We start from the raw sequence: 55316 nt of genomic DNA, 5'->3' as shown, positions 1-55316 counted from the left end.
CGGTCGCGGGGCGAGGCCATGGAGGACGCCGAAGCCGGACGCTCCATCACCATGCCCGCCGAGAAGGCGCTGCCGCCGCTCCAGCAGGTCCTGCGCCGACTGGCCATGGCGCTGTTGGTGCTGGCCGTGACGACGCTTCTCGTCTGGGTCGACCGTGACGGCTACAACGACAACGCGGACGGCCGCGTCGACTTCCTGGACGCCGCGTACTACGCGACCGTCACCCTCTCGACCACCGGGTACGGCGACATCACTCCGGTGAGCGACGCCGCCCGGCTCACCAACATCCTCGTCATCACGCCGCTGCGCGTGCTGTTCCTGATCATCCTGGTCGGCACCACGCTCGAGGTCCTCACGGAACGCACCCGCCAGCAGGTGCGCGTCCACCGGTGGCGTTCGCGCATGCGGGATCACGTCGTGGTCGTCGGATACGGCACCAAGGGGAGGCACGCCGTCGAGTCGCTGCTGAACCAGGGCACACCGAAGGACCACATCGTCATCGTCGATCCGCAGCGCAAGGCCGTCGAGGCCGCCGGCAACGACGGGCTCGTGGCCGTACTCGGTGACGCGACACGCACCGACACCCTTCGCAAGGCCGAGTTGCAGACCGCCGCACGCGTCATCGTCGCCCCGCAGCGCGACGACACCGCGGCACTGGTCACGCTCACCGCGCGCCAGCTCAACAAGCGGGCGACTCTCGTCGTCGCGGTCCGGGAGGACGAGAACGTCCCCCTGATCAGACAGAGCGGCGCGGACACCGTGGTCACGAGTTCCAGCTCGGCCGGCCGTCTTCTCGGCGTGTCCGTGGCCAGTCCGCACGCGGCCGACACCCTGGAGGACCTGATGACCCACGGCAGCGGACTCGATCTCGTCGAACGCGCGGTGGCCGAGGACGAGGTGGGCCGCTCTCCGCGCGAGTGCTCCGATCTCGTCGTCGCCGTCGTACGGCGCAAGAGGGTGTTGGACTACACCGACCCGGAGGCCTCGGCTCTTCAGCTCGGAGACCGGGTGATCAGCATCAGGCAGAGCCTTCCGAGCAGTTGACCGGCCCGGACACGCTGACGACGCACCAGATCCCCGTCTCCGCCGCGGTATGCGGTGCGGTATGCGGTGCGCCCTGCTTTTGCACCCGTCCGGTCCCCCGACATCACACGTTGGACATGCCCGATATGACAGCTATTGCAGGCATTAGTACGTTCAACGCAGGTCGGCTGTCCGGCCGACGTCTCCGAGGCAGAGAGAAGTCCCATGCCCACGCGTACTTTCGCCGTGGCCGCCGCCGTAGGCGCAGCGGCCTTCGCCACCACCGGCATCACCTACGCCTCGCCCACCGAGTCCACGCAGGCCGCCCCGTCCGTCCAGCGGGCGGTCTCCTCCGTCCAGAAGGCGGCGCCGTCCGTGCAGAAGGCGGCCCCGTCCACACAGAAGGCCGTCCCCGCCACGCCTCCCCTCGATGGCGGCACCGCGAGTGGGAACAAGGGCGAGGAGGGCGGGGGCGGCGATCGCGAGGGCGGTGACCGCGGGGGCCGCGGCCATGGCTCGGACCGCGAGGGACCCGGGTACATCTACTTCAACGAGCGGACGTACTCCGGCTCCATCGAGGGCTGCATCGCCGCCGCCAGCGGGCTGGGCGCCAACAGCTTCAGCATCGAGAACGACAGCAGGAGGACCGTCGAGGTCTACCGCGGATTCAACTGCAACGGCGGCTCCCCGGTCGCCACCGTCGGCCCCCACGGCGCCACCCACGGCGTGGTGACCAGTCCCGTCAACGGAGACGCGTTCGGAACCGACGCACTGATCGCCGGTGCCATGTTCGGTGACGACGGTGCCGTGGGCAGCTTCCGGGTGATCAACGACAACGAGTGGTGACCGGCCCCCGCTTCAGCCGCCGCCCCTCCCGGACGGCCTGAGCACGGTCCGGACGTTTCACGTGAAACACGGCCCGATCCTCCTCACCGTCCGGAGCGTGAGCCGGCTCCGTCCCGGCGTCCTGACTCATGCGGAGCAGGTTCAGCCGCCGGCCAACGCCCAGGGCAGATCCAGGAGTTCCAGCTCCTGACCCGGGTGGGCTCCACCGGGCGGAACGACCGCGAGGGCGTCGGCGGCGGCGATGCCGCGCAGCATGGCCGGACCGTTGTAGCGCAGCGGAACCGCCAGGTCGCCGTGCAGGGTGACGGGGATGAGCCGGGTGTCGTACGGGTGGCCGTGCACCCCGTCCCTGACGGGCAGCGTGTACGGCTCCGGCGCCACCCGCCCCGCCAGGATGCGCAGCAGCGGCTCGGCGAGTGTGAGCAGGCCGGAAATGGCCGCGAGGGGGTTGCCGGGCAGGCCGACGAGATGCTGGTTCTCCTTGGTGCGGGCCAGCAGCATGGGGTGGCCGGGGCGCACGGTGACCCCGTCGACGAGGAGAGGGGCGCCGAGACGGCTCAGGGTGGGATGGACGTGGTCGAGGGGGCCCGCGGCGGTGCCGCCGGTCGTGACGATCAGGTCGGCGCCGGATGCGGTGATCGCCTTGTGCAGGGCTTTGGCGTCGTCGCCCAGTCTGCGCACGGCCACGACGTCGGCGCCGAGCGCGCGCAGCCAGGGCGGCAGCATCGGGCCGAGCGCGTCCCGGATCAGGCCCTCCTGGGGGAGTCCCCGGGTGAGCAACTCGTCACCGAGGACGAGCACTTCGACACGTGCGCGGGGGATGACGGCGAGGGTGTCGTATCCGGCGGCCGCGGCGAGGCCGAGCACGGCGGGAGTCACCAGCGCGCCGGTGGGCAGAAGCTGGTCGCCGCTGCGGCATTCCTGGCCGCGTGGCCGGATGTCCTGCCCGTGCACGACCGAGGGCGTTCCTCCGGGCCGCCCGGAGCCGTGGTCTGCGGGGAGGGTCGCGTGCAGCCTCCCCTTGTCGTCGATACGCCCGTGTTCGCTGCGCAGGACGGCGGTGGCGTCCCGCGGGACGCGTGCGCCGGTGGCGATCCGCACCGCCTCGCCGTCGGTGAGGTGCTCCGGCTTCGCGTGGCCCGCGAGGACGCCCTCCTCGCGAACGTCCCAGGGGCCGGGGCCGGCCACCGCCCAGCCGTCCATCGCGGAGGTGTCGAAGGAGGGCAGGTCCGTGAGCGCGGTGAGTGGCGCGGCGGTCACCAGACCCAGGGCGGCGTCCAGGGGGACGGAGACGGGAGCGCGGCGCGGCAGTGAACGGGCGGCCCGCTCGGCGCTCGTACGCGCGCCGGGCCAGGAGGTGGACTTGTGCTGTCCGCGGTGCTCGCTCCGCGCGGTGTGCGAGGGAATCTCGGTCTCGGGCGCGGGTGTACGGGCCGCGGCGTCGCCGTGGCCTCGCCCGGGGTCCGCCGGGCGTCGGGGGTCCTTGACCAAGGCCAGGGCCTCCTCCACGTCGAATTCGTCGGTGTCCCGGCCGACGCGGGCGTCCTGCGAGGTCATCAGGCGTCCGGGGCGGCGTGGGAACCGGGTTCGGCGCCGGATCCTGTTCCGGGATCGGCTGCGGATCCTGTTCCGGGACCGGCTGCGGGGGTGTCGCCGGGGGTGTCCTCGTCGGCCCAGCGCAGCGCCAGCGCCACGGCCTTGCGGGCGGCCTCGGCCACGGCCTCGGGGCCTCCCCCGGCCCGCGCGGCCGCGTATCCCACGAGGAACGTGGTCAGCGGTGCCGCGGGCCGCGCCACTCCGTGCGCGGCGTCGCGGGCCAGGTCGAGCAGGACGCCGGTGTCGACGTCCAGGTCGATGCCCAGCTCGTCCTTGACTGCGGAAATCCATTCATCCAACACGTGCCCATGCTCCCTGATACGTGCCCGGGCGGCGGCGATGTCGCCCCAGGTGTCGCAGTCGAAGGACGCGACGGGGTCGGAGATGCGGGTGAGATCCAGCGCGGCCGTGAGCCGTCGCAGCGGCAGGCCGGTGAGTCCGCCGTGCGCGGCGGCGAGCACGGCCAGTTCCCGGCGCAGGGCCCCCGCGCGGTACACGGCCACGAGCGGCTGGTCGCGGCCGTCGGGATCGCTGAGCAGTACGCCCTCGGGGCGCCCCGGGCCGCGCGGGCCGTCGCTCCCCCGCAGGGTGTCCAGCAGACGTCCCACCGTCCCCTCGTCCAGGAACGGCAGGTCGGCGGAGAGCACCACGACGTCCTGCGCCGACGTGCGGCGCAGCCCGGCGTCGAGCGCGGCCAGCGGTCCCCCGCCCGGCGGCTCCTCGTGCGCCCACCGCACGGGGCGCACGGTGGTTCGGGGCTCGGCCACGACCACCGTGGTGGTGGCCGAGGCACAGGCGGCGAGCACCCGGTCGAGCAGTGGGCGCCCGCCCACCCGCACCCCGGGTTTGTCCGCGCCGCCCAGCCGCCGGGCGGCACCGCCTGCGAGCACGACGGCGTCGTACGGGGCGGCGGGGCCCGGGGCGCCCGGTGGCTCGTACGCGGTCATTCCCCGAGTATGCGGGCCGCGGCGATCACAGGGAACGCAGGAGCACCGCCGGCTGTTCGACACAGTCCGCCACGTACCGCAGGAAGCCGCCCGCCGTGCCGCCGTCGCACACCCGGTGGTCGAAGGTCAGCGAGAGCTGGACGACCTGCCGCACCGCCAGCTCGCCCTGGTGCACCCAGGGTTTGGGGATGATCCGGCCGACGCCGAGCATGGCCGCCTCGGGGTGGTTGATGATCGGCGTGGAGCCGTCGACGCCGAACACCCCGTAGTTGTTCAACGTGAAGGTGCCGCCCGTGAGGTCGCCAGGGGTCAGGGTCCCCGTCCGCGCGGCCTCGGTCAGCCGGGCGAACTCTGCGCTCAGCGACTGCGCGTCGCGGGTGTGCGCGTCCCGGACGACGGGGACGACGAGTCCGCGTTCGGTCTGTGCCGCGAAGCCGAGGTGGACGTGGCCGAGCCGGACGATCTCCCGGGCTTCCATGTCGACGGTCGAGTTGAGCTCGGGGTGGCGGGCCAGCGCGGCGGTGCAGATCCGGGCCAGCAGCGCGAGCAGGGAGATCTTCGGTCCGCCGGCGGCGTTCATCACCGCGCGGGCGGCGAGGAGTTCGGTCGCGTCGGCGTCCACCCAGCAGGTCGCGTCGGGGATCTCGTGCCGGCTGCGGGAGAGCTTGTCGGCGACGGCGCCGCGGATGCCCCGCAGGGGGACCCGGGTCCCGGCCGCGGGTGCGACGGCGGACGCGGTGGCCGGCGTGGCGTGGGTGGTTCCGGGCGTGCGGGGGACCGCGAGGGTCTCCGGCTGCCGGGTGGTGCCGTCGGCCGAGCGCGACGCGTGCTCCACGTCCGCCCGCAGGATCAGTCCGTCGGGACCGGATCCCGTCAGCTCCCGCAGGTCCAGGCCGTTCTCCCGGGCGATCCTGCGCACCAGCGGGGAGATGACGGGGACAGGACCGGTCGCCCGTTCCCCCGCGTTCCCGCGCCCCCGCGTGTCCGTCGGTCCCCGCCCGTCCGTGCGCTCCGGCACCGCCGTCCGGGCGCCGGAGCCCCGGCCCGCGCCGAGCGGTCCGGACGTGCCGTCCGCTCCCCGGGCCGCGGCCGGGGAGCCGCCGTTCGACAGGGCTCCCCCGGTAGCCCGGACGGGCGCGACCGGGCTGGTCCGCACCCTCCTGCGCCGCGCCGGAGGCGCCCCCGTGCCGTAGCCCACGAGCACATTGCCGGACCCTTCGTCCGCGCCGCCGGAGGCGGGCGCGTCGCCGCCGACCGCGACCGTCAGCAGGGGGGATCCGACCGGCAGTTCCGTGCCCTCCTCGCCGAAGCGGGCCGTGACCACGCCCCCGTAGGGACACGGGACCTCGACCATCGCCTTGGCGGTCTCGACCTCCACGACGGGCTGGTCGACGGCGACGACGTCACCGACCTCCACGAGCCAGCGGACGATCTCCGCCTCCGTGAGGCCCTCGCCGAGGTCGGGAAGCCTGAACTCCAGTACCTGGGCCATCAGTTGCCCGCCTCCCACTGCAGACGCGCCACGGCGTCCAGGATCCGGTCGACGCCGGGCAGATGGTGCCGCTCCAGCATCGGCGGCGGATACGGGATGTCGAACCCGGCGACACGCAGCACCGGCGCCTCCAGGTGGTGGAAGCAGCGTTCGCTCACCCGGGCCGCTATCTCCCCGCCGGGGCCGCCGTAACCGCCCGACTCGTGCACGACGACCGCGCGGCCGGTCCGCCGCACCGACGCCGCCACCGTCTCGTCGTCGAAGGGGACGAGGGAGCGCAGATCGACGACCTCGAGGTCCCAGCCCTCGGCCCGCGCGGCCTCGGCGGCCTCCAGGCAGACGGGCACGGACGGCCCGTAGGTGATGAGCGTGGCGCTGCGGCCCGGCCGGCGCACCACCGCACGGCCTATCGGCTCCACGGACCGCGGCTCGTCGGGGTTCCAGGAGTCCTTCGACCAGTACAGCCGCTTGGGCTCCAGGAAGACGACCGGATCGTCGGAGGCGATGGAGGCGCGCAGCAGCCCGTAGGCGTCGGCGACCGTCGCGGGCGTGACGACATGAAGCCCCGGAGTCGCCATGTAGTACGCCTCGGAGGAGTCGCTGTGGTGCTCGACGCCACCGATGCCGCCGCCGTACGGGACACGGATGGTCAGGGGCAGCGGCATGGCACCGCGGGTGCGGTTGCGCATCCGCGCCACGTGCGAGATCAGCTGCTCGAAGGCCGGGTAGGCGAAGGCGTCGAACTGCATCTCCACGACCGGCCGCAGTCCGTACATCGCCATGCCGACGGCCGTGCCGAGGATGCCCGCCTCGGCGAGCGGGGTGTCCGTGCAGCGGTCCTCGCCGAACTCCTTGGCGAGCCCGTCGGTGACGCGGAAGACCCCGCCGAGGGTGCCGACGTCCTCGCCCATGACGTGGACGCTCGGGTCGGCGGCCATGGCGTCGCGCAGCGCGCGGGTGAGGGCCTGCGCCATGGTGGCGGGTTTGAGGGCGACGGTGGTCATCGGCCCCCGCCTTCCGACTCGGATCCGGCGGCGGAGTCCGGTTCGGCCCCGGCCGCCAGCTCCGCACGCAACTGCGCTTCCTGTTCGCGCAGTTGTGGTGTGGGCTCGGCATACACATGCGCGAACAGGTCCATGGGGTCGAGCACCGGGTCCTGGTTCATCCGGGCGCGCAGGTCCGCGGCCATCGTCTCGGCGGCCGCGCGGGCGGCCTGTATGCCCTCCTCGTCGAGGAGACCGCGCCCGGTCAGCTCCTGCTCCAGAAGCACGATCGGGTCGTGCGCGCGCCAGGTCTCGACCTCGGAGTCGCCGCGGTAGCGGGTGGCGTCGTCGGCGTTCGTATGGGCCTCGATGCGGTACGTCACGGCCTCGACGAGCGTCGGGCCGCCGCCCGCACGCGCGTGGCGCACGGCGTCGCTCAGGACCTCGTGCACGGCCGCCGCGTCGTTCCCGTCGACCAGGCGCCCGGGCATTCCGTAGCCGACGGCCTTGTGGGCCAGCGACGGAGCCGCGGTCTGCTTGTCGAGCGGGACGGAGATGGCGAAGCCGTTGTTCTGGACGAGGAAGACGACCGGGGCCTGCCACACGGCGGCGAAGTTCAGCGCCTCGTGGAAGTCGCCCTCGCTGGTGCCGCCATCGCCCACCAGGGCGAGCGCGACCACGTCGTCACCCTTGAGCCGGGCGGCGTGCGCGAGGCCCACCGCGTGCGGAAGCTGGGTGGAGAGCGGGGTGCACAGCGGGGCGATGCGGTACTCGCGGGGGTCGTACCCGGTGTGCCAGTCGCCGCGCAGGAGGGTCAGGGCCTGGACGGGGTCGAGGCCGCGGGCGACTGCGGCGAGGGTGTCGCGGTAGCTGGGGAAGAGCCAGTCGCGCTCCTCCAGGACGAGCGCTGCGGCGACCTCACAGGCCTCCTGGCCCGTGCTGGAGGGGTACACCGCGAGGCGGCCCTGCTTGGTGAGTGCCGTGGCCTGCGTGTTGTAGCGGCGGCCTCGCACCAGCTCCGTGTACAGACGGCGCAGCAGATCCGGGTCGACCTGTGCGGCCGCTTCGGTGCCGAGGACGCGATGGGGCAGCGCGTCGGGCAGCAGCGGCGCGGGGTCGGTGCGGGGCTGCCAGGCGGGCGGCGGCGTGGGCCGGTAAGCACCTCGCTGCTCCATGACCGTCATGACGGCACCTCCTCGTGGGAGCGGCTCGGGACGCATCACGGTTGTGATGCGCCTCACCTACCGATTGTTCGGTCGTCGGCACATTTTGGCTACAGGCACCCGCAGGCTGTGGACAAACGGTTCTGCACAGCCTGAGATGGACGCAGTACGTCCATGGTAGGGAGGCGGGGGGACATGGCACCTGAACAAATGGCCGAACCGCCGGAGGCCGGCGCCGTCGCGCCGCCCGCCCGTCCGCTCGACGCGATCGACCAGGACATCCTGCAGATGCTCCAGGCGGACGGCCGCGCCTCCATACGTTCGGTGGCCGAACGGGTCCACGTGTCACGGGCGAACGCCTACGCGCGGATCAACCGCCTCATCGAGGACGGCGTGATCCGCGGCTTCGGGGCGCGCGTCGACCACGAACGCGCCGGACAGGGCACCTCCGCGTACATCACCCTCAAGATCGTGCAGAACTCCTGGCGCACGGTGCGCGAGCAGCTGCGGGTGCTCCCCGGGGCGTCCCACATCGCGCTGGTGGGCGGTGATTTCGACGTGCTGCTGCTGGTCCACACGCCTGACAACAAGGCGCTGCGCGAGCTGGTCCTCACCCGGCTCCAGGCGATCCCGGAGGTGCTCAGCACGCGGACGCTGCTGGTGTTCGAGGAGGAGGACCTGGAACCGGAGGGCTGAGATCAGCTCTCGGCCCTGAGTCCCCCGAAGACCACCTGGACGACCGCGTCGGCCACCTCGCGCTCGGCCATGCCCCGCCCGTCCGGCCGGTACCACTCCACGATCGAGTTGATCATCCCGAACACGAGCCGGGTCGCGAGCCGGACCTCCACGTCGCCGCGCACGTCGCCGTCGGCCGCCGCGTCCTTCAGCAGCCCGGCCACCCGGTGGTCGAAGTCGCGGCGCCGCTCCAGGGCCCACCGCTCGGTGACCGTGTTGCCGCGCACGCGCAGCAGCAGGGTCACGTACGGCAGCTCGGCGGTGAGCACCTCGACCATCCGCCGTACGACGTACTCCAGACGCTCCACGGCGCGCCCCACGCACGCGTGCTCCTCGTCGAGGATCTCGAAGAGGCCGTCGAGAGCGCGGCTGACGGCTCGCCGCAGCAGTTCCTCCTTGCCCGCGACATGGTGGTAGATCGACGACTTGGAGATGCCGGCCGCCTTGGAGAGGTGCTCCATGGAGGTGCCGTCGTAGCCGCGCTCGTTGAAGACCTGGACGGCGACGGAGAGCAGGGTCTCCGGGGTGTACGTGTCCCGCTTGGCGGTGGTCACGAGGTGCCCTCCCGCTTCTCGGTGGCGTGCCCGTGGCGGTACAGCGCGAGCGAGGGGGCGTAGCGGCCGGAGGGCTCACGCAGGTGCAATTCCTCCAGGAGGTCGTGCGCCCAGGTCCTGCCGAGCCTGCGGCACCACTCGAAAGGCCCCAGGGGGTAGCTGACGCCCAGGCGCATCGCGGTGTCGATGTCCTCCTCGGTGGCCACTCCCTTCGCGACGGCGTCGTGCGCGAGGTCGACGATGCGGGCCACGGTCCGGGCGACGATCATGCCGGGGGCGTCCCCGATGACGCTGACGTCCTTGCCCAGCGCCTGGAAGAGGCCGATGGCCTCCGCGACCGTCTGGGGCGCGGTGTCCTGGGAGGCGGACAGGGCGATGCGGGTGGCCCTGCGGTAGTCCAGCGCCAGGTCGAAGTAGACGACGTCGCGGAACTCGATCGCGGTCTGGCCGTCGGCGAGGACCAGCTGGCCGCCGCTGGGCAGCAGCAGACGGGTGCCGTGGTCCTCCTCGTCCTCGCGGACCGGGATGCCCGCCTCGCGGATCAGGGCGAGCAGCTCGGAGGCCGGTCCGAGATCGCCCTCGACCACGACGTGGGCGGGCGGCTGCGCCTTCTCGGCGGTGTGCGGCTCGGGGCGTTCGGCGTCGTCCCCGTAGTCGTACCAGCCGTGCCCCGTCTTGCGGCCGTGCCGGCCGGACTCGACGAGCCGCCGCTGTGCGAGCGAGGGGGTGAAGCGCAGGTCCTGGAAGAAGGCCTGCCACACGGAGTGCGTGACGGACTCGTTGACGTCCTGGCCGATCAGGTCGGTGAGCTCGAAGGCACCCATCCTGAAGCCGCCGGACTCGCGCAGGACCGCGTCGATGGTGGCGGGGTCGGCGGCCTGCGACTCGTACACCGCGAAGGCCTCGGCGTAGAAGGGCCGCGCGATGCGGTTGACGATGAAGCCGGGTGTGTCGGCGCAGGCGACCGGGGTCTTCCCCCAGCCGCGCGCCGTCTCGTACGCGCGCGTGGCCGACGAGAAGTCGGTCGCGTACCCGGAGACGACCTCCACGAGGGGCAGCACCGGCGCCGGGTTGAAGAAGTGCAGTCCGACCAGGCGGCCGGGGTTGCGCAGGGCGCCCCCGATGGCGGTGACGGAGAGGGACGAGGTGTTGGTGGCGAGCAGGCAGTCGTCCTCGACGATGTCCTCGAGATCGCGGAACAGCTTCTGCTTGACGTCGAGTTGTTCGAGGACCGCCTCGACGACGAGCACGCAGTCCGCCAGCTCGTCGAGGCTCCGCGCGGGTCGCAGCCGCTCGCGCGCGGCGTCCCGGTCGGCGCCGCTGAACCGGCCCTTCTCGACCAGCCGGTCGAGGCGCGCGCCGATCGCTTCGGCCGCCGCGTCGGCACGGCCCGCGAGGGTGTCGTAGAGCCGCACGGGGTGGCCCGCGACCAGCGCGACCTGGGCGATGCCCTGGCCCATGGTGCCGGTGCCGACGACGGCCACAGGGCTGTTGAGGTCGAGTGCTGTCATGCTCGCGATCCTCCCGCACGGGGTTTTCCACAGATGCGGCGGACCCCCTTGTCCCGACCGATCGTTCGGTTACTCTAACTCCGACTGTCCGTTCCTGCCCAGCTCGCGAGCGCGACGACGCGCTCCTGAGACGAGGAGTTGGTCTCCGATGGCCGCCGAACTCACCGCGCACCAGTTGATCGCCCAGCACCGGCCCACCCTCGACCAGGCGCTGGAGGCGATCCGCACACGCGCGTACTGGTCCCCGCATCCCGAACACCCCAAGGCCTACGGCGAGAACGGCAGCCTGGGCATGGCCGAGGGCAAGGCCGCCTTCGACGCCGTCCTCGGCACCCGCGTCGACCTCGGCCAGCCGGGCACCGACGACTGGGTGGGCGGCGAGGTCTCGCCGTACGGCATCGCGCTGGACGTCACCTACCCGCACGCCGACATCGACGTACTGCTGCCCGCCATGCGGACCGGACAGCGCGCCTGGCGCGACGCGGGCGCGGAGACACGCGCGGTGGTCTGTCTGGAGATCCTCAAGCGGATCGCCGACCGGACGCACGAATTCGCGCACGCGGTGATGCACACCAGCGGCCAGGCCTTCATGATGGCGTTCCAGGCGGGCGGCCCGCACGCACAGGACCGCGGACTGGAAGCGGTGGCGTACGCGTACGCGGAGCAGATCCGCACCCCGGACACCGCGGAGTGGACCAAGCCCCAGGGCAAGCGCGACCCGATCACGCTCACCAAGCGGTTCACCCCGGTCCCGCGCGGCATCGCGCTCGTCATCGGCTGCAACACCTTCCCCACGTGGAACGGCTATCCGGGCCTGTTCGCCTCCCTGGCCACCGGGAACGCGGTCCTGGTGAAGCCCCACCCGCGCGCGGTGCTGCCGCTCGCGCTGACCGTGCGCATCGCGCGCGAGGTGCTCGCCGAGGCGGGCTTCGACCCGAACCTGGTGGCGCTGGCCGCCGAGCGCCCCGGAGAGGGCATCGCCAAGACCCTGGCCGTCCGCCCCGAGATCAGGATCATCGACTACACGGGCTCGACGGCGTTCGGCGACTGGCTGGAGGCCCACGCCCGCCAGGCGCAGGTCTACACCGAGAAGGCCGGCGTCAACACGGTGATCGTGGAGTCGACCGCCGACTACAAGGGCATGCTGTCCAACCTGGCCTTCTCCCTGTCCCTGTACAGCGGCCAGATGTGCACGACCCCGCAGAACCTCCTCATCCCGCGGGACGGCATCCGCACGGACGAGGGCCCCAAGTCGTACGACGAGGTGGTCGCCGACCTCGCCAGGTCGGTGGGCGGACTCCTCGGGGACGACGCCCGCGCCAACGGACTGCTCGGCGCCATCGTGAACCCGGACGTGAAGGCCCGCCTGGAGGCCGCCGCCGGCCTCGGCGAGGTCGCCCTCCCCTCCCGGGAGATCAGCAACCCCGAGTTCCCCGACGCCGTCGTCCGGACGCCGGTGATCGTGAAGCTCGACGGCGCCCGCAAGTACTGGGAGGGCACGGACGACGAAGCCGCCTACATGAGCGAGTGCTTCGGCCCGGTCTCCTTCACGGTCGCGGTCGACTCGGCGGCGGACGCCGTGGAGCTGCTGCGCCGGACCGTCCGGGACAAGGGCGCGATGACCGTCGGCGCGTACACCACCGACGAGGAGTTCGAGCAGGCCGTCCAGGAGGTCTGCCTGGAGGAGTCCGCCCAGCTCTCCCTGAACCTCACGGGCGGGGTGTACGTCAACCAGACGGCGGCCTTCTCCGACTTCCACGGCTCCGGCGGCAACCCGGCGGCGAACGCCGCCCTGTGCGACGGCGCGTTCGTGGCGAACCGCTTCCGGGTGGTCGAGGTGCGGCGCGAGGCCTAGGAACTGATCGGTGCGCCCCCGGCGGCGCTCCAGTGGAACAGCGTCATGGCCACACTGGTCGCGAGGTTGTAGCTGGAGACCTGGGGGCGCATCGGCAGCGACACCAGATGGTCGGCCCGCGCCCGCAGTTCGGGGGAGAGACCGCTGCGCTCGGAGCCGAACGCGAGCAGGGCGTCGTCCGGGAGCTTCGTCCCCCGGATGTCCTCGCCCTCCGGATCGAGGGCGAACACGGGCCCGGACGGCAGCTCCGCGACCGACAGCCGCTCCACGGCGGTCGCGAAATGCAGGCCCGCCCCGCCGCGTACCACCGTCGGGTGCCAGGGATCGAGGGTGCCCGTCGTGACGACCCCGGTCGCGCCGAAGCCCGCAGCGAGCCGGATCACGGCACCCGCGTTCCCGAGGTTGCGCGGCTGGTCGAGCACCACCACGGGCGCGGTGCGGGGCGTGGCTGTCAGCGCCCGCAGACCGGCCTCGCGGGAGGGGCGTACGGCCAGCGCGGCGACCGCCGTGGGGTGCGGACGCGGGACCAGTGACCGATAGGTGGCCTCCGGGACTTCCACCAGCAGGCCGTCCAGGGTGTCGCGCACGTCCGGGGCCAGCTCGTCGGCGAGGGCCAGCGCCGCCTGCCGGTCGCCGGTGACCGCCGTCAGGACCTCGGCCCGGAAACGCACCGCGTGCTTGAGGGCGTGGAAGCCGTCGAGCAGGACGGAGGCGCCGGCGAGCCGGTGCCAGGTGCCCACGACGTCCTTCGCGCGGTCACGGTCGTCCGTGCGGTCGTGGTGGTCAGCGGGGTCCTTCATGCGGTGAAGCCTACGTGCGGGTCCTCGGAGACCTCCGGGGTGCGCGGGCCCCGCTCCCGCTGACCCGGCAGCTTGAAGGCGCCGCCCGGGAACAGCCGGCCACGCGCGCGTGCCGCCAGTCCGCCGAGCCGTCGCAGGAAAGGCGTCGGGAGGAACACCGAGTCGGCGGCGATCATCGCGAGCGAGAAGAACGGCAGTCCGAGGACCACTGCGATCACGGCGTGCTCGGTGATCATCGCCGCCAGCAGTACGTTCTTGACCCGCCGGTTGAACAGGGTGAAGGGGAAGGCGACCTGCACGACGACCGTCCCGTAGGTCACCAGCATCACGATCGTGCCGTGTGCGGCCAACAGCCCGGACAGGGCCGGCCAGGGCGAGAAGTAGTCGAGGTGGAGCGGGTAGTAGACGGCGGTGCCGTCCTGCCAGCGCGAGCCCTGGATCTTGTACCAGCCGGCCGTCGCGTAGATCAGGCACGCCTCGGCCATGATCACGAACAGGGCCGCGTTGTGCACCATGTTCGCGACCACGTCGAGCAGGATGCGCGGCTGCGGGGTGCGCGCGCGGCGGCCTACGGTCCACCACAGCGCCTGCGCCGCCCACAGTCCCCAGAAGACCGTCAGCCAGCCGCCGCCGAGGTGTCCCGTGAACGTCACCGCCGCCAGCAGCAGGCCGAGCCCCGTCCACAGGGCGGGGCCGGCCCGGTCCGGGCCCGCGGCCCCGGAGGTTTCCCCCCGCGCGTGCGCCTCCGCCGCGAGCCGTGCCCGCCGGGCGTCCAGCGACCACACCTGTCCGCAGCGCGTGCCCACCAGGTAGATCGCCATCAGGTGGATGACGTTGTCCCCGCCGTCCCCCATGAAAATGCTGCGGTTCTGCAGCGAGAGCACGCCGATCATGAACAGCACGGACATCGTGCGGGTCCGCCAGCCCACCAGCAGCAGGACGCTCGACAGCACGGCCACGGCGTAGACGATCTCGAACCACACCTGGCTGTCGGACCACATCAGCACCGTGAAGGCGTGGTTGTCCGCGACGAGCCGCTCGGCGAGGTCCCAGCTCCAGGGGCCGTCGGGCCCGTACATCTCCTGGCGGTGGGGGAACTCCCGCAGCAGGAACAGCAGCCAGGTGGCGGCGAAGCCGACGCGGATCACGGCGGCCTGGTACGGACCCAGGGCGGTGTCGGTGACCCGGGTGATGGCGCGCGCGACGGGCGCGGTGAATCGGTTCATCGGGCGCTCGCTTCCGTCGTCCGGGTGTCCGTCAGGTCCTCCTCGGGGACCGTCCACCAGGGCAGCTCGCGCAGGACGGGCTTGTCGGACACCTGCTCATCGCTCCACTCGGGGGGCCGCACGTTGGAGGTACGGGAACGGACCTGGACGCGTTCGGCGACGCCATCCTTGCCTTCCGCCCCCTCACGGTCGAGGCGCAGCAGCGCGACACGGCGCAGATAGCGTTCCGAGAGGCTGCCGCGCAGGCCCACCGGGCGGTTCTCGTTGTCGTGCGTGCCCGCGTAGAAGTCCCAGGCCCGGCGCAGTTCGTTCTGCTGAGTGTGGCTCGGGAGCGGATTGCCGTCGATGGCCGCGCCGTCGAGCGCGGACAGGTCGTACCAGCCGGTCTCGGTGACGCCGCCGTCCGGGGTGCGTATCCGGGCACGGACCTGGACGTCGATGTTCTGCTGCAGCGGGTTGGGGGCGAAGAGCTTCCAGTTCTGCTCGAACTCGGGGTAGATCCACTCGTCGATCGCCCTGCCGTGCTGCTTGGTGACCGTGTTCGAGGGCGCGACGTGCAGGAACACCATGCCGAGATGCACGCACGCCACGACCGCGACGGCCGCGAGGGCGAACGCGGCGGCGATCTGGTGACGCAGGGAGAGGGCTGCGATGCCGGTGAGCGCGGGGGCGGGGGCGGCCGGCGAGCTTCCGGGGGGCGCCTCGGCCGGGGGGAGGGAATGCGCGACAGCCGTCTCGGCGTGAGGCGCCTGCGCGTGGAACATCTCCGCGTGAGAGGTGCCGGTGTGAGGCGTCTCTCCCTGGGACCTCTCCCCCTGGGGCGACTCCGCGTCGGGCGTCCGCGCATGCGGCGTCCCGGCCGGGGGCGTCTCGATGGCCGGGCTCCCGGGCGCGGGCTCACGGGCCGCGGACCCCTGGCCGCCCCGCTTCGGCGCGGCCTCGGCGCGGGACGCGTCCTCGGGCACGGCACCGGCGGAGACGGGTCCCTCGCGCGGGGGTCCGCCCGGCCCGTCCGGCCCATGTGGGGCGTTCGAGCCCTCGTCGTACGCGTCCATTCCGCCCCGATTCCGATCCCGGTCCGATTCCCGCCGCCGGGCACGCGGCACCCGGGCCCCGCGCGCAAGCACTCCGCGGCGTGCGCACGGGAACCGTACTCAGGCCCGGCCCCCCGGCACAGCCCCGTCCGGCACACCGGGCACAACAGTCGCCCAGAGGTTATCCACAGCGGTTGACACCTTACGGCGCCCGTCCCACCATTGAATCGACAGAACCGAACGATCGGTCGGTCGGGAGCGAGAGGTCGAGGGGGACCGCATGGCGACAGCAGCAGTGCATCGCACGGCCCGTACGCAGACGGCAGGGCCCGCGGGCGAAGCCGGGTCCACGGCGGCGTTCGAGGCCGTGTTCGACGCCACGGTGGCAGCCGACGAACGCATCGAGCCCCGCGACTGGATGCCCGACGCCTACCGTTCCACGCTGGTCCGGCAGATCGCCCAGCACGCCCACTCCGAGATCATCGGCATGCAGCCGGAGGCCAACTGGATCACGCGCGCGCCCTCGCTGCGCCGCAAGGCGATCCTGATGGCCAAGGTCCAGGACGAGGCGGGGCACGGGCTCTATCTCTACAGCGCGGCCGAAACGCTCGGCACCAGCCGCGAAGAGCTGCTCGACAAGCTGCACACCGGCCGCCAGAAGTACTCGTCGATCTTCAACTACCCGACGCTGACCTGGGCGGACGTCGGCGCCATCGGCTGGCTGGTGGACGGCGCGGCGATCACCAACCAGGTCCCCCTGTGCCGCTGCTCGTACGGGCCCTACGCACGCGCGATGGTCCGCGTCTGCAAGGAGGAGTCCTTCCACCAGCGCCAGGGGTACGAACTGCTGCTGGCCCTCAGCCGCGGCACCCCCGCACAGCACGAGATGGCGCAGGACGCGGTGAACCGCTGGTGGTGGCCCTCCCTGATGATGTTCGGGCCGCCCGACGACGAGTCCTCGCACTCGGCACAGTCCATGGCCTGGAAGATCAAGCGCCACTCGAACGACGAGCTGCGCCAGCGCTTCGTGGACATCTGCGTCCCCCAGGCCAAGTCGCTCGGCCTGACCCTGCCGGATCCGGACCTGGTGTGGAACGAGGAGCGGGGCCAGCACGACTTCGGCCCGATCGACTGGACGGAGTTCTGGGAGGTCCTCAAGGGCAACGGCCCGTGCAACGACCAGCGCATCACGCAGCGCAGGCGGGCCCACGAAGAGGGTGCGTGGGTGCGGGAGGCGGCCGCGGCCTACGCGGACAAGCACACCGCCGGTCCGGCCGGGGAGATACCCGGCTCGGCCGACGAGAACGGGAAGGCGCGCGCATGACCACCAACGACTGGCCGCTGTGGGAGGTCTTCGTGCGCTCGCGGCGCGGGCTCTCGCACACCCACGCAGGCAGCCTGCACGCACCGGACGCCGAGCTGGCCCTGCGCAACGCGCGGGATCTGTACACGCGCCGCGGCGAGGGCATCTCGATCTGGGTCGTCCCGTCCGCCGCGATCACCGCGTCCTCGCCGGACGAGAAGGACCCGTTCTTCGAGCCGTCCGCGGACAAGCCCTACCGCCACCCGACGTTCTACGAGATCCCGGAAGGGGTGAAGCACCTGTGACGAACGCACCCGGCACCCACACGCCGATGGCCGAGACGCCCACGACGGAGCCGTCCACGGCACCCGCCGCGTCCGGGTCGGTGACCTCCGCGGCCCTCGCCCTCGGGGACGACGCCCTGGTGCTCTCGCACCGCCTGGGGGAGTGGGCCGGCCACGCGCCCGTCCTCGAAGAGGAAGTGGCCCTGGCCAACATCGCGTTGGACCTGCTCGGCCAGGCCAGGGTGCTGCTGTCCATGGCCGGCGACGAGGACGAGCTGGCGTATCTGCGCGAGGAGCGCGCCTTCCGCAACCTCCAGCTCGTCGAGCAGCCGATCGGCGACTTCGCGCACACCATCGCCCGTCAGCTGTACTTCTCCACCTACCAGCGACTCCTCTACGCGCAACTCGCCGCCGGGGACGGCGTGTTCGCCCCGCTCGCGGCGAAGGCCGTCAAGGAGGTCGCCTACCACCAGGACCACGCCGAACAGTGGACCTTGCGACTCGGCGACGGCACGGACGTCAGCCATGAGCGGATGCAAGAGGCCTGCGGGGCCCTGTGGCGGTTCACGGGAGAGATGTTCCTCCCGGTCGCGGGCGTGGACGTCGACTGGGACGCGATCAGGGCCGACTGGCTGGAGTCCGTCACCGAGGTCCTGCGTCGCGCGACGCTGGAGATCCCCGAGGGCCCGCAGTCCGGAGCATGGGCCGCCGGCGCGGGACGCCAGGGACTGCACACCGAGTCCTTCGGGCGGATGCTCGCCGAGATGCAGCATCTGCACCGCAGCCACCCGGGGGCGTCGTGGTGACGACGACCACCGCCCTGGAGGAGGAACTGCGCAGACTGGCCGGGTCCGTTCCCGACCCGGAGCTGCCCGTGCTCACCCTGGAGGACCTGGGCGTACTGCGCGCCGTGCATGTGCGGGGTGAGGGCACCGTCGACGTGGAGCTGACACCGACGTACACCGGCTGTCCGGCTGTCGAGGCGATGGCCACGGACATCGAGCGCGTACTGCGCGAGCACGGGGTGCGGGAGGTCTCCGTACGGACGGTGCTCAGCCCGGCCTGGTCGACGGACGACATCTCGGACGAAGGGCGCCGCAAGCTGCGGGAGTTCGGGATAGCGCCGCCGCGTGGCGGGCGGGGGACGGGTCCGGGTCCGGTGACGGTCGGACTGGGACCGACGCGCACGGTCGCACCGACGGCGGCCCCGGACGCCGACGAGCCCGTGTGCTGTCCGCACTGCGGGTCGACCGACACCGAACTGCTCAGCCGTTTCTCGTCCACGGCGTGCAAGGCACTGCGGCGCTGTCTGTCCTGCCGTGAACCGTTCGACCACTTCAAGGAGTTGTGATGGCCCGCTTCCACCCGCTCCCGGTGGCCGCCGTCGACCGGCTCACCGACGACTCGGTGGCCCTGACCTTCGCGGTGCCGGCCGCCCTGCGCGCGGCGTACCGGCACGCTGCGGGCCAGCACCTCGCGCTGCGGCGCACGGTCGACGGCACGGAGATACGGCGCACCTACTCCATCTGTTCTCCCGCGCCCGCCCCGGGTGACGAAGGCCCGCTCACCCTGCGGGTCGGGGTGCGCCTGGTCGACGGCGGAGCGTTCTCGACGTACGCGCTCAAGGAGATCGCCGTCGGCGACGAGGTCGAGGTGATGACACCGGCGGGACGGTTCACGCTGGAACCGGCGGCCGGGCTGTACGCGGCCGTGGTCGGCGGCAGCGGGATCACACCGGTGCTGTCGATCGTCGCGACGCTGCTGGCGCGCGAGCCCGAGGCCCGGTTCTGCCTGATACGCGGCGACCGCACGACCGCGTCGACGATGTTCCTGGAGGAGGTCGCCGACCTCAAGGACCGTTTTCCACAGCGGTTCCAGCTGGTCACGGCGCTCTCCCGGGAGGAGCAGCAGGCGGGGCTGCCGTCCGGGCGGCTCGACCAGGAGCGGCTGGCGCAATTGCTCCCGGCGCTGCTGCCCGTGGACCGGGTGGCGGGATGGTTCCTGTGCGGGCCGTACGGTCTGGTGCAGGGAGCCGAGCGCGCCCTGCGCGGGCTGGGCGTGGGACGGGCCCGGATCCACGAGGAGATCTTCCACGTGGACGGCGGAGCCGAGAAGGTTCCCGGCGTACCGGCTCCCGCGCACAGCACGGTGACGGCGCGGCTCGACGGCCGCGGAGGGACCTGGCCCGTCCAGGACGGCGAATCGCTCCTTGACGCGGTGCTGCGCAACCGGCCGGACGCTCCCTACGCCTGCAAGGGCGGCGTGTGCGGGACCTGCCGCGCCTTCCTGGTCTCCGGCGAGGTACGGATGGACCGCAACTTCGCGCTGGAGCCGGAGGAGACGGAAGCGGGATACGTGCTGGCCTGTCAGTCGCATCCGGCCACGGAGAGCGTGGAGTTGGACTTCGACCGGTAGCCGACAGGGGGCGGCCGTTCCCTTCTCGTAGAACCTGTTCTATCTTGACGCTCCGTCAGATCGGGTGCCCTGTCCGGTACCGGGCGAGCCGCCCGGTCGGTGGGTCGGCGCGTGGAAGGACAGGACCGTGGACTTCACCTTCACCGAGGAACAACAGGCGGCGGTCGAGGCGGCGGGGGCGGTGTTCGGCGGGGTCGCGCCGGACGGGGTGCCGAGCCCCGCGCTCACCGCGGGCGCCGTCGCCGACGACTTCGACCGGGCGCTGTGGGCAAAGCTCGCCGACGCGGACCTGCTGAGCCTGCTGCTGGACTCCGCGTACGGCGGAGCGGGACTGGACCCGATCGCCCTGTGCCTGGTGCTGCGCGAGTCCGCGAAGGTACTCGCACGGGTGCCGCTGCTGGAGAGCACCGCGGCGGCGGTGCTCGTGCAGGAGTACGGCGACGAGGAGACGAAGGCCGGACTGCTCGCGCGGGCGGGCCGGGGTGAGGTCGTGCTGACCGTCGCGGCGAACGGCTGTACCGGTCACGAACCGGCGGAACGCGCCGTGACCGCCAGGCAGGACGGTGACGTGTGGGTGCTGGACGGGGTGCAGACAGCGGTCGCGTGGGCGCACGGAGCCGACTTCGTCGTCGTACCCGCGCACACGGACGACGGCCGGACCGTCCTCGCACTGGTTCCCCGGGGGCACGGGGGCACGGTGCTCGGCGAGCAGATCTCCACGACCGGGGAACGCCTCGGCGAGCTGCGTCTGGAGTCCGCGCGGGTACCCGTCCGGCAGGTCATCGACGCGGAGGGGGCGTGGGAGCGGCTGCGGGAACTGCTGACCACCGGGACCTGCGCGCTGGCGCTCGGGCTCGGTGAGCGGGTCCTCGCGATGACCAGCTCGTACACCGCCGAGCGCGAGCAGTTCGGGTTTCCGGTCGCCACGTTCCAGGCTGTCGCCGTACAGGCCGCCGACCGCTATATCGACCTGCGCGCGATGGAGGCGACACTCTGGCAGGCCGCGTGGCGGATCAGCACGGTCGCTGTCGGCAGCGGAGCCGTCGGTACCGGAGTTGTCGATTCCGGAGTTGTCGATTCCGAGGCGGGCGGCGCGCTTCCCGTGGCCGGGGACGTGGCCGTCGCCAAGATCTGGGCGTCGGAGGGGGTACGCCGGGTCGTACAGACGGCTCAGCATCTGCACGGGGGGTTCGGTGCGGACACCGACTGTCCGCTGCACCGCTATCACGCCTGGGCCAAGCACCTGGAGCTGTCGCTCGGACCGGCGGCCGCTCATGAGGAGGCGCTGGGAGATCTCCTCGCGGCCCATCCCCTGGGGTGACCGACCGCACACCCGGGCTCGGACCCGGGCCGACCTCCGAGCCAGCGGCCGAACCGGCACCCGAACCGGCGCGCTCCCGCGAGGGCGCGGATGCCGCGGCCGACCGGGTCCTCGGGGGGCCTAGAGCACGAAGCCGGCCGCGCCCTTGTCGTCCACCACCGGGCGGCCGGAGGCGGCCCAGACCTGCATTCCGCCGTCGACGTTCACGGCGTCGACGCCCTGCTGGACCAGATACATCGCGACCTGCGCGGAACGGCCGCCGGAACGGCAGATCACGTTGACCCTGCCGTCCTGCGGCGCCGCCTCGGTCAGCTCGCCGTAGCGCGCGACGAACTCGCTCATGGGGATGTGCAGCGCCCCTTCGGCGTGACCCGCCTGCCACTCGTCGTCCTCCCGGACGTCCAGCAGGAAGTCTCCGTCCGCGAGATCCCCGATCTCGACCGTGGGCACACCAGATCCGAATTGCATGCCTCAGACGCTACCCGACCGGGCAAGCGGACGGGCCGGGCCCTAGCCGACCAGTCGGGCCAGCTCCGCCTCGCGGTCGTCGACCTGGGCCAGCAGCTGCTCGGCGATCTCCTCCAGGAGCCGGTCGGGGTCGTCCGGGGCGATCTTGAGCATGGCGCCGATGGCGCTCTCCTCCAGTTCGTGGGCGACCAGAGTGAGCATCTCCTTGCGTTCGGAGAGCCACTCGAGACGGGCGTACAGCTCCTCGCTGCGGCTCGGCTTCCACTCCCTGGGCACCGGGCCCGCCGCCCACTCCTCGGAGAGCTCCCGCAGCAGCGCCTCGTCGCCCCGGGCGTACGCGGCGTTGACCCGGGAGATGAACTCGTCGCGCCGCGTGCGCTCGTCCTCGTCCTGGGCCAGGTCGGGGTGGGCCTTGCGGGCCAGCTCCCGGTAGAGCTTGCGGGCCTCGTCGCTGGGGCGGACCCGCTGCGGGGGCCGCACGGGCTGGTCCGTCAGCATCGCCACGGCCTCCGGGAACAGTCCCTCCGAGTCCATCCAGCCGTGGAACAGCTCCTCGACCCCAGGCATCGGCATGACCCGCGCCCGCGCCTCGTCCGCCTTGCGTATGTCCTCCGGATCGCCGGTGCGCGCGGCCTGTGCCTCGGCGATCTGCGCGTCCAGCTCGTCGAGCCGGGAGTACATCGGGCCGAGCTTCTGGTGGTGCAGCCGCGAGAAGTTCTCGACCTCGATGCGGAAGGTCTCCACGGCGATCTCGAACTCGATCAGCGCCTGTTCGGCCGCCCGCACCGCCCGTTCGAGACGCGCCTCGGGCCGCGCCTCACCCTGAGGTGCGTCACCCTGAGGTGCGTCACCCTCGGAGCCCGAAGCGTCGGAGCCCCCGCTCTTCTCGCCCACACCCTGTTCGTCCACACCCTGTTCGTCCACGCCCTGCTCGTCCACGTTCTCCTGGTCCACGCTCTCGGCGCCCGCCCGCGCGGGGCCCGCAGTCTCGGTGCCCGCGCTCTCGGTGCCCGCGTCCTGAGGGGTCCCGTTCTCGGGCGCCGCGTCTTCGGCTGCCGTGCCTTCGGCTGCCGTGGTCGAGGCCGGGGTGGTGGACTGGGGGTCCCCCGCATCCTGGGACCGGGCATCCTCGGCCTCGATGCGGTCGGACTGGTTGTGCTCGGCTTCCGGGGTCGTCACCCGCCCAGCGTAGGCCACGCCTCGCCGGGCACACCCGGAACCACCGACTGAGGCCGCCCGCTCCCCCGTCCCCACCCCGCACCCGGAGAATCTCCGGGTCCGCTTCTCCTCTCAGACCCCCTGCTCCGCCGCGATCCGTCCCTCCCGGACCGCCGTCACCAGGGCCGCGTGGTCCGCCTCCGTGCGGTCCGCGTAGGCCACGGCGAACGCGGCGACGGCCTCGTCGAGTTCCTCGTTCTTCCCGCAGTAGCCGGCGACGAGGCGGGGGTCGGCGCTGTGCGAGTGAGCGCGGGCGAGGAGCGCGCCGGTCATCCGGGCGTAGTCGTCGACCTGGTCGACGGCGAGCGCGGCGGGGTCGACGCTGCCCTTGCGGTTGCGGAACTGGCGCACCTGGAAGGCCCGTCCCTCGACCGTGGTCCAGCCGAGCAGGATGTCGCTGACGACCTGCATGCGCTTTTGGCCGAGGACGACGCGGCGGCCCTCGTGCGACACGTCGGGTACGGCGTGACCGGCCGTCGCCAGGTGCGGCAGCAGCGCCGAGGCGCGGGCCTCCTTCACCTGGAGGACGAGCGGCTCGCCGCGGTGGTCCAGGAGCAGCACGACGTACGAACGCATGCCCACGCTGCCGGTGCCGACTATGCGGAAGGCGACGTCGTGCACCGCGTACCGGGCGAGGAGGGGGAGGCGGTCCTCCGAGACCGTCGTCAGGTACTGCTCCAGCGAGGCCGCGACCGCTGCCGCCTCCTCGTCGGGCACGCGGCGCAGCACCGGCGCCGCGTCCACGAAGCGCCGTCCGCCGCCCTCGACCGACGCCGTCGACCTGGCGGCGAACCGCCCGCTGGTGTTGGCCCGCGCCTTCTCGGAGACCCGCTCCAGGGTGCCGATCAGGTCATGGGCGTCGGTGTGGGAGACGAGCTCCTCGTCCGCGATGGCGTTCCACGCGTCCAGCACCGGGAGTTTGGCGAGGAGGCGCATCGTGCGCCGGTAGGCACCGACCGCGTCGTTGGCCGCCTTGCGGCAGGTGTCCTCGTCCGCGCCCGTCTCCCGGCCGGCGAGCACCAGCGAGGCGGCGAGGCGCTTGAGGTCCCACTCCCAGGGGCCGCGCACCGTCTCGTCGAAGTCGTTCAGGTCGATGACCAGGCCGCCGCGCGCGTCGGCGTACAGGCCGAAGTTCGCCGCGTGGGCGTCGCCGCAGATCTGGGCGTCGATACCGGTCATGGGGGTGCGCGCGAGGTCGTGCGCCATCAGGCCGGCCGAACCGCGCAGGAAGGCGAAGGGGGTGGCGGCCATCCTGCCGACCCGTATCGGCGTGAGCTCGGGGATCCTGCCGCGGTTGGACTCCTCGACCACGGTCACGACGTCCGGCCGGTCGGCGTCGGGGGTCAGCTCGGCGTGCGCGGCGCGCGGCACCCGGGCGCGGAGCTCCTTGCCCTTCTCCTTGGGCGAGCCCTGCGCGGGCCAGCCCGCGAACCCCGGTACCGCGAAGACTCCGGAAACCCTGGGCGCCCGCAGCGCCTCAGTCCTTGTACCCAGCTCGGTCATGGCGACCGCCTCCCCCGCACACACGAACATCAACTCGTGATGACCGTACAGGCGGTGGCCGAAACGCGTCAGACCCTGTGGACAACTCCGCGCCTGTGAACGAGCACCCCGCGCGGCAATCGCCTCCCGATCCGCCCGGTCTCCGCGCGGGCCCCTCCGGAACCGCTCGCGATCATCTGCGGACGGCTCACTTCCTGAGCTCGGAGGGGCACTGCGGGCTTCCCGGCAGGTGCTTCTCCGCCCAGCTGCCCAGTTCCAGGAGCGCGGGCTCCAGTGCGGCGCCGGCGCCCGTCAGGCCGTACGAGACCCGCAGCGGGGGGCCGTCGTCGACCTCGCGCACGACGAGTCCCGCCGCGGCGAGTTCCGTGAGGCGGTCGGAGAGCATCCGTTCGCTGATGCCGGGGATCGCTCGGCGCAGGTCCGCGAAGTGCACGGGATGCGGCAGCAGCACGGCCACGATCAGCCCCGTCCAGCGTTTTCCGAACAGCTGGAAGACCCGGGCCATGCCGTCGTCGACCTTCTGGCACGGCCCCACGTCGTGTGCTCCCAGCTCTGGCATGGCTCAAGAGTACTGCCGTTCTCCTTTGGGGATGAAAAAAAGTAAGTAGCTGTGTTATCTCTAGTCGAGTACAAAAAAGAAGCCCACGGGATCAGTCCCGTCGGGCTCGACCCGTCACACCCCTTGGAGATCCCCCATGGCCACGCTCCTCCACATCGACTCGTCCGTTTTCCCGGGCTCCGCCTCCACCTCGCGCACGGTGACCGACGCGTTCCGCAAGGCCTGGGAGGAGCAGCACCCGCAGGGCACCGTGATCTACCGCGACCTCGTCGTGAGCCCGGCTCCGCACATCACGGCCGACGCCCACACCGCCGGTTTCGCCCCGGCGGACGCGCACACTCCGGAGCAGGCCGCCGCCTTCGCCGAGCGCGTGAAGTTCATCGAGGAGCTGGAGCGGGCGGACGCGATCCTGATCGGCGCGCCGATGTACAACTACGCGATCCCGTCGACCCTCAAGGCGTGGCTGGACAACGTGATCCTCATGGGCCGCACCGCCATGGCCGAGGACTCGAAGATCAAGGGCACCCCGGTCACGGTCATCGCCAGCCGCGGCGGTTCGTACGCGCCGGGCACTCCCCGCGAGGGCTACGAGTACGTGCAGAACTACCTGGAGGCCGTCCTGCGCGACGCCCTCGGCCTCGACCTCGAGTTCATCGTCCCGGAGCTCACGATGGCCCCGCACAACCCGGCGATGTCCGAGCTGGTCCCGCTCTTCGAGGCCTCCCGCACCAAGGCACTCGACGACGCCGTCATCAAGGCCAAGGAGCTGGCCGACCGTTTCGTCGCGTAACCCCTCCGGGGAGGGCGTGCGGCGGCCCCGCGGGTCCTGGACCCGCGGGGCCGCCGCCTTTCGGGGTGGTCGTCCTTCTGGACCTCGCCCTTCGGGGTCGCCGTCGGTCGGGGTCGGCGGTGGCTCAGGGCCGCCGTCGGTCCTGAGCCACCTCCGGCTGTGGACCGCCGGATGCCCGCTGCCGCGGGGGATGGATCGCAGCGGGCATCCGGGGGAGGGAACGCGGGGAAGGCGGGGAAGGCGGCGCGGTCGGCGGTGGGTTACTTGAAGGCCGGGACGCTCCGGGCGACCCAGCCGGAGAAGGGTGTGGCAGGCCGGGACAGGATCTTCTCCACGTCGGGGCTGACCCGCTGTTCGGCGGGGAGCGGTTCGCCGAGGATGTCCAGGGTGCCGGGGATGACGTCCTCGGGCATGAACTGCGCCATGTGGGCGTGGGCGGCCTCGCGGGTCAGTTCCACGAAGGTCACCTCTTCGCCGATCGCCTCCGCGATCACCTCGGCCTGCAGGCGCGGAGTGATCGCCTCGGGGCCGGTCAGCTCGTACGTACGACCGGCGTGCCCGTCCTCGCGCAGCACCACCGCGGCGGCCGCGGCGATGTCCGCCGGGTCGACGACCGGCAGCGCCGTGTCACCGAAGGGGGCGAAGACCGTACGGTCGGCGCGGACCGACTCCGCCCACGCGAAGGCGTTGGAGGCGAAACCGCCGGCGCGCAGGATGGTGAAGTCCAGGCCGGAACCGCGTACGGCCTCCTCGAACTCGCGCAGCCTGCCGTGCGAGGCGACGCCGGGACGGGTGGCGTTGATCTGCGAGGAGAGCAGGACGACCCGCTCGACCCCGGCGTCCTCGGCCGCCGTCAGCAGCTCGGTGGCGGCCTCACCGTGACCGAGCAGTTCGCCCGCGAGCAGGATGAAGAAGGCGTCGGCCCCTTCGAGGACCGGCCGCATGCTCCGCGCGTTCCCGAGATCGGCCTGGGCGTGCCGGACATTCTTCGCCGGGGAGGGCAACGGGCGGCGCGATACCGCCACGACCTGCTCCCCCGCCTCGGCCAGCGCCTCGATCAGCGGACGCCCGACGTTTCCGGTGGCTCCGGTGACGACAATCATGAAATAGCTCCCTAGTGCGTTGATCCGTGGTCGGTAGTCATCGGTCCGTCATCGGTCTGCCCTCGGTCCGTCAGCCGACCGGCAGGCGGTCGCCGGTCGGTCGGTCCTCGGTCGGTCCTCGGTCGGTCCTCGGTCAAGACAGTCATCGGCCGGCAGGGCCGAGAAGCGGCGCGCGGCCGCTCGTCGTCACGGGTGACCGAGGGCGAGGGCCGGGGCAGCAGCTGGTTCTCAGTGGGTCGCCGCCATGACCGGGACGCTAGCATCGTCGGTATAGTAGGTACCTAGAGGAAAGCGACTATCTCTTGGCTGGTCGCTGTGCCGGTCGCCGTACCCGCCGTACACCGCGGTGAGCGACCGGCCGAGACGTACGAGCGATTCGCGCGCCTCGGGAGGGCCGAGCACCTCGATCCGCGCGCCGAGGCCCGCGAGCTGCGCGGCCAGCACCTCCACCGAGGGACCGTCTGCGGTGAAGGCGACCCGGCCGTCGGGCTGGACCTCGCCCGTGCGGAGCCGCCCGCCGAGCAGTTGCCGCAGCACCGGCAGGGCGTCCGGGTCGGCATGGGCCCGTACGCTCACCGCGGACAGCCGTTGCTCCACCTCGGACGCCAGTTCCCGCCACGCGGAGGCGAGTTCGAACCCCTCCGGACGTCGTACCGGCGCACCCGTCGGCTCCACGGAGGTGACCCGGCTGAGCCGGAAGGTGCGCAGCCCCTCCCCGGTCCCCGCCACCAGGTACCAGCGACCGGCCTTGGACACCAGCCCGAGGGGATCCACCGTCCGCCCTCCGGTCACCCGCTCTGCGCTCACCCGCTCACCCGCCCACCGCTCGCCCGAACCGCTTCCGCCCGAGTCACCCGCATGCGAACCGCGCCCGCCCGAACCCCGCGCGCCCGAACCGTCCTCACCCAAGTCCCCTTCCGCCGGGGCCCGGTCGGCGTGCGCGTATCCCAACCGGACCTGCCGGCCGTCCAGAACCGCCCGTTCCAGGGCATGCCGGTGGGGTCCGCTGCCGCCCGCCGCGCGCGACCAGTCGAGGCTGTCGACGAGGATGGCCTTGGCGGCGGCCTCGGCATGCGGCCGCATGGGCGCGGGCACCGCACGCATCAACTTGCGCAGCGCGGCCCGCAGTTCGGGAGAGGCCGACAACGGCCCCGCGGCCAGGAACAGCGCCCCGATCTCTCGCGAGGTGAAACCGGTCAGATCGGTGCGGGCACCGCCGACCAGGCTCCACCCGCCACCCCTGCCACGCTGCGAGTAGACGGGGACACCGGCACTGGTGAGCGCCTCCAGATCGCGGCGCGCGGTGCGCTCGGACACCTCCAGCTCCTCGGCCACCTCGCGCACGGTCACCCGGCCGCGCGCCTGGAGCAGCAGCAGGGTCGCCACCAGACGGTCGGCCTTCACGACGCGCCCCCTCCCCGTACGGTGCGCTCCGCCGGATATTTAAGCTGTTTTGAGCCACTCCATATATTTTCGGCACCATCGGATACGGCTTCGGAAATAGGCCACAAGATGACCTGTTCGGCATCGACGATGAACACATGACTCACGACACGACCGACGACCTGGCCAAGACCACGACGCCCGCCGCACCCGCCACCGCACCCGCCTCCGCCCCGCCCGCCGACCCCCGTGGCGGCCTGTTCAAGGCCGTCGACCTGACCGGACGCACGCTCGCCGCGCTCCGCCCCGAGCAGTACGACACCGTCACCCCGTGTCCCGACTACACGGTCCGCGACATGGCCAACCACGTGGTGTCGGTGCTGCGCCGGGTCGCCGTCCTGGGCGCGGGTGGCTCCTTCATGAGCGTTCCGCACTTCGCCGAGGACGTCGCCGACGGCGACTGGGCCAAGGCGTGGGCCGCGGCGACACGGGAGTTCGACGCCGTCTGGCAGGACCCCGCCGTACTGGGCCGCCAGATCGGTCTGCCCTGGGGCCCGGTCCCCGGTGTGGTCGCCTCGGTGATCTACACCAACGAGTTCGTGCTGCACGCCTGGGACCTGGCCAAGGCCACCGGCCAGACCCCCGAGTGGGACCCGGAGATGCTCGCCGCGCCGCTGGCCTCCATGCACCGGGCCGTGCCCGCGGAACCCCGCGGCGGCCAGGTGCCGTTCGGACCGGTGGTGGAGGTGCACGAGAACGCTCCCGACATCGACAAGTTGGTGGGTTGGTACGGCCGCCGTCCCTGACGGGGCGCCGGAGCGGACCGCCGACGAGCCGGCCGCCGGACACCGGTCCGGCGGCCCCTCACGGTCCGCAGTTCACATGGGTCACCGGGATCACCGGGATCACCGGGATCACCGAGGTCAGCGGGGTCACTGTGGTGGCGGTGGAAGCGGTGGAGGCGGCGCGCCGGACACCTCTCAGGCCCCGATGCCCTGGGCGAACCTGAAGTACCGGTGCGGGTCGTACTTGGCCTTCACGACCGACAGCCGGGCGTAGTTCTCGGCGTAGTACGACTGCCGCCAGTCCGTCAGCTCCGCGTCCATCCAGTTCTGGTACGTCTCGCCGTTCGAGAGCGGGTCGATGGTCGCGAACCCGTTGTCCGCCCAGCCGGTGGCGACGCTCCTGGCCTCCGCGGTCACCTGTGCCGGGTCGTTGACGAGGACCCGGTAGTTGACGGAGAAGAGCGAGTCGCGGTGCACGTACGCCGTGTCGGTGCGGGCGAGGTCGTTGGCCGCCCCGCCGAAGAAGTGGAGGTCGAGGTAGCGGGCCTGGCCTGCCCTTCGATCGGCGTCGAAGGCCGTCAGCACGTCCGCCCAGTCGCTCTGCGCGTACGGCGTGCTGCCCAGCCGGGTCCGCTCCAGGCCGAAGGCGGGCCGGGTCAGCACGCCGCTCGGGGACTTCCCGGCGCGCTGGCACTGGTCCTCGGTCAGCGTGCCGCAGCCGAAGATCATCATCATGACCTGCTGGTACGTCATGACCGCGTCCTGGCGGGCCGTCACCGCGCCGGTGAGCGCCAGCAGCCGTGCGGACTCCGAGGCCAGTTCGGCCGGGGTGCCGCGGGAGGCGAGGAAGACGTTGAGCGCCGGTACGGTGCCGGGCGCGGCGTCCGGCTGGACGAGGTAGGCGCCGCCGCCGATGGTGCGGGGCGCGTCGACCAGCCACTGACCGACCCCGTGCAGCACGTCGGCGGCACGGTCGTACGGGAAGATCAGGTTGCTGATCGCCATCTGGTCGCCCTCGTGCGGGGTGACCGTGAAGCGGGTGACGACACCGAAGTTGCCGCCACCGCCGCCGCGGATCGCCCAGAACAGGTCGGAGTGGCTGGTCGGCGACGCGGTGACCACCCGGCCGTCGGCGAGGACCACCTCGGCCGAGGTGACCGCGTCGCAGGCCATGCCCAGCGGGCGGGTCAGAAAGCCGAAGCCGCCGCCTTGCAGGAAACCGCCGGCCGACACGGTGGGGCAGCCGCCCTCGCTGACCACCAGGCCGTGCGGCGCGAGGGCGTTGAGTATCTCGACGTTCTTGGCGCCGGGGCCGATGTCGACCGTGCCGTCGCCCACGGTGATCGCGTTCAGCCGCGAGACGTCGATGATCAGACCGGGCGTGGTCGAGTAGCCCGCGAAGCTGTGACCGCCGCTGCGGACGGCGGACGGCAGGCCGTAGGTCTGGGCGAAGCGCAGGGCGACGGAGACGTCGGCGGAGCTGACGCAGTACGCCACGGCCCGCGGGTTGACGGCGTCGAACTGGCCGAGCTCCAGTTGCTTGGCCACGGCGTACGCGGAGTCGCCGGGCAGCACCAGACGGCCCTGGAGCTTGCCCGCGAGGGTGCTCCAGGGTGTGGTGCCGGAGCCCGCGAGGACAGGGCTGGTGGGCAGGACGGCCAGGCCGACGGCGGCGGATCCCGCACCGATCAGTGCTCTACGAGTGATCACGGATGTCCCAAGGTTCTAGAGGGTTCTAGGAGACGGTGGTTGCCAGTGGGGGGAGAAGGACTGGAGAGGGTGCGAGCCCGAGGAGCGGCTGGAGGGAACCCTTCGCAGGACAAGCCGGCCGCAGGGGCCGGGGAAGGGCCTCGCTTCAAAAGCCCCCGACTCGGAGATGAACCCGGGCTCAGGAAAGGGACGGCGCCGGGCCCGCGGGGGGAGGGCGGGCCCGGCGCCGCGTCCTGGGGGAGGGGACCCGGCGGGGCGGGGGTGGTCGCGGCCGGGGTCAGGAGACCTTGCGGCCCTTCATGGCCTGCTTGACGACTCCGGTGAGCATCGAACGGCCGAGGTCGCGCATCTCCTTGGGGCCGGAGGTGCTCGCCCACCACATGAACTTCATCATCGTGGGTGTGGTGGCCCGGAAGAACCGGAGGTCCTCGGGGCCCTTCCAGCCGAAGGGGGTGTTGACCGACTCGCAGTCGCGGATCGCCTCGAAGACGATGTCCGCGGCCTTGTCACCGTCGATCTCGCCGGCCTCGTACCGCTCGCAGGTCTCGGCGGTGATGTCGAAGAGGACCTTGAAGGCGTGGCTGTCCGGCCACCACAAGCCGGTGTACGGCGCCTTCTCCATCTCCTTGAAGTGCCGGTCGTCACCGTCGAGCTGGAAGTTCTGGCGCGCCATGATCTGCCGCATGGTGGCCGGGGTGGTGAAGCAGGCCCAGACCCGGAACACCGCGTTCCACAGCCGGAAGTGGCTGAAGGCGATGTACGAGCTGTTGACGATCTTGTCGTTGTACTCCAGGAGTCCCTGCTCCAGGCGCTCGACGTACTCGAAGCGCTCCTCGGTGAAGTCGTTCTCGCGCAGGGCGTCCAGGATCCGGTAGGCGAGCGCGTCGACGACCTCGAAGGTGTTGGACAGGCCGCGTGAGTACAGCGGGTCTATGAAGCCGGCCGCGTGCGACATCAGGCACCAGCGGGCGCCGATGGTGCGCTTGGAGGAGTACTGGATCCGGTCGGTGGAGACCCACTCGCGGATCCGCTTGGCACCGTCGAACTGCCGCTTCACCGCCGGGTACATGTCCAGGTAGTGGTGGAACTCCTGGTCCGGCGTCATGTCCTTCGGCTTGGGGTACAGCCGCTCGTCGAAGGTCAGACCGACACTGCAGGCAGGGTTCTTGGAGTCCTTGTAGTTGTCGAACGGGATGATCCAGAACCAGCCGCGCTCGATGAGGTGGTGCAGGGTGCCGCCGTGGAAGGGTGACTCGGCGGGCGGGCGGAGCGCGTCCGGGTAGTTGCACACGTCGTCGTACGGCTTGATGCCCACGTAGTGCGTGAAGAGCGAGCGGGCGTGGTGCTTGTGCCGGGGCGGGTTCTCGCGCAGGTCGAACTTCTCGGCCAGCGGGGAGCGGAAGCCACTCGCGTCGATCAGGTACTTGGCACGGAAGACCTCGCCGTTCCTGCCGGTGATCGTGACGCCGTCGTCGTCGACGTCCAGGTCGGTGGCGAACCAGTTCTGGCGCAGGGTGCAGCCGTACTTGGCGGCGACGTTCAGATAGTGCGAGTCGGTGTCCTGGCGGAAGAGGTGCACGGCCTCGGTGAGCATCTTCGGGATGACGAACATCGTCGCCTCGCGCGGGTCCGGCTCGCGGCCCGGCCGCTGCGTGACGAAACCGAAGCTCTGCTTGCGGCCGTGCGTCGGACCGATGTGCTCGGTGACCGCCTTCACGTCCAGCATGTGCTTGATCTCGGGCACGTCGTAGCGCACGGCCAGAATGTGCAGCCACTCGACGAGCTGCGGGTTCTGGGACTCGCCTACGGCGAACCGGGGATGCTGCCCCGCGTCGATGAGCACCACGTCGGCGCCCTGGCGGGCCAGGATCGCTCCCATGATCGAGCCCGCGAGGCCCGACCCCAGGATGGCTACGTCGCATTCGGTCCACTCGGCGGCCTTGTCGGCCTTCTTCGCTTCCTCAGCCTTGGTGGGCAAGACCGCACTCCTCTTTCTCGTTTCACGGACGGGTCGGATGGGTGGCGCGCGTCCTACGGGGGTCCGGGGTCGACCGGTCGGGGGTCCGGGTGGGTCTCAGGCGGCGTCGCGGGGCTCGCCGAACCATCGCGCGAGCGCGTCGGTCAGTCCCTCGGCGGAGCCGTCGGCGCCGACCCAGGCGACATAGCCGTCGGGACGTACGAGGAGGTCGGCGGCCGGGGCTCCGGCGTCGGGCCGCGTCGCGGTGACGACGTCGACGCGGTCGGCCCAGCCGGACGCCGCCTCGCGCAGCGCGGCGCTGTCGTGCAGGTCGAGCAGGACCGGACGGCCCGCGTGCAACTGCTCGTAGGTGGTGGTCTTGTCGTCGCCGACCAGCAGGTCCTGGTCGGGCAGCCGGCGGCCGAGCAGCGGGTGGCCGCCCTCGACGGCTCCGTAGGTGATGTCGAGGCCGGTGACCAGGCCGACGAGGTGACGCCGTACGTCCTCGATCCGGACCAGCTCGGCGAACAGGTCGCGCAGCGGCTGGGCCTCGGGGCCGCCGAGGTAGAGGGTGCGCTGGACGAGGGTGTTGTGGACGATGCGGGCGCCGACCGGGTGGCGCTCGGAGTGGTACGTGTCGAGCAGGCCCGCGGGGGCGTGGCCCTTGACGGCCGCGGCGAGCTTCCAGCCCAGGTTGACCACGTCGCCGACGCCCGCGCTGATGCCCTGGGCGCCGATCGGCAGGTGGATGTGGGCGGCGTCGCCGGCCAGGAAGACACGGCCCTTGCGGTACTCGGCGGCGTGCCGGCTGGCGTCGGTGAAGTAGCTGGTCCACAGCGGCTGGGCACCGCTGATGTCCTCGCCGGTGACCCGCTGGAAGGCGGCGGCCACCTCCTCGAAGGTGGGCGGCTCCTGGGTGGGACGGACGCCCGCGTCGCGTTCGAAGACCACCACGCGGGTGGCGCCCGGTCCGAGCGGCAGGACGACGACCATGCCGGCCTCGCCGACCTCGCCGGTGGGGCGCAGCCGCAGCTGGACGCCGGCGACGTCGGCCATCTTCATCTCGATGGTGGCGCTGACTCCGGGGAAGTCGATCCCGGCCAGCCGGCGGACGGTGCTGCGGGCTCCGTCGCAGCCGACGACGTACGCGGCGCGCAGGGTCTCCACTCCTTCGGGCCCCGCGACCTCGATCCGGACGCCGTCCTCGTCCTGCGTCACGCCGATGACCTCGTGGCCGCGGCGGATGTCGGCGCCCAGCCGCGTGGCCCACTTGTCGATGATGGCCTCGGTGCGCGACTGCGGAACTCCGCGGACCCCGAAATTGCCTCCCTCGACAATGCGGTAGTCGAGGGGAAGTCCACCGAAATGGCCGCCGGGTATGGTCTCCAGCGGGCCGAATTCCCCGAGAAGTCCACGCTGGCCGAATTCCTCGATCGTACGGGCCGAGAATCCCAGGGCGCGGGACTGCTGCATCGGCTGTTCCAGCCGGTCGAGCACGATGACCGAGAGACCCGAGAGGCGGAGTTCCCCTGCGAGCATGAGCCCTGAGGGTCCTGCACCGGCAACGATCACATCGGCATTGAAAGCGTCCATATTCCCTCTCCCGCTGGCGTTTTCTCCAGTATTCCGAGGGTTCCCGGGAAGCTGAATGGCCGCCGGTACAGAGCTCTGACAAGTTCTGACAAGTTCGTCAGAGGCCCGGCAGCTACCGGGTGGTACCGGGCGCGAAGCGCACGGGGAGCACGGGAGAGGGTGCCGGGAACGTCTTCCGGCACCCTCTCGTCTCGCTCGGCTCCCTCGGGTTCAGTACAGGCCCATCACCCGGTCCACCGCGATCTCGATGACCGCCAGGCCCGGCGGCTGCGGCGGCTGGGACCAGTACCGCTTGGCGTAGCGGCGCATCCCCTCCACCACCCGGGGCGGGTCGGTGGAAACGGTCGCCGGGCCCTCCAGGGTGATCCAGCGGGGTCCCACCAGCTGGCACACGGCGGCCCGGCCGCCGCCGGCCCCGGCCAGCAGGTTGCGGGACTTGCGGCGGTGCACGGTGGTCATCACCCGGGCCAGGCCCGCCTCGCCGTCCCAGGTGAACCGTACGGGCGCCACGTGCGGTGTGCCGTCCGGGCGCAGGGTGGTCAGGGTGCACAGGGCGTTCTCGGCGAGGAACTCCTCCGCCGTGGCGGACAGGGGCAGATGCTTGGACATGGCCGGGTCCGTTCTGCCGTCAGGCGTGCGCGGGCACGGCCGAGGACTGCTCGGAGGACTTGGTCAGCGGCAGCAGCACCAGGGTCACCAGGAAGGCGGCCGCGGCGAAGCAGGCACCGACGAGGAACGCGTCGTGGAAGACGGTCGTACGGGCGTCCTGGACCAGGGCGGGGACGCCGTGGGCCTTGGCCGTCAGCTCGTCGACGCGGCGGAAGGCGTAGGTCGCCGCGACGGCCAGGCCGAGCGCGCCGCCGACCTCCTGGGCGGTGTTGATGAGACCGGCGGCGAGACCCGACTCGCGCTCCTCGATCCCGGCGAACGCCGAGACCTGCAGCGGGACGAAGGACATGCCGAGCCCGAGGCCCATGAGGACGAAGGCGGGCAGCACGTCCGTCAGGTACGAGGCGTCGGACGGGGCGCGCCACAGGAGCATCATGCCGGTCGCTGCGAGCGCGAGACCGACGAGCAGGACGGGCTTGGCGGCGACCTTGGTGACGACCTGGGAGGCGATGCCGGCGCCGACGGCGGTGAGCACCGCGAGCGGCACGTAGGCGAAGCCGGTCCTGACGGCGGAGTAGTCCAGGACCTGCTGCATGAAGAGGCTGGCGAAGAAGAACAGGGTCACGCAGGTGCCGAGCAGCAGGACGGCGATGACGTTGGCGGCGCGCAGCGAGGGGCGGCGGAAGACGCCGAGCGGCATCAGCGGCTCCTTGGCGCGGCGCTCGATCAGGACGAAGGAGAGGAGCAGGAGCGCGGCGAGGACGAAGCCGCCGATGACCCGGCCGGTCGGGACGTCGGAGTCGGAGACGGTCTGGCCGAGGGTGAAGATCAGCGCGACCAGGCCACCGGTGAGGGTGACGGCGCCGGCGACGTCGAAGGACCTGCTGCGTTCGGCGGAGCGGCTCTCGCCGACGACCATCGGGGCGACCAGGGCGCCGATGATGCCGATCGGCACGTTGATGAAGAAGATCCAGCGCCAGCCGGGGCCGTCGGTGAGCAGACCGCCGAGGGTGACGCCGGCGACGGCGGCGAGTCCGCTGAGCGCGCCCCAGGCGCCGAGGGCCTTGTTGCGGGCCGGACCCTCCTCGAAGTTGTTGGTCAGCAGGCTGAGCGCGGCGGTGGCGATGAACGCCGCCCCCAGGCCCTGGGCGCCGCGGGCGCCGATCAGCATCGCGGCGTTCTGCGAGACCCCGGCGAGCAGGGAGGCACCGGCGAACAGGAGCAGGCCGGTCTGGAGCATCCGGCGGCGGCCGAGGGTGTCGGCGAGCCGGCCGGTCAGCAGCAGGAAGCCGCCCAGGAGCATGCCGTAGGTGGTGACCACGTACTGCAGCGCGGTCGTGGAGATGTTGAGTTCGTCCTCGATGGTCGGCAGGGCGACGTTCACGATCGAGACGTCGAGGAAGGTCATGAAACCGGCCAGGCAGAGGAAGGCCAGGATGAGTCCGGGGCGGCGGACCGGCCCGGAGTCGCCCGCCACCGCGGGGCTGTGGGTGGACTCTTGGATGGACATGTCACTCCCTAGGAGCATGAGGATTCTGGGACGGGGACGTGCGGGGAGGTGCGGTTATCGCTGGCTTCTCGGAAGCTAGCATCCTGAGTAAAGTAGGTACCTAGAGGAAAGTGACTTCCCGGAAGGTGATGATCGGCATGAAGAGCACCACGGCCAGGAACGGCGGCGCGGCACCCGGGGGCGCCAGGACGAGGGATGCCGGGACCGTGGGCGACAGCGCCGTCGCGGACGTCGTCACGGACGCCTTCACGGTCCCGGCAGGACCCGGAGCCGCGCACGCGGCCGCGGCCGGCTCCCGGCAGCCCTGCCTGATCGAGCCGGTCCTCGACATCGTGTTCAGCCGCTGGACCACACCGATCCTGTGGACGCTGAACGCCTTCGGCACCCAGCGCTTCGTGGAGCTCCAGCGCAACATCGGCACCATCACGCCGAAGGTGCTGACCCAGCGGCTGCGTCAGCTGGAGCGCGACGGACTGGTGATCCGCACGTACTACCCCGAGGTGCCGCCCCGGGTGGAGTACCAGATCAGCGACCTGGGACGGACCCTGGCGCCGCTGTTCGCCTCGCTCACGGACTGGTCGACGGTGCACCTGCCGCTGGTCGAGCGGGCGCGTCAGGACTTCGACACGGCGGAGGAACAGGCCGCGGTCCGACGCCCCTGAGCCCGGCCCGCCCACCGTGGCACCGCCCGCGAGCGTGACCGGGTCACCGACCCGGCACGATCCGGCCGTCACGCGGTCACCGGCCCGGCAGAACCCGGTCGTCACCGAGTTCCCGCATGGCGCCCTGGAAGAAGATCAGCGGGTCCTCCTCCCCCGCGGGCGCGCCCAGAGAGACGACCTCGCCGAGCAGGATCGTGTGGTCGCCGCCGTCGTACTCGGCGGCCAGCCGGCACTCCAGGTGTGCCAGCGCCTCGCTGAGCACCGGCAGATCGTGGACCGACCGGTGATGCGGCACCTCCTCGATCCGGGCGGTCCGCCGGCCGGCGAACGCCCAGGCCACCGGCTCCTGCCGCTGCGTCAGGAAGTTCACGACGAAGCCGCCGGACTCCTGGACCACCGGCAGCAGCCGGGAGTTGTCGTGCAGGCAGATGAGCACCAGCGCCGGCTCCAGGGAGACCGAGGTGAAGGAGTTCACCGTGGCGCCCGCGGCACTCTCACCGCTGCCCGAGGTGATCACCGTGACACCGGTGGCGAAGTGCCCGCACACGGTGCGCAGCACACGGCCGTCGACCGGACCGAGCTGCTCGGGGATGGCTTGCGAAACGGGTATCACGACAGCCCTCTCGTTCTCGGATACGGGTTGCTGGTTGCTGATTGCTGATTGCTGGTTGCTGGTTGCTGGTTGCGGAGAGACGCGCACGCTTCGGACCGGGTGCGCGGGATTCAGCCGCGTGGGTGGATGAAGTCCACGGCGGCCTCCGGGCCGTACGGGGTCGGCTCCCCGGACGCCCTGGACGTCCCGGCCACCTTCGACGCTTCCGGTGCCTCGGACACGTCGGCCGCCACCGGACGGCGCCGGGACAGGAGCGGTCCCGCCATCGCCGTCGTGACGAGAGCCATGATCACGAGCATGGTGAACATGCGTCCGTCGAGCACGCCCAGGCTCACCGCGGCGTTGAGGATGATGAGTTCGGTCAGACCCCGGGTGTTCATCAGCAGCCCCAGGTCCTTCGCCTCCCGCCAGGAGAACCCCGCCAGCCGAGCCGGCAGGATCGCGCCGACCAGCTTGCCGGCGCAGGCCACGACGATGATCGCGACGAGCGCGACGAGGTCGCCGGAGGTCAGCGCGCCGAGGTCCACGCCGAGCCCGGTGACGATGAAGAAGACCGGGAGCAGCACGACGCTGACGTGGTCCATCGGCTTGCGCAGATGCTCGGCCAGGACCATCGCGGGCTCACGGGGCATCACGAACCCGAACAGGAAAGCCCCGAAGATGGCGTGGATGCCGATCCAGGTGGTCAGCCATGCCGAGGCCAGGGCGCCCGCGCAGAGCACCGCGAGCAACGCGGACCAGCGCTCGGTGGCCGCCCAGCGCCAGACGAGACGGGCCACCAGCGGCCGTACGACCAGCAGCATCCCCGCGACATAGGCGGCGCTGAAGAGCCCGATGCGGGCGAGGTCGGAGTAGTTTCCGTCCGCCGTGACCAGCGCGGAGACATACGCCAGCAGGCACCAGGCGAGCAGGTCGTCGATGGCGGCGCTGGCCAGCGAGAGGGAACCGGCCCGGGTGTCCAGGAGCTTGTTCTCGGTGAGGATGCGCGCCAGCACCGGGAAGGCCGTCACGGACATCGCGGTGCCGATGAAGGTGGCGAACGCGACGAAGGAGATGTGGTGCCCGGCCACGGTCGCGTGCTCGTCGTACAGGAAGGGGGCGAGCGCCACCCCCAGGCCGAACGCCATCGCGATCGACGACAGCGAGACGCCCGCGGCGAGCCGGGCGTGCGGCCGGATCAGCCGCTTCTCGAACTCCCAGCCGACGACGAACATGAACAGGATCAGGCCGACCTGGGAGACCGCGGAGAGCAACGGCCGGACGTCGACGGGGAAGAGACGCTCGGTCAGGTTCCCCGGCAGCAGGCCGAGGACGCTGGGGCCGAGCAGGATGCCCGCGGTGATCTCACCGACCACCATCGGCTGGCGCAGCTTCTGCGCCAGCCTGCCGAGCGCGGCGCCCGCCACGAGCACCACCCCGATGTCGGCGAGCATGATCGCGAGCTTCATGTCCTGGGCGCTGGCCGCCGCCAGAGTCGTCATCGGGGCTCCTGGGGTCGGGGCGGGGTCCCGCGGCTCCACAGCACACGGAAGGTCAGGGAGGAGAGCCGCCAGCCCTCGGCGGCGCGGCGGGCCTCACCGGTGGCGAGGGTGCCGACCTGGAACAGGGGCTCGTCCGCCGCACCGGGGTGGTGGACATGGGTCGAGACGAGGTTGGCGCGCAGCGTGGCCCGCTCGCCGTCGCCGTCCAGGGCGACGTACGCGGGTGAGCCCAGATGCTGGGTGGCGGCGAAGGCCGTCAGCGCGTCACGGTGGTAGCCGGCAAGTCCTTCGAGACCCTCGTGCCGGCTCATGGGGAACTCGACCAGGGCGTCCTTCGTGAAGAGCCCCCGCGCCCACGCGTCGTCGAGTTCGTCGTCGTCGAGACCGATGAGGTACCGGTCCAGGAGAGTGGATATCTCTGATTCTTCCGGGCCTGGCTGCATTACCCGAGCATGGCGCCCGCGCCAATCGGCGACCAAGGCCGTTTTTCACAGCTCTGACGAAGTGGGGAAAGATCTGACACCCCCCTCGAACAATTGACAAATGAGCCGTCGTTCCTGAACCGCGGAGCCTTTCACATGGGCAGATCCGCTTGCCATGCTGCATTCGTACCTCCATTCGCCACTCACCTTTCCTCGAACGGAAGAGACGAGAGAATGCCGAAGATCGCAGCCGATGGTCAGCACCTGACCGTTCTCAACCTGTTCTCGACCGACACCGCCGAGAAGCAGGTCAAGCTGCTCGCCGCGATGCGCCAGATCGTCGACACGGCGGCCTATGAGGGCTGGATGTCGAGCACGGTGCACGCCGGAGAGGACAAGCCGGGAACGGCCAACTTCATCCAGTGGCGCAGCACCGAGGACCTGGAGAGCCGTTACGCGGGTGAGGAGTTCAAGCACCGGACCCTGCCGCTCTTCGGCGAGATCACCACGTCGATCCGTCTGCTCCAGAACGAGATCGCCTTCACCCAGCAGAAGCCGGAGCTGGGCGGCGTCACGGAGATCTCCCCGGACCGCGACGACTACACGTCCATCGAACTGTTCGGTGTGCTGCCGGACGACCAGGAGGACCTGATCGACGCTCTGGGCGAGTCCCAGACGTGGCTGGTCGACGTCCCCGGCTACCGCACCCACACGGTTCTGCGCAGCCTGCGGGCCCGCGGCCTCGACGGCAAATTCGTCGTCGTCTACTCCCAGTGGGACAGCAAGGAGGCGTACGACGCCTTCCGTTCCGTGCCGCAGGGGGAGCGCTCCCCGGAGCGCCAGAAGGTCGACGCCCGCGTCACCGCCCTGCAGACCTGGCAGGACGAGAACACCTACCGGGTCGTGCACACCCGCTCCGCGGCCGAGTGAGCCACCGGGCGGCGGGCCGGGCGGGCGGCGACCGGCCCGCCGCCCGGTCCTGACAGCGCGTCACCACACGGCGGGAGCCAACCGCCGGTTTCACGTGAAACAACGCCCTTCCGCGCCGCACGGCAGAAGGACGTCCATCAAGATCGCGCACGGACGCGGACACATGGGCGCGTTCCCACCCCCACTGGCCGGCCGCTGCCGGGAATTCCCCCTCCCGGCAGCGGCTTTTCCGTCCGGCACCGTTCCCGGTCCGCCCGTCCCGTCCGCGCGCTCCACACCAGGACGAGGAGACAGCAAGCATGGAGCACCCGGGCATGCGCCAAGTCGCGCACGAGATCAACGTCGCGGTCCCGGCGGACACGGTCCACCGATTGATCGCCGAGGTGGGGAACTGGCCCCGGATCTTCCCCTCGGTCATCCACGTCGCACACGAGCAGGCCCCCGAGGGCGAGGAGCGGCTGCGGATCTGGGAATCCGCGCCACCCGCGGACGGCGGGCCGTCGACGAAGGGCGGGCCGTCCGCGGAGGCCGGCCCGTTCAGCCGCCCGCTCCGCCGGATCGTGGAACCCGCCGCACTGCGGGTCAACTTCCAGCACCTGACCAACGAAGCACACATCGCCGGGATCGGCGGCGCCTGGCTCGTCGAGCCGCTGGGGGAGAACGTCTCCCGGGTACGGCTGCTGCACGAGTTCCGGGCCGTGGACGACACCTCCGAGGCACTGGACAGGATCGGTGCCGAGGTCGATCGCGACGCCCGCGCACAGCTGGCGGCGCTGAAGGAGAACGCCGAGCGTGAGGTCGCCGATGCCGGGCTGACGTTCTCCTTCGAGGACACCGTCCTGGTCGACGGTTCGGCGAAGGACGTCTACGCCTTCATCAACGAGGCCCAGCTGTGGTCCGAACGCCTGCCCCACGTCGCCACCGTCCGCCTGGAAGAGACCACCCCGGGCCTGCAGACCCTGGAAATGGACACCCACGCCAAGGACGGCTCCGTCCACACCACCAAGTCCTACCGCGTCACCTTCCCCCACCAGCGCATCACCTACAAACAGACCACCCTCCCCGCCCTCATGACCCTCCACACCGGCCACTGGACCTTCACCGACACCGACGAAGGCGTCACCGCCACCTCCCAGCACACCGTCACCCTCAACACCGACAACATCCACACCATCCTCGGCCCCCAAGCCACCCTCACCGACGCCCGCCACTACGTCCACACCGCCCTCTCCACCAACAGCCGCGCCACCCTCACCCACGCCAAGGCCTACGCGGAAGGCCGCCGTTGATCCCGGCGGTGCGCCGGCTCGCGGTGGCGCGGGGGGAGTTGGACGTGTGGCTGCTGCCACCGCCCGACTCGCCGCGTGATGTCCCGTACGACGAACTGGACGCGCACGAGCGAGGGAGGGCCGACTCCTACCGCCGGCCCGACGACCGCCAGATGTACGCCGCGGCGCATGTGGGACTGCGCCGGGTCCTGGCCGGATACACCGGCATCGAACCGAGCCGGCTCCACCTCGCCGGCGAGCGGCACAAGGGCAACGGCGAGCGGCACGGCCGGCCCGTGGTGCTCGGCGTGCCAGGGGGCGCCCCGCAGTTCTCGCTCTCACACAGCCACGGTCTGGCGATCGTGGTGGTGGCCGAGGCGCGGGTGGGCGCCGACGTACAGCGGCTGCCGTCGGCCGAGACCGTCGAGGTGTGTCTGCCGGCGCTGCACCCGTCCGAGCGGGACGAGCTCGGGAAGCTGCCCGCACACGAGCGGACCATGGCCTTCGGCCGGCTGTGGACGCGGAAGGAGGCGTATCTGAAGGGTCTGGGCACCGGGCTGACGCGGGGCGCCGACCGCGACTACCTCGGCGAGGCCGGACTCGCCGAGCGGCCGACGGGCTGGGTGGTGGGCAACCTTCCGCTCTGCTCCACCCATATCGCCGCGGTGGCCCTGGCCGGTGCCGGGGACCGGCCCGTCGCCGTGCGCGCGGTGCCCACCGCGTATCTGTACGCCCCGGACGCGGTCGCACGTCTTGTGCGGATGGAACCGGGGCTGCGTTCCATGCTCCGGGACCCGGCCGAGCACGGGGACCTCGAGCGCTGAGAGCGCACCCCGCGGGGCACGGACCTCCGGGTGACCGGCCCCGACCGGACCGCGGATTCCCCCGGCCCCGCACAGCGCACAGTCGAAGGGCCGGAGAGTTCCTGGGAACTCTCCGGCCCTTCGGCCTGCTCCACCCCCGTGCGATCCGCTCAGGCCGCCGCTCGCCAGGTGCGCGGACCGTCGAAGCCGGTGATCCGCTCGGGCCGCCGCCACAGGGCGACGACCTGGTGCCTGCGGGCGAGATCGTCCGGTACGACGCCGGGGCCGGCGGTCACCGCCATGAGCACGGCGGTCAGCGCGGCCAGTTCCTCCGGCGAGGGGCAACCGCGCTCGATCCGGAAAAGCGGACCGGCCACGGGGTCGGTGTCAGGGTGCTGTGCGGTCATGGATCCTCCCTCACTCACTCTTCGGGGCCGCTCACTGAGGCGGGTTGCCGTGCTTGCGGCGGGGCAGTTCGGCGTGCTTGGCGACGAGCATCGACAGCGAACGGGCCAGGACCGCCCGGGTCTCGCGCGGATCGATGACGTCATCGACCAGCCCACGCTCGGCGGCGTAGTAAGGGTGAACCAACTCCCTCTTGTATTGGTCGATTTTCTCTCTACGCATCGCGTCCGAGTCGTCCGCGGCCGCGATCTCCCTGCGGAAGACGACGTTGGCGGCGCCCTCCGCACCCATCACCGCGATCTCGTTCGTCGGCCAGGCCAGCGCGATGTCGGCGCCGATGGACCGGGAGTCCATCACGATGTACGCGCCGCCGTACGCCTTGCGCAGCACCACGGAGACCCGCGGCACGGTCGCGTTGCAGTACGCGTACAGGAGCTTCGCGCCCCGCCGGATGATGCCTTCGTGCTCCTGGTCCACGCCCGGCAGGAACCCGGGCACGTCGACCAGCGTGACCAGCGGGATGTTGAAGGAGTCGCAGAACTGGACGAACCGTGCCGCCTTCTCGCTCGCCTTGATGTCCAGCACTCCCGCCATGGCCGCCGGCTGGTTGGCGACGATCCCCACGGTGTGGCCGTCGACACGGGCCAGCGCGCAGACGATGTTCGGCGCCCAGCCCGCGTGCACCTCCACGAGGTCGCCGTCGTCGACGAGCTCCTCGACGACCGCCCGCATGTCGTACGACCGGTTCCCGTCGTGCGGCACCAGGTCGAGCAGCGCGTCCCCGGACCGGTCGCCCGGGTCACCGCTCACCTGACGCGGCGGCAGCTCACGGTTGTTGGACGGCAGCAGCGACAGCAGATAGCGCACCTCGGCCAGGCAGCTCTCCTCGTCGTCGTGCACGAAGTGCGCCACCCCGGAGACCTCGCCGTGGATGTCGGCGCCGCCGAGCCCGTTCTGGCTGATCTCCTCCCCGGTGACCGCGCGGACCACGTCCGGCCCGGTGATGAACATCTGCGAGATGTCCCGGACGGCGAAGACGAAGTCGGTCAGGGCGGGCGAGTAGGCCGCGCCGCCCGCGCACGGGCCCAGCATGACGCTGATCTGCGGGATCACCCCGCTCGCCCGGGTGTTGCGCTGGAAGATGCCGCCGTAGCCGGCCAGCGCGGAGACACCCTCCTGGATCCGGGCGCCCGCACCGTCGTTGAGCGACACCAGGGGCGCCCCGGCGGCGATGGCCATGTCCATGATTTTGTGGATCTTGCAGGCGTGGGCCTCGCCGAGCGCGCCGCCGAAGACGCGGAAGTCGTGCGCGTAGACGAAGACGGTACGGCCCTCGACCGTGCCCCAGCCGGTGATCACACCGTCGCCGTAGGGCTTCTTGGCCTCCAGGCCGAAGCCGGTGGCCCGGTGCCGGCGCAGCGGTTCGACCTCCTGGAAGCTGCCCTTGTCCAGCAGCAGCTCGATGCGCTCGTGTGCGGTCAGCTTGCCCTTGGCGTGCTGGCGTTCGGTGGCCTTCGGGTCCTGTCCGGCCCGGGCGGTGTCCTTGCGTTCGGCCAGCTCCATCAGTCGGCCGTCGAGTTCCATGGGTATCGCGGGCTCCATCTGGGGATCTCCCCTTCACATGTGTCGAGAGGTCTGAGAAGGACTGGATACGGGCGGGTCAGCGGGCGAGCAGCGCGGTCAGCTCACCGACGGTGCTCTCCCGCAGCACCTCGGCGGGCACCTCGGCGTCGAGGGCGCGCCGGATCCGGCGCCCCAGGTGCAGGGCGTCGAGCGGGTCGAGACCCTGACCGCGCAGCGACAGGGCGGGCGAGAGCCGGTGGCCCGGCGGGACCGCGAGCAGGTCGTGCAGTTCGAGCCGGAGGCAGTGGCCGATGGCACCGGCCCGCTCGTCGGGAGTCATGGCGCGCAGGGCGACCGGATCGGGAAGCCGGTCGAGCCAACTGCACGGGTTCTCTTCGCTCATGAGGCTGCCTTTCGTGGTGGGGACCGGGCCCGGCCCAGTGCCGGACGTGACCGGTGGCTGTTCAGGAGACGGCGTGTCCGCCCCGCGAGCAGCACCGCGAGCGCCGCCGCCGACGGGGCGATCCCTCCCACGGGGAAGCCGGAGCGCGCACCGTGCCGGACGGTGAGCCGGCCCACGAGGAGAGCACCGAGCGGGTGAGTCCTTGCAGGATGAGCGGGTGGAACACCCTCACCCGGCCGCCGTGGGCGGCGTCGCCGCCCACCTGGATGCGGTGGTCGGCGGCCTGGGCGAAGGAGACGGGGGCGAAGCGGGTCAGGAACAGCAGGACGGCCGCCCACACGCGGGTGGGCGACCAGCCGGCCGCGGTCTCCAGGAGTCCGGGGGCGGCACGGAGCCGGTGACGCCACGGGCGGCCGGGCGGCCGCCGCGGGCGGTGGTGGCGAACGCGGCGAGCAGCGGACCGGCGGCGGCTTGCGTCCGCGGGCCGCCGCCGTCGCGTCCGCCGGCCCGACCAGGGTCGCGCCCGGGTGGAGGACGGACCCGGCGAGTGGTGGCGGGGCGAGCTGGAAGGTGAAGCCGACGTCAGGGGGTGATGGACGGCCCCGCGGTCCGGCGCGCGAGACACTGCTCGAAGAACGCGAACGCGCGCAGGTGGTAGGTACGGGCGGCCCAGCCCAGGCTGATGTTGTGGCCCGCGCCGGGCTGGCGGTCGACGGAGGCGGACGGCGCCGAGGCGAAGTGCGCGGCCAGGTCCGCGACCGTGTCCTCGTCGTGGTGCCACCACAGTTCCTGCTCGGCGAAGGTCAGCCGCACCGGGACCCGCACCGCCGCCGCCGCGACCGGGAACCGGCGCGGCCACTGCAGGGCCTCCGCCCGCTCGCGCGGGGGCATGGGCGCGACCATGGCCTCCGCCTCGCGGAAGGTGTTCGGCGGATAGAAGCGCAGAGCGCCCCAGTTCCGTTTCCAGTTCCGGTGCCGGTGCGGGTCGGGCCCGTTGCCCGGGTCGACCGCGTAGTCGCGGCCGAGCCCGGAGATGTCGAGCCCGAGCAGCGGCGGTACGGCCGGATCCGGGTCGCCGGCCTGACAGGCGGCGTACGTCAGCGCCAGCTTGCCGCCGAAGGAGTGCGCGAGCAGGAACACCCCGGCGCCCGTCTCGGCGCGCCCGGCCAGCTGCCGCAGCGCCGCGTGCAGCGCACCGGCCTGCTCGGCCAGGGTCTGCCCGCGCGGGGCGTCCGCGGCGGACAGCCCGTAGCCCGGCCGGTCGACGGCGACCATGGTGTAGCCGAGCCGGGCGCCGAGGGCGAGCAGGGAGACGTCGGGGTGGGCCTGCCCGTCGAAATAGGCCGCGCTCATCCCTCCGCCGTGCACCGCGACGACGGTGGCCCGCGGCGGCCCCGCCGGCTGGGCGATCAACGCGGAGAGCGTGACGTCACCGGCCCGCAGAGCCACGGGACGGACGCCCGGCGACATGGCCGAGCCCGGCACCGACGAGCCGGATACGGCCGGGCCGGACGCAGACACGCGGGTTGCGGACGAGCCGGTTACGGACGAGTCGGTTACGGACGAGGGGATGGTCTCGGCCGTGGGAACGCTCACTGGGTTACTTCCTCTCGTGGTCGTGCTCTGGTGTGCGGGCTCTCGTGCTCACCGGGACGCGGCGCGCCGTCGGCGCCGGTGTCGGTGTCGGATCTCAGCCGCCCTCCGGCGCGCCGAACCAGCGGTGCAGCGCGGCCGACAGCTCCGCCGTTCCGGTGTCCGCCCAGGCGACGTAGCCGTCGGGGCGGACCAGTAGCGCGGTGGCACCGCCGAAGGCGTCCGGGTCCCGTGGGGTACCGGTGACGACGGTGACGCGGTCCTTCCAGCGGGCCACGGCCCCGCGCGCCACGGAGTCGTCGGCGAAGTCGAGCAGAAGGCCCTGGGCCGGGTGCAGCAGTTCGGGCGTACGGACCTCGCCCGCGGCGGTGTCCAGCGCGCGGGGCGGCAGCCGGCGGCCGACCAGCGGATGTCCGCCGTCGCCGAGGTCGTAGTGGACGTCGAGGTGGCTGACCACACCGGCGAGATGACGCTTGACACTGTCGTGGCCGATGAGCTCGGCGAACAGGTCGCGCAGCGGCTGGGACTCGGGGCCGCCGAGGAAGACCGTGCCCTGCGCTCTGGTGTTCATCAGCAGCCGGGCGCCGACCGCGTGGCGTTCGTCGTGGTAGGTGTCCAGCAGGCCCTGGGGTGCCGTGCCCCGCACGGTCGCGGCCAGTTTCCAGCCGAGGTTGACCGCGTCCTGGACCCCGGTGCTCAGGCCCTGGCCGCCGGCCGGGAGATGGATGTGCGCGGCGTCGCCCACGAGCAGCACCCGGCCGCGCCGGTACTCGGTGACCTGCCGGGTGGCGTCCGTGAAGGAGCTGACCCAGTCGGCGCCCCCGCCGGAGATGTCCTCACCCGTCAACCGCAGCCAGGCCGCCGCCACTTCGGAGAACTCCGGGGTCTCGCTGCGGTCGGCCGGCGGGGTGCCGTGCTCGCAGACGATGATCCGGTCCACGCCCTCCTCCAGCGGCGCGGCCATCACCATGCCGCCGGGCAGCCGCTCGCCCAGGAAGCGGGGCCTGACCCGGCAGCCCACCACGTCGGCGAGGTACATGCCCCTGGTGGCGGGTGTGCCGGGAAAGTCGAAACCCGCGGCCCTGCGCACCGGGCTGTGCCCGCCGTCGGCACCCACCAGGTAGGCGGCGCGCAGCACGCGTTCCCCGGCGGACGTGGCCAGCGTGACGGTGACCCCGTCGACCCCGTGCTCGTCCTGCTCCAGTGCCCGGAACTCCCAGCCCCGCCGGATGTCCGCGCCCAGGTCGCGGGCCCACTCCTCCAGCACCGCCTCCGTCCGGGACTGCGGGATGCCGCGGGCCCCGAAGTGGGCGTCCTCCAGCACGGTGTAGTCGAACTGCACCCCGCCGAAGTGGCCCATCGGGCTCTTCTCCAGGCCGCCGAAGCGCGGGACCAGGCCCCGCTGGTCGAACGACTCCATCGCGCGGGCGGTGAACCCGAGCCCGCGCGACTGTCCGGTGGGCCGCTCCAGCCGCTCGGCGACGATGACGCTCACCCCGCCCAGCCGCAGCTCCCCGGCCAGCATCAGCCCGGCCGGGCCGGCGCCGACCACGATGACGTCCGCGTCCCTCTGCGCGTCCATGGGTGTCCTTTCCTCGCGCGCGTCGGCGCGTTTCGCATCGGTGGGTGGCGTGCGTGCGGTTCCTCGTGTGCGGGTGCGTGTACGAGTGCGGGTGCGAGCCGGTGGGGGTTCGCCGGGGGTCTGCGTACGTTCGTACGGTCGCGCTCAGCCGGCCTCGGCCGGGAAGCCGAACCAGCGGGTCAGCGCCTCGGGCAGGCGGTCAGTACGCGGGCCGGCCCAGGCCACGTACCCGTCGGGGCGTACGAGAAGGGCCTGGCCCGCGGGGAGCGGGCCCCCCGCCTCCGGAGGGCCGGCCACGAAGACGACCCGGTCCGACCAGGGCTCCACCGCCGCGCGCAGCGACCCCGCACCAGCACCGTTCCCGTTCCCGTTCAGGGACAGCAGCAGCCCGCGACCGGTGCGCAACAGTTCGGTCGTACGACGCCGGGTGCCACCTCCCGCGGGCTCCAGCCACGCGTCCGGCAGCCGCCGCCCGAGCAGCGGATGCCCGGCGGCCGTGTCACCGGAGTCGTCGATCCCGGATCCGGCGCCGGCACCAGGGCCGGTGTCGGCCCCGGGACCACGCCCCCTCGCCGCTCCCCCGTCACCCTCGACGCCCGCGTCGTCCCCGTAGCCCGGGTGGTCCGCGACGCCTCCGACGTCGTACCGGATGCCCAGGCCGCTGATCATCCCGGCCAGGTGCCGGCGTACGCCGTCCACGGCGAGGAGTTCGGTGAGCAGGGCACGGGCCGGTTCGACCTCCGGGCCGCCGAGCAGCAGCTCGACCTGGGCCCGGATGTTGGCGAGGACCTGACGGCCCACGGTGTGGCGCTCGGTGTCATAGGTGTCGAGGAGTTCCTCGGGGGCACTGCCCCGCACCACCGCGGCGAGCTTCCAGCCGAGGTTGAAGGCGTCCTGGACACCCAGGTTGAGGGCCTGCCCCCCACTCGGCATCTGCCGGTGCGCCGCGTCCCCGGCGAACAGGACACGGCCGTGCCGGTAGCGCGCGAGCTGCCGGTTGGCGTCACCGAAGGCGTTGACCCACAGCGGGGTGCCGTGGCTGATGTCCTCGCCGGTGACGCGCTTCCACACGTCGGTGACCTCGGTGAAGTCCGGTTCGCCGCCGCCGCGTTCGGCGACGGGCCGACCGAACTCGTGGACCATCACCCGGGTCACGCCGTCCCGGGTGGCGGCGATGGCGAGCCCGTGCCGAAGACGCTGGAAGCGCCGGTCGGCGACGCTGATGCCGGAGACGTCCGCCCGCAGCAGCTCGCGTCTGGCGTCCTGCCCGGGGAAGGGCGCCCGGACCAGCCGCCGTACGGTGCTGTCCTCGCCGTCGCAGCCGACCAGATAGCGGGCCCGGATACGGACCGGTCCGTAGGGGCCGATGGTCTCGGCCTCCACACCCTCGGCCACGCCGGCCGCCCCGTCCTCCACGGTCAGGGACAGCAGTTGGTGCCTGCGCCACAGATCCGCGCCGAGATCGGCCGCCCGGCGCTGCAACAGCTCCTCGGTACGGGTCTGGGCCACCTTCCACTGCCCCGGGTACGGGCCGGGCAGTGTCAGGTCGAGCGGTACGCCGCCGAAGTGGCCGCGCGGATCGCACGGCGGCGTACCGAGTGCGTCCAGCAGTCCGCGCGAGTCGAGGATCTCCATGGTGCGGGCGTGCAGCGTGGAGGCCCGCGACTCGGTGGTCGGGCCGGGGCGCTGGTCGACGACGACCACCTCGGCGCCGCCCAGCCTCAGCTCGGTGGCGAGCATCAGACCGGCGGGGCCCGCTCCGACCACGAGGACGTCGGTGTCCAACGTGGCCGTGTCGGTGTCCTGATGGTCCGTCGTCATCGTCAACGCCTGCTCTCCGCGTAGGCCTTGGCGTGGGTGAGGGTGGCGCGGCTGTTGGTGGAGAGGGCGGTGTGGACGTAGTGGCGGGCGTCGGTGAGGGTGGCTTGGGGGCCGAGGATGGTGTGGATGTTGTCGGTGTTGAGGGTGACGGTGTGCTGGGAGGTGGCGGTGACGCCTTCGTCGGTGTCGGTGAAGGTCCAGTGGCCGGTGTGGAGGGTCATCAGGGCGGGGAGGGTGACCTGTTTGTAGGTGATGCGCTGGTGGGGGAAGGTGACGCGGTAGGACTTGGTGGTGTGGACGGAGCCGTCCTTGGCGCGGGTGTCCATTTCCAGGGTCTGCAGGCCCGGGGTGGTCTCTTCCAGGCGGACGGTGGCGACGTGCGGCAGGCGTTCGGACCACAGCTGGGCCTCGTTGATGAAGGCGTAGACGTCCTTCGCCGAACCGTCGACCAGGACGGTGTCCTCGAAGGAGAACGTCACCTCCTCCGCCGCGTGCGCGACCTCGACGTTCTTCTTCAGCGCGGCCAGCTCCGAGAGGCTGTTCCTGTCGACCGCCTGGTCGATCCAGAGCAGGTCGTGCGGGTCGTCGTCGATCGCGCGGTAGTCGTGCAGCAGCCGCACCCGGGAGGCGTTCTCCTCCAGCGGCTCGATGATCCAGGTCCCGCCCATCGCCGCGACCGGCGGGGCGGGTATCTCCTGGCGGAAGGTGATCCGCAGACCCTCGGGGTCCAGTTCACGGCGCGACGTCCAGCTCTTCGCCTCGCCGCCCGCGGTGGCCCAGATCCGTATCCGCTCCTCGGAGCCGTTCCGCTCGACCTGGTCGACGTGGATGGTGGGCGGGAAGATCCGCGGCCAGTTGGTGACCTCCGCCAGCAGCCGGTACACGGCCGGTGCGGGCGCGGCGATCGTGATCTCGTGCTCTACCTCACGGGTCGTCATGACGCTTTCTTCTCCATGGCTGGGTACGGGCTGCCGGCGGGGAGGCCGACGGGGGTGGGGTGTGACGCGGGTGTGCGTGACGCGGGCCGCTCAGAAGTTGCCGAGTCCGCCGCAGACGTTGATGGCCTGCGCGGTGACCGAGGCGGCCGTGTCGGAGGCGAGGTAGGCGACCATGCCGGCCACTTCCTCGGGGGTGGAGTAGCGGCCGAGCGGGATCTTGGCCTGGAACTTCTCGAGGATGGCGTCCTCGGAGGTGTCGTAGGCGGCGGCGTACCCGGCGCGCACGCGCTGGGCCATCGGCGTCTCGACGTAGCCGGGGCAGACCGCGTTCACGGTGATGCCCGTGGGGGCCAGTTCATTGCCGAGGGCCTTGGTGAAGCCGACCACGCCGTGCTTGGAGGCGGAGTAGGGGGCGCCCAGGACCACGCCCTGCTTGCCCGCCGTGGAGGCGATGTTGATGATCCGGCCACGGCTCCTGTGCCGCATGCCGCCCGTGTTGAGCACCTCCCGGGTCAGCCGGAAGACGCTGTTGAGGTTGGTGTCGATGACATCGGTCCACAGCTCGTCCTCGATGTCGGCCGTGACACCGCCGCCGGACCGGCCGGCGTTGTTGACCAGGACGTCGACGGTGCCGAAGCGGTCGACGGCGGCCTGTACGAAGGCGGCGGCCGAGGCCGGGTCGCGGACGTCGAGGACACTGCCGTCCGCCTCGACGCCCTCGTCCTGGAGCGTCTTGACCGTCGCCGCGACGTTGTCGGCGTTGCGCGCGCCGATGAACACCCGGTGGCCGGCGGCGGCCAGCGCACGGGCGGACGCGAGACCTATGCCGCTGGTGGCCCCCGTGATGAGAGCGACCCGCTTCTCCAGCGTTGACATGTGCTTCCTCTCCCTGTGGCGTGTGGTCTGCGGCGGGGCCGGGCCGGACGAGGCACCGCTCGGATGCGGCGAAAGGTTTCGCCCGGCCCGGGAATGCCGTCGGGGTCAGGCGGCGGCGGGCTCGTCGGCGCCGAACTGGTGATTCACGGCCTCGATGAGGGCGCGCGGGGTGTCGGCGTCGGTCAGCAGGTCCTCGTCGAGGACGATCCCGTACTCGCGCTCGATGCGGCTGCCGGTCTCCAGCAGGGCGAGCGACTCGTAGCCGAGGACTTCGAACGGCTCGTCGAGGATGTCGCCGTCGAGGTCGACGCCCTCGTCGACACCCGCGCCCTCCAGCAGGATGCGGCGCAGGTCGTCCAGGGTGAATTCCGAAGTGGACACGTGGGTTCCTTCCCAGGTCGAGATGGATCGGTCGGGCGATGGGCCGGTCCGGCGACGGATCGGCCGGGCGATGGATCTGGCGGGCGATTGGATCTGGCGGGGAACGGACCGGCCGGGCGACGGATCGGCCGGGCGTCGGGATGTCCGGTCAGTCGACGGCGCGGACGACGACGGCCGAGTTGAAGCCGCCGTAGCCACGGGCCACGACCAGCGCGGTACGCACCTGGGCGGGCCGCGACTGGGTGAGGACCAGGTCGAGCCCGTACTCCTCGTCCGGGTCGACGTGCACCGTCGGGGGGATCAGTCCCTCCTCCACGGCGAGCAGGGCGGTGGCGATGTCGAGCGGGGCCGCGCCGGAGTACAGCCGGCCCGTCATCGTCTTGGGCGCGGTGACCGGGACGCCCCGGACACCGAAGACCGCCGAGATCGCCTCGGCCTCGATCCGGTCCAGCTCCGGTACGCCGGCCGCGTCCGCGAAGACCACGTCGACATCCCCGGGTGCCGCGTCCGCGTCGGCGAGGGCGAGTTCGATCGCCTTGCGCAGACCGGGCTCGCGGCCGCTGCCCGGCCGTGGGTCGAACGTCGAGCCGTAGCCCGCGATCTCGCCGTAGATCCGGGCGCCGCGCGCGCACGCCGACTCGGCCGACTCCATGATCAGGATGGCGCCGCCCTCGCCCGGCACATGGCCGGACGCGTCGGCGTCGAAGGGCAGATAGGCGCGGGTCGGCTCGTCGCTGGTGCTCAGCCGGCCGCCGGCCATCTGCGCCACCCAGCCCCAGGGACAGAGCGACGCGTCGACCCCTCCGGAGACGATCATCGGGGTGCCCTTGCGGATGAGCCGCCGTCCGTGCGCCACCGCGTCGAGACCGCCGGCCTCGTCGCTGACGATGACGCCGCTGGGCCCCTTCAGCCCGTTGCGGATGGAGATCTGGCCGCTGTTGACGGCGTAGAACCAGGCGAAGGACTGGTAGGCGGAGACGTACTGGCTGCCCTGGCTCCACAGCTTCTCCAGCTCGCCCTGACCGAACTCGAAGCCGCCCGAGGAACTGGCCGTGACGACGCCCATGTCGTACTGCGGCAGCTCCTTCGGGTCGATCCCCGCGTCGGCGAGCGCCCAGTCGGCGGCGACCAGCGCCATCCGCGTCATGCGGTCGGTCTGCGGCAGCAGCCGGCTCGGCAGCACGTCCTCGGCGACAAAGCCCGGCACCTCGCCCGCCAGGGTCGACGGGTAGGACGACGGATCGAAGCGGGTGACCCGTCCGATGCCGTTCTTGCCGGTCCGGGTCGCGGCCCAGTAGTCCTGTGTGCCCAGTCCGTTGGGGGCGGCGATGCCCAGACCGGTCACTACCACCGTGGTGGTCATGCCACGCTCCTCTCGGGACGCGCCAGCACCATGGCGCTCTGGAATCCCCCGAAGCCGCTGCCGACCGTGAGCACCGCGTCGGTGAGCTGCTCCCGGGCGACCAGCGGCACGTAGTCGAGGTCGCACTTGGGGTCGGGAGTGGTCAGGTTGGCCGTGGGCGGCACGACGTGGTTCTCCATCGCCAGCGCGGACGCGGCTATCTCGATGGAACCGATCGCGCCCAGCGAGTGCCCGACCATCGACTTGATCGAACTGACCGGGGTCCGGTAGGCGTGGTCGCCCAGACTGCGCTTGAACGCCTCGGTCTCGTGGCGGTCGTTCTGCTTGGTGCCCGAGCCGTGCGCGTTGATGTAGTCGATCTCGGTCGGGTTCATCCTCGCCTCGCCCAGCGCGGTCGTGATGGCCTCGGCCATCTCCGCGCCGTCCGGCCGCAGACCCGTCATGTGGTACGCGTTCGAACGCGTCGCGTATCCGGCGATCTCGGCGTAGATGTGGGCGCCGCGCCTCCGGGCGCTCTCCAGCTCCTCCAGGACGAACACGGCGGCCCCCTCCCCGAGGACGAACCCGTTGCGGGTCCCGTCGAAGGGGCGCGAGGCCCGCTCGGGGTCGTCGTCCCTGGGTGTCGTCGCCTTGATCGCGTCGAAACACGCCATCGTGATCGGCGAGATCGGGGCGTCGGACGAACCCGTGATCATGACGTCGGCCGAGCCCTCGCGGAGCAGTTCGACGGCGTGGCCGACCGAGTCGATGCCGGACGTGCAGCCGGTGGAGACCACCGTGCTGGGGCCCTGCGCGCCCACCGCCCAGGCGACCTCGGCCGCGAAGGAGCTGGGAACCAGGTAGTTGTACAGGTGCGGGACGGTGTACGCGTGGTCCACCAGACGCAGCCGGCCGCCGTCGCTGACGACGTTGTACTCCTCGTCGAGGCCCATCGTGGCGCCCACCGCGCTGCCGATGGTGACGCCCACCCGGTACGGGTCGTGGGCGTCGAGGTCGATGCCGCTGTCGGCGACCGCGCCCCGGGCCGCGACCACCGCGAACTGCGCCGCGCGGTCCATCCGGCGGATCTCCTGCGGGCTCAGTCCGTGCTCCGCGGGGTCGAAGTCGATCTCCGCGGCGACCCGGGAGCGGAAGGGGCTGGGGTCGAAGAAGCTGATGCGGCGGGTGGCCGTACGGCCCTCGCTCAGCAGGTTCCAGAAGTTCTTCGCCCCGACACCGCCGGGGGCCAGCACCTCTATACCGGTGATGACGACTCGTCGGCCGGTCACGCGGACGCCTCCCAGTTGTAGAAGCGCGTGGCCATCGCGTCGGCCGGGGAGCGCCAGGTGGCCGGGTCGTACGCCTCGATGAACGGCTTCAGGTCCTCACTGATCTGTACGAAGCGCGCGTCGTGCCGGGCGTGCTGGATCAGCTCGCCGCCGTTGTCCGCGTCGAAGTCCTGGAGGTGGAAGTACAGGCCCCGGTACTGGAAGAGCTGGCGCCGGCGCGTTCCCATGCGGTGCGGCATTTCCGTGTCGTCGAAATCACCGAAAACCCTGGCCACGTCGACGCTCGACCCGGGTTCCATCCGAGCCACAATCAGCGTGCTGTACATACGTTTCCCTCTCCTCGAGGCCCACCACACGACAGGTGACGAAAGCTCTTATTCAGTATCTGGGGCGGTGAGAGCGGTTTCAATATTCCCTGTGTCAGGTAATTGTCAGACCGGGTCAGAATTACGCAGACAATGACGGAGGACCGCACGGTTCCATGGCGAATTCACCGAGAATCCGCTCATGAATCAGCCGGTGATGTCACACATGGCGGCACCGGAGGTGACGGAAGCGCCCACTTCGGCGGTGAGGCCCTTGACGGTGCCGGCGCGGTGGGCGTTGAGGGGCTGTTCCATCTTCATGGCCTCCAGGACCACGATGAGGTCGCCCTCCTGGACCTCCTG

General features: G+C 71.7%; 54 protein-coding genes (1 of these 54 running past the window's edge). 16 read left to right on the top strand and 38 right to left on the bottom strand.

All coding sequences use genetic code 11. The features are described 5' to 3' along the window. On the top strand, positions 1-1044 hold the 3' portion of the coding sequence (locus ABZV34_RS06510) for a potassium channel family protein (RefSeq protein ID WP_356271895.1). The gene continues 66 nt to the left of window position 1, outside the view; only the last 1044 of its 1110 coding nucleotides appear in the window; the start codon falls outside the window, past its left edge; the stop codon is at positions 1042-1044. A 204-nt stretch (positions 1045-1248) separates the two neighbouring features. After that, on the top strand, positions 1249-1869 hold the full coding sequence (locus ABZV34_RS06505; protein ID WP_356271893.1) for a hypothetical protein: 621 nt from the start codon (positions 1249-1251) through the stop codon (positions 1867-1869). Positions 1870-2010: 141 nt separating this feature from the next. Here ABZV34_RS06505 and ABZV34_RS06500 read toward each other — a convergent pair whose 3' ends face one another. From ABZV34_RS06500 to pdhA, 5 genes are read right to left on the bottom strand one after another with little or no spacing between them, the layout of a single operon-like run. Then, on the bottom strand, positions 2011-3426 hold the full coding sequence (locus ABZV34_RS06500) for a molybdopterin molybdotransferase MoeA (protein ID WP_356271891.1): 1416 nt from the start codon (positions 3424-3426) through the stop codon (positions 2011-2013). Continuing rightward, positions 3426-4412 (bottom strand): NTP transferase domain-containing protein, encoded by a 987-nt coding sequence (locus ABZV34_RS06495; protein WP_356271889.1) that lies wholly within the window; start codon positions 4410-4412, stop codon positions 3426-3428. Before ABZV34_RS06495 ends, ABZV34_RS06500 begins: the two co-directional genes overlap by 1 nt. A 25-nt stretch (positions 4413-4437) precedes the next feature. Then, a complete protein-coding gene (locus ABZV34_RS06490) occupies positions 4438-5904 on the bottom strand; it encodes a dihydrolipoamide acetyltransferase family protein (RefSeq protein ID WP_356271887.1) in 1467 nt (488 codons plus the stop codon). After that, the gene (locus tag ABZV34_RS06485) at positions 5904-6908 is read right to left on the bottom strand and encodes an alpha-ketoacid dehydrogenase subunit beta (protein WP_356271886.1); all 1005 of its coding nucleotides are present in this window, start codon (positions 6906-6908) and stop codon (positions 5904-5906) included. Before ABZV34_RS06485 ends, ABZV34_RS06490 begins: the two co-directional genes overlap by 1 nt. Beyond that, entirely contained in the window at positions 6905-8071 is a 1167-nt protein-coding gene (gene pdhA, locus ABZV34_RS06480) for a pyruvate dehydrogenase (acetyl-transferring) E1 component subunit alpha (protein WP_356271884.1), read from the bottom strand. The genes ABZV34_RS06485 and pdhA overlap by 4 nt, the downstream gene beginning before the upstream one ends. Before the next feature lie 189 nt (positions 8072-8260). Between pdhA and ABZV34_RS06475 the strand changes: the two genes are divergently transcribed. After that, positions 8261-8746, top strand: coding sequence for an Lrp/AsnC family transcriptional regulator (locus tag ABZV34_RS06475; RefSeq protein WP_356272329.1), 486 nt, complete (start codon positions 8261-8263; stop codon positions 8744-8746). Positions 8747-8748: 2 nt separating this feature from the next. Here the strand turns inward: ABZV34_RS06475 and ABZV34_RS06470 are convergent, their stop codons facing one another. Together ABZV34_RS06470 and ABZV34_RS06465 are read right to left on the bottom strand one after the other, a co-directional pair. Beyond that, positions 8749-9339 (bottom strand): TetR/AcrR family transcriptional regulator, encoded by a 591-nt coding sequence (locus ABZV34_RS06470; protein ID WP_356271881.1) that lies wholly within the window; start codon positions 9337-9339, stop codon positions 8749-8751. Then, positions 9336-10850, bottom strand: a complete 1515-nt coding sequence (locus tag ABZV34_RS06465; protein ID WP_356271879.1) for a 3-hydroxyacyl-CoA dehydrogenase — start codon at positions 10848-10850, stop codon at positions 9336-9338. The genes ABZV34_RS06470 and ABZV34_RS06465 overlap by 4 nt, the downstream gene beginning before the upstream one ends. Positions 10851-10998: 148 nt before the next feature. Between ABZV34_RS06465 and paaN the strand changes: the two genes are divergently transcribed. Continuing rightward, positions 10999-12705 (top strand): phenylacetic acid degradation protein PaaN, encoded by a 1707-nt coding sequence (gene paaN / locus ABZV34_RS06460; protein ID WP_356271877.1) that lies wholly within the window; start codon positions 10999-11001, stop codon positions 12703-12705. Here the strand turns inward: paaN and ABZV34_RS06455 are convergent. The 3 genes from ABZV34_RS06455 to ABZV34_RS06445 are packed head-to-tail and all read right to left on the bottom strand — an operon-like array spanning position 12702 to position 15786. Next, positions 12702-13505, bottom strand: coding sequence for a TrmH family RNA methyltransferase (locus ABZV34_RS06455; protein WP_356271875.1), 804 nt, complete (start codon positions 13503-13505; stop codon positions 12702-12704). The two genes, paaN and ABZV34_RS06455, sit on opposite strands and share 4 nt — an antisense overlap. Continuing rightward, the gene (locus ABZV34_RS06450; RefSeq protein ID WP_356271873.1) at positions 13502-14731 is read right to left on the bottom strand and encodes an HTTM domain-containing protein; all 1230 of its coding nucleotides are present in this window, start codon (positions 14729-14731) and stop codon (positions 13502-13504) included. Before ABZV34_RS06450 ends, ABZV34_RS06455 begins: the two co-directional genes overlap by 4 nt. Further along, positions 14728-15786 carry a DUF5819 family protein gene (locus ABZV34_RS06445; RefSeq protein WP_356271871.1) on the bottom strand — a complete coding sequence of 353 codons (1059 nt, stop codon included), beginning with the start codon at positions 15784-15786 and terminating at the stop codon, positions 14728-14730. The genes ABZV34_RS06450 and ABZV34_RS06445 overlap by 4 nt, the downstream gene beginning before the upstream one ends. Positions 15787-16045: 259 nt before the next feature. On the opposite strand from ABZV34_RS06445, the gene paaA reads away from it, so the two are divergent. The 6 genes from paaA to ABZV34_RS06415 all read left to right on the top strand — a co-directional run bounded on the left by paaA (position 16046) and on the right by ABZV34_RS06415 (position 21088). Next, positions 16046-17089: a 1,2-phenylacetyl-CoA epoxidase subunit PaaA gene (gene paaA / locus ABZV34_RS06440; protein WP_356271869.1), complete on the top strand. Its 1044-nt coding sequence runs from the start codon at positions 16046-16048 to the stop codon at positions 17087-17089. Then, a complete protein-coding gene (gene paaB, locus ABZV34_RS06435; protein WP_148009329.1) occupies positions 17086-17373 on the top strand; it encodes a 1,2-phenylacetyl-CoA epoxidase subunit PaaB in 288 nt (95 codons plus the stop codon). The genes paaA and paaB overlap by 4 nt, the downstream gene beginning before the upstream one ends. 26 nt (positions 17374-17399) lie before the next feature. Beyond that, positions 17400-18158, top strand: a complete 759-nt coding sequence (gene paaC, locus ABZV34_RS06430; protein WP_356272327.1) for a 1,2-phenylacetyl-CoA epoxidase subunit PaaC — start codon at positions 17400-17402, stop codon at positions 18156-18158. Then, on the top strand, positions 18155-18703 hold the full coding sequence (gene paaD, locus ABZV34_RS06425; protein ID WP_356271867.1) for a 1,2-phenylacetyl-CoA epoxidase subunit PaaD: 549 nt from the start codon (positions 18155-18157) through the stop codon (positions 18701-18703). Before paaC ends, paaD begins: the two co-directional genes overlap by 4 nt. Next, a complete protein-coding gene (locus tag ABZV34_RS06420) occupies positions 18703-19767 on the top strand; it encodes a 2Fe-2S iron-sulfur cluster-binding protein (protein WP_356271865.1) in 1065 nt (354 codons plus the stop codon). Before paaD ends, ABZV34_RS06420 begins: the two co-directional genes overlap by 1 nt. A 127-nt stretch (positions 19768-19894) precedes the next feature. Continuing rightward, a complete protein-coding gene (locus tag ABZV34_RS06415; protein WP_356271863.1) occupies positions 19895-21088 on the top strand; it encodes an acyl-CoA dehydrogenase family protein in 1194 nt (397 codons plus the stop codon). Between the two features lie 120 nt (positions 21089-21208). Here ABZV34_RS06415 and ABZV34_RS06410 read toward each other — a convergent pair whose 3' ends face one another. The 4 genes from ABZV34_RS06410 to ABZV34_RS06395 all read right to left on the bottom strand — a co-directional run bounded on the left by ABZV34_RS06410 (position 21209) and on the right by ABZV34_RS06395 (position 24836). Next, on the bottom strand, positions 21209-21538 hold the full coding sequence (locus ABZV34_RS06410) for a rhodanese-like domain-containing protein (RefSeq protein WP_153293017.1): 330 nt from the start codon (positions 21536-21538) through the stop codon (positions 21209-21211). A gap of 60 nt (positions 21539-21598) precedes the next feature. After that, entirely contained in the window at positions 21599-22450 is an 852-nt protein-coding gene (locus ABZV34_RS06405) for a hypothetical protein (protein ID WP_356272325.1), read from the bottom strand. A gap of 396 nt (positions 22451-22846) precedes the next feature. Beyond that, positions 22847-24277 carry a DUF2252 domain-containing protein gene (locus ABZV34_RS06400; protein WP_356271862.1) on the bottom strand — a complete coding sequence of 477 codons (1431 nt, stop codon included), beginning with the start codon at positions 24275-24277 and terminating at the stop codon, positions 22847-22849. Positions 24278-24464: 187 nt separating this feature from the next. Continuing rightward, positions 24465-24836 carry a helix-turn-helix domain-containing protein gene (locus ABZV34_RS06395; protein ID WP_356271860.1) on the bottom strand — a complete coding sequence of 124 codons (372 nt, stop codon included), beginning with the start codon at positions 24834-24836 and terminating at the stop codon, positions 24465-24467. 136 nt (positions 24837-24972) lie between these two features. Between ABZV34_RS06395 and ABZV34_RS06390 the strand changes: the two genes are divergently transcribed. Continuing rightward, a complete protein-coding gene (locus tag ABZV34_RS06390; protein ID WP_356271858.1) occupies positions 24973-25626 on the top strand; it encodes an NAD(P)H-dependent oxidoreductase in 654 nt (217 codons plus the stop codon). Positions 25627-25886: 260 nt separating this feature from the next. Here the strand turns inward: ABZV34_RS06390 and ABZV34_RS06385 are convergent, their stop codons facing one another. Together ABZV34_RS06385 and ABZV34_RS06380 are read right to left on the bottom strand one after the other, a co-directional pair. Then, on the bottom strand, positions 25887-26729 hold the full coding sequence (locus tag ABZV34_RS06385) for an NAD(P)H-binding protein (RefSeq protein ID WP_356271856.1): 843 nt from the start codon (positions 26727-26729) through the stop codon (positions 25887-25889). A 228-nt stretch (positions 26730-26957) separates the two neighbouring features. After that, the gene (locus ABZV34_RS06380) at positions 26958-28133 is read right to left on the bottom strand and encodes a WYL domain-containing protein (protein ID WP_356271854.1); all 1176 of its coding nucleotides are present in this window, start codon (positions 28131-28133) and stop codon (positions 26958-26960) included. 137 nt (positions 28134-28270) lie between these two features. Here ABZV34_RS06380 and ABZV34_RS06375 point away from each other — a divergent pair, with 137 nt between their 5' ends. After that, positions 28271-28918, top strand: coding sequence for a TIGR03086 family metal-binding protein (locus tag ABZV34_RS06375; RefSeq protein WP_356271852.1), 648 nt, complete (start codon positions 28271-28273; stop codon positions 28916-28918). Between the two features lie 174 nt (positions 28919-29092). Here ABZV34_RS06375 and ABZV34_RS06370 read toward each other — a convergent pair whose 3' ends face one another. From ABZV34_RS06370 to ABZV34_RS06350, 5 genes are all read right to left on the bottom strand, one after another. Further along, positions 29093-30607 (bottom strand): FAD-binding protein, encoded by a 1515-nt coding sequence (locus ABZV34_RS06370; RefSeq protein WP_356271850.1) that lies wholly within the window; start codon positions 30605-30607, stop codon positions 29093-29095. Between the two features lie 277 nt (positions 30608-30884). Further along, entirely contained in the window at positions 30885-32585 is a 1701-nt protein-coding gene (locus tag ABZV34_RS06365) for an FAD-dependent monooxygenase (protein ID WP_356271848.1), read from the bottom strand. Between the two features lie 96 nt (positions 32586-32681). Continuing rightward, complete coding sequence (locus ABZV34_RS06360) at positions 32682-34157, bottom strand: FAD-dependent monooxygenase (RefSeq protein ID WP_356271846.1); 1476 nt, start codon at positions 34155-34157, stop codon at positions 32682-32684. A gap of 210 nt (positions 34158-34367) precedes the next feature. Beyond that, complete coding sequence (locus tag ABZV34_RS06355; RefSeq protein WP_356271844.1) at positions 34368-34766, bottom strand: pyridoxamine 5'-phosphate oxidase family protein; 399 nt, start codon at positions 34764-34766, stop codon at positions 34368-34370. Positions 34767-34785: 19 nt separating this feature from the next. Further along, on the bottom strand, positions 34786-36276 hold the full coding sequence (locus ABZV34_RS06350) for an MFS transporter (RefSeq protein WP_356271842.1): 1491 nt from the start codon (positions 36274-36276) through the stop codon (positions 34786-34788). A 308-nt stretch (positions 36277-36584) separates the two neighbouring features. Here ABZV34_RS06350 and ABZV34_RS06345 point away from each other — a divergent pair, with 308 nt between their 5' ends. Then, positions 36585-36938, top strand: coding sequence for a helix-turn-helix domain-containing protein (locus tag ABZV34_RS06345; RefSeq protein WP_356272323.1), 354 nt, complete (start codon positions 36585-36587; stop codon positions 36936-36938). A gap of 76 nt (positions 36939-37014) precedes the next feature. Here ABZV34_RS06345 and ABZV34_RS06340 read toward each other — a convergent pair whose 3' ends face one another. The 3 genes from ABZV34_RS06340 to ABZV34_RS06330 form a co-directional block, all read right to left on the bottom strand. Continuing rightward, on the bottom strand, positions 37015-37551 hold the full coding sequence (locus ABZV34_RS06340; protein WP_356271840.1) for a flavin reductase family protein: 537 nt from the start codon (positions 37549-37551) through the stop codon (positions 37015-37017). Positions 37552-37661: 110 nt separating this feature from the next. After that, the gene (locus tag ABZV34_RS06335; protein ID WP_356271838.1) at positions 37662-39032 is read right to left on the bottom strand and encodes a cation:proton antiporter; all 1371 of its coding nucleotides are present in this window, start codon (positions 39030-39032) and stop codon (positions 37662-37664) included. Beyond that, positions 39029-39475, bottom strand: coding sequence for a nuclear transport factor 2 family protein (locus ABZV34_RS06330; RefSeq protein ID WP_356271836.1), 447 nt, complete (start codon positions 39473-39475; stop codon positions 39029-39031). The genes ABZV34_RS06335 and ABZV34_RS06330 overlap by 4 nt, the downstream gene beginning before the upstream one ends. A 213-nt stretch (positions 39476-39688) precedes the next feature. On the opposite strand from ABZV34_RS06330, the gene ABZV34_RS06325 reads away from it, so the two are divergent. The 3 genes from ABZV34_RS06325 (at position 39689) to ABZV34_RS06315 (ending at position 42476) form a co-directional block, all read left to right on the top strand. After that, positions 39689-40384, top strand: a complete 696-nt coding sequence (locus tag ABZV34_RS06325; RefSeq protein WP_356271835.1) for an antibiotic biosynthesis monooxygenase family protein — start codon at positions 39689-39691, stop codon at positions 40382-40384. 299 nt (positions 40385-40683) lie between these two features. Beyond that, complete coding sequence (locus ABZV34_RS06320; RefSeq protein ID WP_356271833.1) at positions 40684-41673, top strand: aromatase/cyclase; 990 nt, start codon at positions 40684-40686, stop codon at positions 41671-41673. Next, positions 41670-42476 (top strand): 4'-phosphopantetheinyl transferase superfamily protein, encoded by an 807-nt coding sequence (locus tag ABZV34_RS06315; RefSeq protein WP_356271831.1) that lies wholly within the window; start codon positions 41670-41672, stop codon positions 42474-42476. Before ABZV34_RS06320 ends, ABZV34_RS06315 begins: the two co-directional genes overlap by 4 nt. A gap of 149 nt (positions 42477-42625) precedes the next feature. On the opposite strand, the gene ABZV34_RS06310 is transcribed toward ABZV34_RS06315, so the two are convergent. From ABZV34_RS06310 to ABZV34_RS06245, 14 genes are all read right to left on the bottom strand, one after another. Next, positions 42626-42862 carry an acyl-CoA carboxylase subunit epsilon gene (locus ABZV34_RS06310; RefSeq protein WP_168529092.1) on the bottom strand — a complete coding sequence of 79 codons (237 nt, stop codon included), beginning with the start codon at positions 42860-42862 and terminating at the stop codon, positions 42626-42628. Positions 42863-42893: 31 nt separating this feature from the next. Further along, a complete protein-coding gene (locus tag ABZV34_RS06305) occupies positions 42894-44462 on the bottom strand; it encodes an acyl-CoA carboxylase subunit beta (RefSeq protein WP_356271829.1) in 1569 nt (522 codons plus the stop codon). Positions 44463-44520: 58 nt separating this feature from the next. Then, positions 44521-44826, bottom strand: coding sequence for an acyl carrier protein (locus tag ABZV34_RS06300; RefSeq protein WP_148014262.1), 306 nt, complete (start codon positions 44824-44826; stop codon positions 44521-44523). Between the two features lie 61 nt (positions 44827-44887). Further along, the gene (locus tag ABZV34_RS06295) at positions 44888-45166 is read right to left on the bottom strand and encodes a hypothetical protein (protein WP_356271827.1); all 279 of its coding nucleotides are present in this window, start codon (positions 45164-45166) and stop codon (positions 44888-44890) included. A 242-nt stretch (positions 45167-45408) separates the two neighbouring features. Further along, a complete protein-coding gene (locus ABZV34_RS06290) occupies positions 45409-46296 on the bottom strand; it encodes an alpha/beta fold hydrolase (protein ID WP_356272321.1) in 888 nt (295 codons plus the stop codon). Between the two features lie 220 nt (positions 46297-46516). Continuing rightward, the gene (locus ABZV34_RS06285) at positions 46517-48001 is read right to left on the bottom strand and encodes an FAD-dependent monooxygenase (RefSeq protein ID WP_356271825.1); all 1485 of its coding nucleotides are present in this window, start codon (positions 47999-48001) and stop codon (positions 46517-46519) included. A gap of 144 nt (positions 48002-48145) precedes the next feature. Beyond that, on the bottom strand, positions 48146-49822 hold the full coding sequence (locus ABZV34_RS06280; protein WP_356271823.1) for an FAD-dependent monooxygenase: 1677 nt from the start codon (positions 49820-49822) through the stop codon (positions 48146-48148). Between the two features lie 2 nt (positions 49823-49824). Continuing rightward, complete coding sequence (locus tag ABZV34_RS06275; protein ID WP_356271821.1) at positions 49825-50760, bottom strand: aromatase/cyclase; 936 nt, start codon at positions 50758-50760, stop codon at positions 49825-49827. Positions 50761-50850: 90 nt separating this feature from the next. Then, positions 50851-51636, bottom strand: coding sequence for a 3-oxoacyl-ACP reductase FabG (fabG, locus tag ABZV34_RS06270; protein ID WP_356271819.1), 786 nt, complete (start codon positions 51634-51636; stop codon positions 50851-50853). 105 nt (positions 51637-51741) lie between these two features. Further along, on the bottom strand, positions 51742-52017 hold the full coding sequence (locus ABZV34_RS06265; RefSeq protein ID WP_168529085.1) for an acyl carrier protein: 276 nt from the start codon (positions 52015-52017) through the stop codon (positions 51742-51744). A 148-nt stretch (positions 52018-52165) separates the two neighbouring features. Next, a complete protein-coding gene (locus ABZV34_RS06260; RefSeq protein ID WP_356271818.1) occupies positions 52166-53380 on the bottom strand; it encodes a ketosynthase chain-length factor in 1215 nt (404 codons plus the stop codon). Then, positions 53377-54648 carry a beta-ketoacyl-[acyl-carrier-protein] synthase family protein gene (locus ABZV34_RS06255; RefSeq protein ID WP_356271816.1) on the bottom strand — a complete coding sequence of 424 codons (1272 nt, stop codon included), beginning with the start codon at positions 54646-54648 and terminating at the stop codon, positions 53377-53379. Before ABZV34_RS06255 ends, ABZV34_RS06260 begins: the two co-directional genes overlap by 4 nt. Beyond that, positions 54645-54974 carry a TcmI family type II polyketide cyclase gene (locus ABZV34_RS06250; protein WP_356271814.1) on the bottom strand — a complete coding sequence of 110 codons (330 nt, stop codon included), beginning with the start codon at positions 54972-54974 and terminating at the stop codon, positions 54645-54647. Before ABZV34_RS06250 ends, ABZV34_RS06255 begins: the two co-directional genes overlap by 4 nt. A gap of 186 nt (positions 54975-55160) precedes the next feature. After that, positions 55161-55316: biotin/lipoyl-containing protein (locus tag ABZV34_RS06245; protein WP_356272320.1), on the bottom strand; the 156-nt coding region annotated here is incomplete at its 5' end.

Origin of the sequence: Streptomyces sp. NPDC005195, assembly GCF_040608315.1 — a bacterium.
GTDB classification, from domain to species: Bacteria; Actinomycetota; Actinomycetes; order Streptomycetales; family Streptomycetaceae; genus Streptomyces; species Streptomyces kaempferi.
Note: the sequence above shows the minus strand (reverse complement) of the source record. Positions and strands in the feature narration are given on the sequence as shown.

What these genes read in the sequence shown, in the direction of transcription:
- ABZV34_RS06260 (WP_356271818.1), bottom strand. Translation starts at nt 53,380, where the DNA reads ATGACCACCACGGTGGTAGTGACCGGTCTGGGCATCGCCGCCCCCAAC.
- ABZV34_RS06395 (WP_356271860.1), bottom strand. Translation starts at nt 24,836, where the DNA reads ATGCCAGAGCTGGGAGCACACGACGTGGGGCCGTGCCAGAAGGTCGAC.
- ABZV34_RS06360 (WP_356271846.1), bottom strand. Translation starts at nt 34,157, where the DNA reads ATGGACGCTTTCAATGCCGATGTGATCGTTGCCGGTGCAGGACCCTCA.
- ABZV34_RS06385 (WP_356271856.1), bottom strand. Translation starts at nt 26,729, where the DNA reads ATGATTGTCGTCACCGGAGCCACCGGAAACGTCGGGCGTCCGCTGATC.
- ABZV34_RS06280 (WP_356271823.1), bottom strand. Translation starts at nt 49,822, where the DNA reads ATGACGACGGACCATCAGGACACCGACACGGCCACGTTGGACACCGAC.
- ABZV34_RS06285 (WP_356271825.1), bottom strand. Translation starts at nt 48,001, where the DNA reads ATGGACGCGCAGAGGGACGCGGACGTCATCGTGGTCGGCGCCGGCCCG.
- ABZV34_RS06455 (WP_356271875.1), bottom strand. Translation starts at nt 13,505, where the DNA reads ATGAAGGACCCCGCTGACCACCACGACCGCACGGACGACCGTGACCGC.
- ABZV34_RS06335 (WP_356271838.1), bottom strand. Translation starts at nt 39,032, where the DNA reads ATGACGACTCTGGCGGCGGCCAGCGCCCAGGACATGAAGCTCGCGATC.
- ABZV34_RS06330 (WP_356271836.1), bottom strand. Translation starts at nt 39,475, where the DNA reads ATGCAGCCAGGCCCGGAAGAATCAGAGATATCCACTCTCCTGGACCGG.
- ABZV34_RS06465 (WP_356271879.1), bottom strand. Translation starts at nt 10,850, where the DNA reads ATGACAGCACTCGACCTCAACAGCCCTGTGGCCGTCGTCGGCACCGGC.
- ABZV34_RS06325 (WP_356271835.1), top strand. Translation starts at nt 39,689, where the DNA reads ATGCCGAAGATCGCAGCCGATGGTCAGCACCTGACCGTTCTCAACCTG.
- pdhA (WP_356271884.1), bottom strand. Translation starts at nt 8,071, where the DNA reads ATGACGGTCATGGAGCAGCGAGGTGCTTACCGGCCCACGCCGCCGCCC.
- ABZV34_RS06390 (WP_356271858.1), top strand. Translation starts at nt 24,973, where the DNA reads ATGGCCACGCTCCTCCACATCGACTCGTCCGTTTTCCCGGGCTCCGCC.
- ABZV34_RS06450 (WP_356271873.1), bottom strand. Translation starts at nt 14,731, where the DNA reads ATGAACCGATTCACCGCGCCCGTCGCGCGCGCCATCACCCGGGTCACC.
- ABZV34_RS06320 (WP_356271833.1), top strand. Translation starts at nt 40,684, where the DNA reads ATGGAGCACCCGGGCATGCGCCAAGTCGCGCACGAGATCAACGTCGCG.
- ABZV34_RS06350 (WP_356271842.1), bottom strand. Translation starts at nt 36,276, where the DNA reads ATGTCCATCCAAGAGTCCACCCACAGCCCCGCGGTGGCGGGCGACTCC.
- ABZV34_RS06475 (WP_356272329.1), top strand. Translation starts at nt 8,261, where the DNA reads ATGGCCGAACCGCCGGAGGCCGGCGCCGTCGCGCCGCCCGCCCGTCCG.
- ABZV34_RS06505 (WP_356271893.1), top strand. Translation starts at nt 1,249, where the DNA reads ATGCCCACGCGTACTTTCGCCGTGGCCGCCGCCGTAGGCGCAGCGGCC.
- paaB (WP_148009329.1), top strand. Translation starts at nt 17,086, where the DNA reads ATGACCACCAACGACTGGCCGCTGTGGGAGGTCTTCGTGCGCTCGCGG.
- ABZV34_RS06250 (WP_356271814.1), bottom strand. Translation starts at nt 54,974, where the DNA reads ATGTACAGCACGCTGATTGTGGCTCGGATGGAACCCGGGTCGAGCGTC.
- fabG (WP_356271819.1), bottom strand. Translation starts at nt 51,636, where the DNA reads ATGTCAACGCTGGAGAAGCGGGTCGCTCTCATCACGGGGGCCACCAGC.
- ABZV34_RS06495 (WP_356271889.1), bottom strand. Translation starts at nt 4,412, where the DNA reads ATGACCGCGTACGAGCCACCGGGCGCCCCGGGCCCCGCCGCCCCGTAC.
- ABZV34_RS06300 (WP_148014262.1), bottom strand. Translation starts at nt 44,826, where the DNA reads ATGAGCGAAGAGAACCCGTGCAGTTGGCTCGACCGGCTTCCCGATCCG.
- ABZV34_RS06420 (WP_356271865.1), top strand. Translation starts at nt 18,703, where the DNA reads ATGGCCCGCTTCCACCCGCTCCCGGTGGCCGCCGTCGACCGGCTCACC.
- paaN (WP_356271877.1), top strand. Translation starts at nt 10,999, where the DNA reads ATGGCCGCCGAACTCACCGCGCACCAGTTGATCGCCCAGCACCGGCCC.
- ABZV34_RS06400 (WP_356271862.1), bottom strand. Translation starts at nt 24,277, where the DNA reads ATGACCGAGCTGGGTACAAGGACTGAGGCGCTGCGGGCGCCCAGGGTT.
- ABZV34_RS06275 (WP_356271821.1), bottom strand. Translation starts at nt 50,760, where the DNA reads ATGACGACCCGTGAGGTAGAGCACGAGATCACGATCGCCGCGCCCGCA.
- paaC (WP_356272327.1), top strand. Translation starts at nt 17,400, where the DNA reads ATGGCCGAGACGCCCACGACGGAGCCGTCCACGGCACCCGCCGCGTCC.
- paaA (WP_356271869.1), top strand. Translation starts at nt 16,046, where the DNA reads ATGGCGACAGCAGCAGTGCATCGCACGGCCCGTACGCAGACGGCAGGG.
- ABZV34_RS06485 (WP_356271886.1), bottom strand. Translation starts at nt 6,908, where the DNA reads ATGACCACCGTCGCCCTCAAACCCGCCACCATGGCGCAGGCCCTCACC.
- ABZV34_RS06445 (WP_356271871.1), bottom strand. Translation starts at nt 15,786, where the DNA reads ATGGACGCGTACGACGAGGGCTCGAACGCCCCACATGGGCCGGACGGG.
- ABZV34_RS06375 (WP_356271852.1), top strand. Translation starts at nt 28,271, where the DNA reads ATGACTCACGACACGACCGACGACCTGGCCAAGACCACGACGCCCGCC.
- ABZV34_RS06355 (WP_356271844.1), bottom strand. Translation starts at nt 34,766, where the DNA reads ATGTCCAAGCATCTGCCCCTGTCCGCCACGGCGGAGGAGTTCCTCGCC.
- ABZV34_RS06490 (WP_356271887.1), bottom strand. Translation starts at nt 5,904, where the DNA reads ATGGCCCAGGTACTGGAGTTCAGGCTTCCCGACCTCGGCGAGGGCCTC.
- ABZV34_RS06305 (WP_356271829.1), bottom strand. Translation starts at nt 44,462, where the DNA reads ATGGAGCCCGCGATACCCATGGAACTCGACGGCCGACTGATGGAGCTG.
- ABZV34_RS06290 (WP_356272321.1), bottom strand. Translation starts at nt 46,296, where the DNA reads ATGTCGCCGGGCGTCCGTCCCGTGGCTCTGCGGGCCGGTGACGTCACG.
- ABZV34_RS06500 (WP_356271891.1), bottom strand. Translation starts at nt 3,426, where the DNA reads ATGACCTCGCAGGACGCCCGCGTCGGCCGGGACACCGACGAATTCGAC.
- ABZV34_RS06310 (WP_168529092.1), bottom strand. Translation starts at nt 42,862, where the DNA reads ATGACCGCACAGCACCCTGACACCGACCCCGTGGCCGGTCCGCTTTTC.